Source organism: Streptomyces sp. XM4193 (genome assembly GCF_023072595.1).
In the GTDB taxonomy this organism is placed as follows: domain Bacteria; phylum Actinomycetota; class Actinomycetes; order Streptomycetales; family Streptomycetaceae; genus Streptomyces.
The window spans coordinates 227,377-284,469 of record NZ_JALLGK010000005.1; the positions used below are offsets into that span (position 1 = coordinate 227,377).

Below are 57,093 nucleotides of genomic sequence, written 5' to 3' on the forward strand. Positions count from 1 at the left end.
GGGTTGGTCGCGTTCAACCTGCCCTTGAGGGTGTGCAGTTCACCGGCGGTCGGGAACGAGCCGCCGGGCACCGCGACCACCGGTGTGCCCGGGGCGAGACGGGCCGCCAGCGCCATCGTCTCCTCGCCGGGCCGCTGGTCGAGGGTGAGCAGCACACCGGCGATCGGCGGCGCCCCGGCCGAGTGCGCGGCCAGCGCTCCGATCACCAGATCGGCGCGGTCCCCGGGCGTCAGCACGAGGCAGCCCTCGGTGAGCGCCGGGAGGAAGGTCGGCAGCATGGCGCCGCCGAAGACGAAGTTGCGGCAGTCGCGCGCCAGCCCGGCCGGGTCGCCGAGCAGCACCTCGGCGCCGAGCTCGTCCACGACCTGCTGCACGGTCGGGGCGGAGAGCGCCGACTCCTCCGGCAGCACGTACACCGGCTCCGGCAGATGACCGCCGAGCTCCTTGGCGGCCTGCGCGGCGTGTGCGTCGTCCACGCGGTTGGCGAGGGTGGCGATCACCTCGCAGCCCAGCGAGGTGAACGCGTGGCGTGCGTTGCGCACCTCGTGGACGACCGACTCGGCGCTCTGCCGCAGTCCGCCCACCACCGGCAGCACGGCCGCGCCCATCTCGTTGGCCAACCGCGCGTTGAGGGTCAGCTCGGCGGGGAGGTTGGTGCCGACGTAGTCGGTGCCCAGGACGAGTACGGCCTCGAAGTCCCGGGCGATCAGGTGGTAGCGGTCGACGAGCCGGGAGACCAGCTCGTCGGTGCCCTTCTGCGCCTGGAGGGCGGCGGCCTCGTCGTAGCCCAGACCGGTCATCGCCGCGGTGGACTGGCTGAGCCGGTAGCGGCTGCGCAGCAGGTCGAGCAGCGGGTCGGGGCCGTCGTGGGCCAGCGGACGGTACACCCCCACCCGGTCCACCTGCCGGGTGAGCAGCTCCATCACCCCGAGCTCGACGACCTGTCTGCCGTCGCCTCTACCGACGCTGGATATGTACACGCTGCGGGTCACGCGTGCTCGCTCCTTGGCTTGGGGACCACCGGGGCGGCCGGAGAACCACCCGGGGCCCGGCTGTGAGCGGGAGTTCGGCGGTGGCCGGTTCCCACGGGGTGCGCCCGTGGTCGGCAGCCGTCCGGAACCCTCCACTTCTCGTACCGAACCACCTCTCGACCGTACCTGCGCGCGGCTTCGCACCCGGTGCCGGGCCACAGCATATGGACAGGGTCACATCCTGCGTTCAACACATGAAACAATCCCTCCGCATCCGGACCGTCCCCCGATCAGGAGCAGGATCAGCATGCGCATCGGAGTCCTCACCGCCGGCGGCGACTGCCCCGGCCTGAACGCCGTGATCCGGTCGGTCGTGCACCGCGCCGTCGTGGACCGTGACGACGAGGTCATCGGATTCGAGGACGGCTTCAAGGGCCTCCTCGAGGGCCGTTATCGGCCACTCGACCTCAACTCCGTCAGCGGCATCCTCGCCCGCGGCGGCACGATCCTCGGCTCGGCCCGACTGGAACGGGACCGGCTGCGCGACGCCTGCGACAACAGCGAGGAGCTGATGGCGCGCCTGGGCATCGACGCGCTCATCCCGATCGGCGGCGAGGGCACGCTGACCGCAGCGACGATGCTCTCCGACGCGGGCCTGCCGGTGGTGGGCGTGCCGAAGACCATCGACAACGACATCTCGGCCACCGACCGCACCTTCGGCTTCGACACCGCGGTCGGTGTCGCCACCGAGGCCATGGACCGGCTCAAGACCACCGCGGAGTCCCACCAGCGGGTCATGGTCGTCGAGGTCATGGGCCGGCACGCGGGCTGGATCGCGCTGGAGGCCGGAATGGCCGGCGGCGCGCACGGCATCTGCCTGCCGGAGAGGCCGTTCGCGGTGGACGAGCTGTGCAAGATGATCGAGGAGCGCTTCAGCCGCGGCAAGAAGTTCGCCGTGGTCTGCGTCGCCGAGGGCGCCCGCCCGGCCGAGGGGTCGATGGACTACGGCAAGGGCACCATCGACCAGTACGGCCACGAGCGGTTCGTCGGCATCGGCAACCGGCTCGCCACCGAGCTGGAGCACCGCATCGGCACCGAGGCCAGGCCCGTCATCCTCGGCCATGTGCAGCGCGGCGGCACCCCGACCGCCTACGACCGGGTGCTCGCCACCCGCTTCGGCTGGCACGCGGTGGAGGCCGCCCACCGCGGCGACTTCGGCATGATGACAGCGCTGCGCGGCACCGACATCGTGATGACGCCGCTCGCCGACGCCACCCGCGAGCTGAAGACCGTTCCCCAGGACCGGATGGACGAGACCGAAGCGGTCTTCTGAGCAGCTTCCGACGGCCCGGCGGCGGTGCGCGCCTGCGCCCGCCGCCGGGGCCGCTCGGAGCCGGGTCGGCCACCGGTCGGATCAGAGCAGGTCAGGTCGGATCGGGTCCGGTCCGGTCCGGTCCGGTCAGGTCGGGTCCGGTCAGGTCCGGTCGATCAACTCCCAGAAGTGCGCCTCGATCCCGTCCAGATAGCGGTGTCCGGCGTCGGCGGGCCCGCGGGCGGTCTCGCTGTTGGTGTCGATCCAGCTGAGCGAGACGAAGCTGCGCCGGTGGTACTCGTCGTGCAGCCGCTCCAGCACCCGCTCCACGCGTCGTTTCGTCAGGCTCGGCAGCATCCGGTGGACGGGCCGCACGTACGCCTGCCAGCGCACGCTCGCGGCGCTCCGCAGCAGACCGGCGAGCTCCGCCTCCCGCCCGGTCAGCGCGATCCGCGCGCGCGGCGGCAGCCGCAGCAGCTCGGCGAGGACCGCCGCCTGCCGTTCGGTTCCGGTCCAGAGCCCGGTGCGTTCCACCCGCTCGTACTCGGTGAACGGCATGCCCAGCCGCATCGCCACGTCGGGCTGCGGCAGCCCGGTGGCGAGGCGGTGCTCGCGCAGGGTGCGCGGGGTGCCGATCAACTCCGAAGGGTCGCACCACAACGCCCCCGCGAGCGCGGTGAGTTCGGCGGAGCCCGGGGTGCCGTCGCGGTGCTCCCAGGCCCGTACGGTCTCCGGTCCGACGCGTACGCCGTAGGAGGCCGCCATGCCGTCGGCGACCTGGGCCTCGGTCATCCCGAGCGCCTGCCGCAGTCGGCGGGCGGCGTCGGCGTCGAAGGGCGGGGACTGGCGCATCCGTTCACGCTAGGCCGCTACCGGTCGGGAACGAGCCGGTGCGTTCCGCCGAAGCGCGGCCCCCGCGAACCGCCCGCGCTCGTAGGACCGCACAAGTGGCCGCCGCTCCGGGGAGGGTGCGCAGGGGGCGCACCGGCGGATGCGTCCACTCGCCCCTTCACCGCTCGCCCTTCGCCGCTCATCCCTTCACCGCGCCGCCCAGCGCGAAGCCCGAACCCAGGCGGCGTGCGATCAGCACGTAGAGCAGCACCGCGGGCGTCGAGTAGATCATCGAGAACGCGGCGAGCTGCCCGTACGCCACCTGTCCCGTGTTGCCGAAGAAGGTGAAGATGCTCACCGAGGCCGGCATCCGGTCCGGGCTGAGCAGCAGCATGAAGGGGACGAAGAAGTTCCCCCACATCGCCACGAATGAGAACACCGTCACCACCATCACCCCGGGCGCCATCAGGGGCAGCACGATCCGCCCGAGCGCCTGCATCGCCGACGCCCCGTCGGTCCATGCCGCCTCCTCCAGCGAACGCGGCACACCGTCCATGAAGTTCTTCATCAGCCAGATGGCGATGGGCAGTTGGGCCGTCGCGAGGAAGAGCGAGGTGCCCCACACGGTGTCGATCAGCTCGACCTGCACGAAGAGCCCGTAGACCGGCACCATGATCGCGGTGATCGGCAGGCTGGTGGCGAAGAGGATCGTCAGCAGGTACGGGCGGCTGAAACGGGCCCGGTGGCGGGAGAGCGGATACGCCGCGAGCGCCGCGCAGCACACCGTCACCGCGGTGGCGCTGCCGCACAGCAGCAGCGAGTTGAGCATCGGGGTGAAGGTGATCTCGTCGGTCAGCACGGCGCTGTAGTTGTCCAGCGTGGGGTCGGTGGGCGGACGCACCCGCAGGTCCGCGCCGCCGTCGACCGAGGAGAGCACCAGCCACACCAGGGGCAGCGCGAAGGCCGCCGCCACCGTCAGCAGTGCCAGGTTCGCCTGCCAACGGCCTTTGCGCGCACGGGTGTTGCGTTTCGGTGGACGGCCGGTGGTGCCGCGGTGCGGCTGCGGCCGGGCGCCCGTGCGGCCCCGCGGATCGGTCGTGGTCATGACGGGCTCCCCTCCTCGTCCTCGCGCAGCAGCCGCAGGTAGACGACGGCGAACAGACCGCCGACCACGAGCAGCAGCAGCGCCACCGCCGTGCCGTAGCCGATCAGGCTGTTCTTGAAGGCCTGTTCGTACATGTAGAGCGGGAGGGTCTGGCTCCGGTTGCCCGGCCCGCCGCGGGTCATCGCCCAGATCAGCCCGAACACCGAGAGCGTCTGGAGGGTGTTGAGCATCAGGTTGGTGCCGATCGCCCGGCGGATCATCGGCAGCGTGAGGTGCCACAGCCGCTGGAGCGCGCCGGCTCCGTCCAGCTGCGCGGACTCGGTCACCTCGTCGGGGATCTCCGAGAGCGCCGCCGAGTAGACGAGCATCGAGAACGCCGTGCCCCGCCAGACGTTGGCGAAGGCCACCGCGAGGATGGGCAGGGTGTAGAGCCAGTTCTGGCCCGGCAGTCCCAGGAAGGCGGTGACGGCGTTGAGCGTGCCGTCGTCCCGGAAGAAGGCGTAGAGCAGGAAGCCCGCCACCACCTCCGGCAGCACCCAGGCGGCGACCACGATGCCCCCGGTCAGTGACCGCACGGGCCGGGAGGCGCGCTGCATCAGTGCGGCGAGGGTCAGCCCGAGCACGTTCTGCCCGATGACCGAGGAGACGAGCGTGAAGACCAGGGTGAGCCAGACCGCGTTGCGGAAGCCGTCGTCGGCGAAGGCTTTGCGGAAGTTCTCCAGCCCGACGAAGGACGCCGACTCCTGTCCGGTCAGCTGCATGTCGGTGAAGGCGATGTAGGCGCAGTAGCCGATCGGGCCGGCCAGGAAGACCAGCAGCAGCGCCGTCGCCGGCCCGATCGGAAGCCAGCGCAGTCCGCCGCGCGGCGCGCGGGTACGGACCGGCCCGGGCCCGCCCGCGGCCTTCGGGAGCGCGTCGCGGGGCGGCGAACCGCCCTTGTGTGTCGGCGAGTCGGTGGTCACTTCCCGGTGACCGCCCCGTCGGTGATCGAACGCACCTGCTCGTCGTACGCCTTCGCCGCCTCCCGCGCCGTGGCGTCTCCGGTGGTCACCGACTCCATCGCCTCCTGCGCCGCCGTGGACACCTGCGGATAGGCCGGCAGCGCGGGCCGGTAGTGGGTGTGCTCGACCAGCTCGGTGAAGAAGTCGATCCCGGGCATCGACTTCAGGTACTCCGGGTCCTCGGCGACGTCCTCGCGGACGGCGATGCCGGCGTTGCTGACGTGCCAGTCCACGGAGTTCTGCCGCTTGCCCATCGTCTCGATGAACTCCCAGGCCAGATCCGGGTTTCCGGCCTTGTCCGGGATCGCCCAGGTCCAGCCGCCGGACATGCTCACCGCTCCCGGCTTCTGGCCGTCGCGGGTCGGCATCGGCGCCTGGCCGAGCACCTTCTCCCACTCGGGCCAGGGCGTACCGCCGTCCTCCACCCAGTTGTTGCCGAGCCAGGAGCCGTCCAGCGCGATGGCCATTTTGCCCTCGGGCAGCCATTCGCCCGGCACTCTGACCTGCACGTTGGCGTCGAGCGCCGCCGACGGCTCGGGGCCCAGCTTCTCCTTGAAGACGGTCTCGACGAACTCCAGCGCGTCCGTCATGCCCCGGCTCCCGGTCACCCACTTCTTGCTCCGGGGTTCGTAGACCGGATCGGCGCCGGTGCCGTAGAGCAGCATCTGCAGCCCCTGCATCGAGGCCGCCTCGCCCGCGCCCTTGCCGGTGAGCACGTTGAGCGGAATGACGCCGTCGACCTCCTTCCTGACGGTCCGTGCGGCGTCCAGCACCTCCTCCCAGTTCCGGGGCTTCCAGTCGGTCGGCAGTCCGGCCTTCTCGAAGATCTCCTTGTTGAACCAGAGCCCGCGGGTGTCCGTGCTGTCCGGAACGCCGTACGTCTTGCCGTCCTGGGCCTTCGCGGCCTGCTTGGCGCTGTCGATGTAGCGGTCCCAGGTCGGCCAGTCGTCCAGGTACTCGTCCAGCGGGCGCAGCAGTCCGGCGGTGATGTCCGCGTTGATCATGAAGGTGTCCTCGTAGACCAGGTCGGGCGCGGTCTTCGGGGAGCGCATCATCTGCTGGAGCTTGGTGTAGTAGTCCGAGTCCGGCGCCTTGATGGGCACGAGTTCGACCTTCTTGCCCGGGTTCTCCTTCTCGAACTGCTTCTTCATCCGGGCCAGATGGTTGTCCATGATGCGTACGTTGTTGTCCATCGACTGCTTGAAGGACACCCGCACGGTGTCCGGGTCGCTCCCCGAACCACCGCCGCACGCGGTGAGGGTGCCCGCCGCGAGAGTGGCGACGAGCGAGATGGTGGTCAGCCTGGCGTTGATGCGCACGGGACCTCCTGGAACTGCGTGAGCAGAGTTGGAGGGAAGGTACGAGCCGACCGAGGGCCGGTCAATGGCGCCTGTAGCAGCCGTTGTTGGCGTTCCCCGAGGTGCCGGCGGTGCGCACGTGGGTGGCTCTCCACGAGTACGTCACTGGACCAACGCACAGTGTTCACACCTCGGTGCCCCCTGGCGTGCGACGCTCCGATAGTCGAGTTCATGTCATCCGCGTAGCACAGTGCTCCCCACGCCCTGCGCTACGCGCGTCAACCCGGAGGACACCCCCACATGGTCATCTCCAAGCCCAGGCACTGGAAGGCGATAGCGCTCGTGTCGAGCGCCGTGCTGGTAGCCGGCATCGCCCCGCAGGCCCTCGCCGGTGAGAACGCCCCGAAGGGCGCCGACGCGTCGAACGTCGCACCGGCCGACGCACCCGCCGGCTACTACGACGCCGCCGAGGGCAAGACCGGCGACGAACTGAAGACCGCGCTCAACGGCATCATCAGCGAGCAGGAGGTCCTCTCCTACAGCGATGTCTGGGACGCCCTCAAGCAGACCGACGAGGACCCGGCCGACTCCAGCAGCGTCGTCCTCTTCTACAGCGGGGAGTCCTCCCCGAAGGACAACAACGGCGGCGACCAGGGCAACTGGAACCGTGAGCACGTCTGGGCCAAGTCCCACGGCGACTTCGGCACCTCGCCCGGCCCGGGCACCGACATCCACCACCTGCGTCCGACCGACGTCCAGGTCAACAGCATCCGCGGCAACAAGGACTTCGACAACGGCGGCGAGCCCGTCGAGGGCGCGCCGGGCAACAGCACCGACAACGACTCGTGGGAGGCCGACGACGAGGTCAAGGGCGACGTCGCCCGCATGATCTTCTACATGGCCACCCGCTACGAGGGCACTGACAGCTTCCCCGACCTGGAGGTCAACGACCAGGTGGAGAACGGTTCGGCGCCGCTGCACGGCAAGCTCTCGGTCCTCAAGGAGTGGCACGAGGCCGACCCGCCCAGCGACTTCGAGAAGAACCGCAACGACGTCATCTTCGACATCCAGAAGAACCGCAACCCCTTCATCGACAACCCAGAGTGGGTCGGCGAGATCTTCTGATCGCCCCTGCCCCACGGTGCACCGCCGCCCCGCCCGACTCCTCGGGCGGGGCGGCGGCGTCGTTGTGCGCGGACTCCGGGCCGTGGGCCGCCGCGGAGGGGGAGCGGGCGCCGCGGGGCGCGTGGAGAGGCGCCGCGGGCCGCTGGGGCGCCCGGCTCCGGGCGGGCCCGTCGGTGCGGTGCGAGGGGTGTCACGCGTACGGGTGGTGGTGCGTCGCGGCGCCCGGGCGCAGGGCGTGCGGTCGGGGGTGCGCGTCCCGCGCCCGGACGGGTTGGTTGCCCCGGGCTCCGGAGGCAACCGGACCCCGTTCGGACGCGTCTGCCCACACAGCGACGCACCCGGTCCCACTTGGTCACCGACGTGTCGCGGGCAGTCGCGAAAAGTGCGGGAAGTGGCTGCTTCTCGCAAGCTGAATTCCGCTTGTCGTACGTCACTTGTGGGCAGCTTGACTAGTGCGTAGGAAAGGCGGACAGTGATGCCGGTTCGTCACTCACTCAAGGAATCTGCGGAGCCATGAACAAGGGATATCGCATCTTCAAGGGCAGCCGGCGCGAAGCGGTGGCCGAGATGCCTCAGGCGCACGTGTGTCCCACCTCCTTCGGCCAGGCCGTTTACGATCGCCGTGCTCAACTGGGCTGGTCCCAGGGCGAGTTGGCGGAGCGTGCCGGGCTGACGGTGGCCGCGATCGACCGTATCGAGGAGGGTGGCGCGACTCCCAGCCTCCACCTCCTGTGCCTCCTCAACGAGGCCATGGGCGACCAGTTGACCCCCTCCTGACACACAGGTGCGGGCAGCCGCTCGGAGGGGCACGTTCCCTTTCGGGTGCAACTTCGGAATTTCTTCCAGGGTGAGGCGCTAAGAAAGCGTTAAAAATCTGTCGGGGTGTGCCGGTCACGGGCGCGGTATAAGTGACCTGAGCCACAGAAATACCCCCCACTTGCTTCAGAGGCAGGCCACGCCCACCTGCCTCTTTTTTGTGCCCGCGGCCCTCGGGCCCCGGTGCGCGGCCACGGCCCCCGCCGCCCGTCCCGCCCCGACCGCCTCCCGGCTGTCGTCGGTCCGCTGCCCTCGTACCTTGCCCGGACGCCCCTTGCCCGGACGCACCGCGGGGCGCCCCGGGCCTCGCGGTGCCCGGGGCGCCCCGACAGGGCCGGCGTGCCGGCTACGGCTGTCCGTCGTCCAGCCGGAAGCCGACCTTCAGCCCCACCTGGTAGTGGGCGACCGCGCCGTCCACGATGTGTCCGCGCACTTCGGTGACCTCGAACCAGTCCAGCCCCCGCAGCGTCTGCGAGGCCCGCGCGATGCCGTTGGAGATCGCGGCGTCCAGCCCCTCGGGGGAGGTGCCGACGATCTCGGTGATGCGGTAGGTGTGCTCACTCATCTGCTCTCTCCAGTGCTCGCGGTCCGACCCGATTCCGTGCGGCGCCGGTGCGCCGCGGCGCCGGCACTTGCGCGGGTGCTGCGGCGCGTACGCGTTCCACCCGCGCCCGGCCTCCCACGGTGCCTCAGCGGCTGCCGCCCCGCGAGGCGACGGCCCCGGCCGAGCCGCCGCTTCGGCCGGGGCCGGCACGGCCCGCCCCGCGCCGCCGGGTCAGGCCGGCTGGTACCAGGCCGTCGCCAGCGGGGGCAGGGTGAGCGAGAGGGACGCCCCCCGACCGTGCTGCCCGTGCTGCTCGGCCGGCACCGGGCCCACCTGTACGACGCCGCTGCCGCCGTACCTCTCGGCGTCGGTGTTGAGCACCTCGCGCCAGTGCGACGGCCCGTCCGGGACACCGATCCGGTAGCCGTGGCGCACCACCGGGGAGAAGTTGCAGACCGCCAGCAGTGGGCTGCCGTCGGCGGCGAAACGCAGGAAGGCCAGTACGTTGTCCTCGCCCGCGTCGGCCACCACCCAGCTGAAACCGGCCGGTTCGCAGTCCTGCTCCCACAGCGCGGGCGCGTCGGTGTAGCGGGCGTTGAGGTGCGCCACCAGGTCCCGTGTGCCGCGGTGGTCGTCCGCCGCGCCGTAGGCCGGGTCCAGCAGCCACCAGTCCGGCCCGTGGGACTCGGCCCACTCCGCTCCCTGCGCGAACTCCTGTCCCATGAACAGCAGTTGCTTGCCCGGGTGGGACCACATGAAGCCGAGGTACGCGCGGTGGTTGGCGCGCTGCTGCCACCAGTCGCCCGGCATCTTGGACACCAGCGAGCCCTTGCCGTGCACCACCTCGTCGTGGGAGATCGGCAGAACGTAGTTCTCCGAGTAGGCGTACACCATCGAGAAGGTCATCTCGTTGTGGTGGTACTTGCGGTGCACCGGCTCCTTGGACATGTAGACCAGCGAGTCGTGCATCCAGCCCATGTTCCACTTCAGGCTGAACCCCAGCCCGCCGTGGCCGAGTTCGCCGCCGGGCAGATGGGTGGGGCGGGTGACGCCGTCCCAGGCGGTGGACTCCTCGGCGACGGTGATCACGCCGGGGCAGCGGCGGTGGAGGACGGCGTTCATCTCCTGGAGGAAGGCGACCGCGTCGGGGTTGTCGCGCCCGCCGAACTCGTTGGGGCACCACTCGCCCTCCTCTCGCGAGTAGTCCAGGTAGAGCATCGAGGCGACGGCGTCGACCCGCAGCCCGTCGATGTGGAACTCCTCGCACCAGTACACCGCGTTGGCGACCAGGAAGTTGCGGACCTCCCGGCGGCCGTAGTCGAACTCCAGGGTGCCCCAGTCCGGGTGCTCGGCCCGGCGCGGATCGGCGTGCTCGTAGAGCGGTGTGCCGTCGAAGCGGGCCAGCGCCCACTCGTCCTTGGGGAAGTGCGCCGGCACCCAGTCCATCAGCACACCGATGCCGGCCCGGTGCAGCGCGTCCACCAGGTACCGGAAGTCGTCCGGGCCGCCGAGCCGCGCGGTCGGCGCGTAGTACCCGGTGACCTGGTAGCCCCAGGAGCCGCCGAAGGGGTGCTCGGCCGCCGGCATCAGTTCGACATGGGTGAAGCCCAACTGCTTCACGTACGCGGGCAGTTGTTCGGCCAGCTCGCGGTAGCCGAGCCCCGGACGCCAGGAGGCCAGGTGCACCTCGTAGACCGAGAAGGGCGAGCGGTGGACCGGCCGGGCGCCGCGCCCGCTCATCCATCGGGCGTCGTTCCACTCGTACGCCGACTCGGTCACCACCGAGGCGGTCGCCGGCGGGCACTCGGTGCGGCGCGCCATCGGGTCGGCGCGCAGGGTGCGGACACCGTCCGGTCCGCAGACCTCGAACTTGTAGAGCGCGCCGTCCCCGACACCGGGCAGGAACAGCTCCCACACCCCGCTGGAGCCCAGCGAGCGCATCGGGTGCGCCCGGCCGTCCCAGTACGTGAAGTCCCCGGTCACCCGCACGCCGCGGGCGTTCGGCGCCCACACGGTGAAGCGGGTGCCGGTCACGCCCAGGTGGACCATCGGGCGGGCGCCCAGCGCCTGCCACAGCTCCTCGTGCCGGCCCTCGCCGATCAGATGCAGATCGAACTCGCCGAGGCTGGGCGGCAACCGGTACGGATCGTCCACCAGAAGCGGTTCGTCGCCGTAGTCGACGAGCAGCCGGTGCGGGCCGGGCGCGGCGCCCGGCAGCACTCCGGCGAACAGCCCGTCGCCCAGCGGCAGCAGCTCAGCGTCCACTCCCTCGGCGACGATCCGCACCGACACGGCGTGCGGGCGCAGCGCGCGGAAGAGCGTGCCGTCCGGGGCGGGGTGTGCGCCGAGCAGCGCGTGCGGATCGTGGTGGGCACCGTCGAGCAGCCGGCGGCGCTCCTCCTCGGGGAGCGGCGGCGCGGGGCGCAGGGCTGCTTGCCCGGTGCTCCGTGTCCGGGAATGCGCCTCGGGGACGGCGGCGGGCGGGGCCGCCGGCCGGTCGGCCCGCGGTTCGCCGGCGAGGGCGGTGGAGTCCGCGAGCGTGGTGGCGTCGGCGAGGGCGGCGGGGTCGGCGCTTGCCGGGGCCGGAGCGCCGGTCGTCGGTGAACTCGCCCCGGCCGCCGGGGGGTTCGCGGTGCGCACGTTCTTCGTCGAGCGTTTGCGGTCCGTCGTGCGGGTGCTGCGTCCGGTGGTCGCGCGGGCAGCGGGGGGAGTCGATTCGGCGGTCTGCGGGGCCTTAGGGCGGGCGGTCACGGGGTACTCCCTGGGTTCGGCGTCGGCACGGCGTCGGTGGTCGCGGGCGCTGCGGCGACCGGTGGTGCGGGGATCGGGGAACGCCTCATCCGGGGCCGCCGGCCAGGCGGCGGATGGCGGCCATCGGGATCGGCAGCCAGCTGGGCCGGTGCCGGGCCTCGTACAGCACCTCGTACACGGCCTTGTCGGTCTCGAAGACCCGCAGGAGCGCGGCCTGTGCGCGCAGTTCGGTGCCGGCCGCCTCCTCGTACCCGGCCCGGTAGGCGCGGCGGTTGGCGCGCGCCCACGCGCGCGAGGCGGCGGTGGCGCCGCGGGAGTGGGCGGCGTAGTCGAACGAGCGGAGCATGCCCGCCACATCGCGCAGCACCGGTTGCGGGGTGCGCCGCTCGGCCAGGGACTTCGCCGGTTCGCCCTCGAAGTCGATGAGCGCCCAGCTGCCGCCGCCGGCCGAGTCACCGGTGCGCAGCACCTGTCCCAGGTGGAGGTCGCCGTGGATGCGCTGAACGGGCACCTGGTGTCCCGCGCGGGCGAGGTCGACCACGGCACGGAAGGCGTCCCGCAGGGCGGGCCGGTAGCGGTCGAGCTCCGGCACGGCCTCGGTGGCCCGGTCGAGCCGTTCGGTCATCTCCTCGGCCAGCGCGGCGAGTTCGCCGCCCGCCAGCACGTCGGTGGGCAGGGCCCGGGCGAGCGCGGTGTGCACGTACGCGGTGGCCCGGCCGAGCGCGTGGGCGGGGCCCTCGAAGCTCTCCCGGTCCGCCAGGGCGCGCAGCGCCAGCTGCCATCCGTCGCTGCTGCCGGTCAGATACGGCTGGAGGATGCCGAGCGTGAGCGGTCCGCCGCCGCCGGGCGGTTCGGCGGCCTCGAACCAGGCCGCGGGGGCCGGCACCTCCCGGCAGCCGGCTCTGGCCAGCGCGAGCGGCAGCTCCAGATCGGGGTTGGAGCCGGGCGCGACCCGTCGGAACAGCTTCAGGATGAAGGCGTCGCCGTAGACCACCGAGGAGTTGGACTGCTCGGCGTTGAGCGGACGCGGGCTCAGCCCGGAGCCGATCGCCGTCCCCGCCTCCCGCAGGAAGCGCAGCGCGCCCAGTCGGCCGGGTGCACGGAGTCGTTCGAGGAGCACGGCGGTCAGGCGCGGGTCGGGCACGGCGTCGTAGACCGCGCAGCCGCGCAGCGGTCCGGTCTCGGGACGGCCGATCAGTGCCGGGACGAGGGCGGGCGGCAGCACGGCCCGTACGCCGAGCAGCAGTTGGTAGCAGTCGGTGTCGCGGCCCTGGTGGGCGGTGACGAGCAGATGCAGCAGCCCGGGGGTGGCGCTGCCGGGACGGCAGGGGAGCAGTTCGGTGGCGGCGGCGAGGGTGAGCCCGTCGAGCGGGCGCCCCTTGCCGGCGAACCAGCGTTGGTTCGGCAGCCACCTGGTCAGCAGCGTGCTGAGCGAGCTGAGCAGCGTGGAATCGGCCGTCTCCGGCAGAGCGGCACCGAGCGGGACGCTGTCCGGGATTACGGTCATGGCACCTTTCACCGGGCTTCCTCCGGACACGACGGTGATACGCGGGACAGTCCCGTCGCCTCCGGCCCGGGGCCGGCCGCGACGGGACGCGCGTTGTGGGTTCGGACGTACGAGTGGTCACGCGGGGAGCGGGACGCGGCCGGCGGCCCGGCGGGTGGCCGGGCCGCCGGTGTGCTCACAGAGCGGACGTGGCGTCCGGGCACTCCTGCGGCTTGCGCAGCCGGAACCAGTAGAAGCCGTGCCCCGCCAGGGTGAGCAGGAACGGCAGTTCGCCGATCGCCGGGAAGGTCACCCCGCCGATCAGTTCGACCGGATGGCGCCCGACGAACTCGCGCAGATCGAGTTCGGTGGGCTGGGGGAAGCGCGAGAAGTTGTTGACGCAGAGCACCACGTCGTCCTCGCTCGCGCTTCCCTCCGGCAGTTTCATGTGCCGGATGTAGGCGAGCACCGCCGAATTGGAGGACGGCAGTTCGGTGTATTCGCCGAGCCCGAAAGCAGGATTCTGCTTGCGGATCTCGATCATTCGCCGGGTCCAGTGCAGCAGCGAGGAGGGAGAACTCTTCGACGCCTCCACGTTGGTGACCTGGTATCCGTAGACCGGGTCCATGATCGCGGGAAGAGTGAGCCGGCCGGGATCGCTGGAGGAGAAACCGGCGTTGCGGTCCGGCGTCCACTGCATCGGGGTGCGCACCGCGTCCCGGTCGCCCAGCCAGATGTTGTCGCCCATTCCGATCTCGTCACCGTAGTAGAGAATCGGCGAACCCGGCAGCGAGAGCAGCAGGGCGGTGAAGAGCTCGATCTGGTTGCGGTCGTTGTCCAGCAGCGGTGCGAGCCGTCGCCGGATACCGATGTTGGCCCGCATGCGCGGGTCCTTTGCGTACTCCGCGTACATGTAGTCGCGCTCTTCGTCGGAAACCATCTCCAGCGTCAACTCGTCGTGGTTGCGCAGGAAGATGCCCCACTGGCAGCCCGCCGGAATCGACGGTGTCTTGGCGAGGATCTCCGAGACCGGCAGGCGGGACTCCCGGCGCACCGCCATGAAGATGCGCGGCATGACAGGGAAATGGAATGCCATGTGGCATTCGTCGCCGCCCTTTTCGTAGTCGCCGAAGTAGTCGACGACGTCCTCGGGCCACTGGTTCGCCTCGGCGAGCAGCACGGTGTCCGGATAGTGCGTGTCGACCTCGGCGCGCACCCGCTTGAGGAAGTCGTGCGAGGCGGGGAGGTTCTCGCAGTTGGTGCCCTCCTGCGCGTACAGGTAGGGGACCGCGTCCAGCCGGAAGCCGTCGATGCCGAGGTCCAGCCAGAAGCGCAGGGCCGCGATCATCTCCTCCTGCACCTGCGGATTCTCGTAGTTGAGGTCCGGCTGGTGCGAGAAGAAGCGGTGGAAGTAGTACTGCTTGCGCACCGGGTCGAAAGTCCAGTTGGACTGCTCGGTGTCGACGAAGATGATGCGCGCGTCCGCGTACTGCGAATCGTCGTCGGCCCACATGTAGTAGTCGCCGTACGGCCCGTCCGGGTCGGTCCGGGACTGCTGGAACCACTCGTGCTGATCGCTGGTGTGGTTCATCACCATATCGATGATGACCCGGATTCCGCGGCGGTGCGCGGCGTCCACGAACTCCACGAAATCGGCGAGGTCGCCGAATTCCGGAAGCACCGAGGAGTAGTCCGCCACATCGTAACCGCCGTCTTTCAGCGGCGACTTGAAGAAGGGCGGCAGCCATACGCAGTCGATGCCGAGCCACTGGAGATAATCGAGTTTGGCGGTGAGGCCGCGCAGATCGCCCACGCCGTCGCCGTTGCTGTCCTGGAAGGAACGGACCAGGACCTCGTAGAACACGGCCCGCTTGAACCACTCGGGATCGCGGTCCTTCGCGGGAGTGTCCTCGAATGTGTCGGGGACAGGCTCATTGACGCTCATCAAAGGGTGACCCTCCGGTCGATGGGGACGGTCGCAGAGAGAGAATGTGCGCCGGGGCCGGAACATCGGCTCTGCCGGGCTCCAGGCGCACATAGTTGTCCCTGCCCCAGTGGTAGGTCTCGCCGGTGAGCTCGTCGCGCACCGGATACGGTTCGGCGCCACGTGCCTGAGCGGGGGTGAGGCCAAAACCTTCGAGTTCCTCGGTATCCAACGACACCGTTGCCTCGTGGGTGTGCTGCGGATCGAGGTTCACGACCATGAGTACCGAGTCGGCGTAGGGGACGTTGCTGCGCTTGGAGTAGGCGAGGACCTGGTCGTTGTCCGTGCGGTGGAAACGCACGTCGCGCAGCTGCTGGAGCGCGGGGTGCTCGCGGCGGATGCGGTTGAGCGCGGTGAGCAGCGGCGCCAGCGAACGTCCCTCCCGCTCGGCGGCGGCCCAGTCGCGCGGGCGCAGTTCGTACTTCTCGGAGTGCAGGTACTCCTCGCTGCCGGGCGCGGTGGGCTCGTTCTCGCAGAGTTCGAAGCCGGCGTAGACGCCCCAGGTGGGGGAGAGGGTGGCGGCGAGCACCGCGCGGACGCCGAAGGCGGCGCGTCCCCCGTGGCGCAGCGAGGCGGGCAGGATGTCGGGGGTGTTGACGAAGAAGTTCGGGCGCATGTACGCGGCGGCGGGTCCGCTCAGCTCGGTGACGTAGTCGGTGAGCTCCTGCTTGGTGTCGCGCCAGGTGAAGTAGGTGTACGACTGCTGGAAGCCGACCCGGGCCAGCGCGTGCATCATCGCGGGCCGGGTGAACGCCTCGGCGAGGAAGATCACGTCCGGATCGCTCTTGTTGATGTCCGCGATGACCTTCTCCCAGAAGGCGACCGGCTTGGTGTGCGGATTGTCGACCCGGAAGACGCGTACGCCCCGCTCCATCCAGAAGCGCAGCACCCGCAGCGTCTCCTGAACCAACTCCCGGTAGGACTCGCGGGAGTTGTCGAAGTCGATCGGGTAGATGTCCTGGTACTTCTTCGGCGGGTTCTCGGCGTGGGCGATCGAGCCGTCGGCCCGGGTGCGGAACCAGTCGGGGTGCTCCTTGACCCAGGGGTGGTCGGGGGAGCACTGGAGGGCGAAGTCGAGCGCGATCTCCATGCCGAGACCGCGTGCGGTGGCGATGAAGTGCGCGAAGTCCTCGAAGTCGCCGAGGTCGGGGTGGAGGGCGTCGTGGCCGCCGTCCAGCGAGCCGATCGCCCAGGGCGAGCCGACGTCCTCGGGGCCGGCGCTCAGCGAGTTGTCCGGGCCCTTGCGGTACGCCTCGCCGATGGGGTGGACCGGCGGCAGGTACACCACGTCGAAACCCATCGCGGCGACGGCCGGCAGCCGCTCGGCGGCGGTGCGGAAGGTGCCGGAGCGTGGCGGCCGGCCCTCCTCCAGCACCGCGCCCTCGGACCGGGGGAACAGCTCGTACCACGAGCCGTACAGCGCTCGGCGGCGCTCGACCTGGAGCGGCAGCGCCCGGGTGGCGGAGACCAGTTCGCGCAGCGGGTGGCGGTCCAGGAGCGCGAGGACCTCCGGGGTGAGCGCCGCGGCGAGGCGCGCCTCGGGCTCCAGGTGCTCCTCGCGCAGCGCGCGGGCCGCTGCGCGCACGGCGGCACGGCCCTCGTTCTTCGGGACCCGGCCGGCGGCCCGGTCCAGGAGCCGGGCGCCCTCGGTGAAGGTGAGGTCGACGTCGACCCCGGCGGGGATCTTCACCGCCGCGTGGTGGAGCCAGGTGGCCACCGGAGCGCTCCACGCCTCCACGGTGTACGTCCAGCGGCCCTCGCCGTCCGGGGTGACCAGTGCGCCGAACCGGTCGGTTCCGGGCGCCAGTTCGCGCATCGGCGTCCAGGGGGCGGTGCGGCCGTCGGGTCCGCGCAGCACCACGTTCGCGGCGACCGCGTCGTGCCCCTCCCGGAAGACGGTGGCCGAGACCTCGAACGTCTCGTCCGTCACCGCACGCGCCGGCCTTCGACCGCAATCGACGAGGGGCTGGACGTCCAGGATGGGAATACGGCCGATCATGGGCTCACCTGCGGTAGTTGGGGGAGTTTCGTCCCCCTTTGTAACCGCTGGAGGGGTGGGCCGTCCGGGTGCGTGCGGGGCGGGTGCCCCCACGTCACTCGTGTGGAGGTTCGAGCGCCGCCGACCCGCTCGGACGCGAAAGGCGAACGACCCCGGGGTGCGGGGTCGTTCGCCTCGGCCGCGGTGGGTCGGTCAGTCCTCGACCTTCCAGACCACCGGCTGCTCGCGGAAGTTGCTCTGGTACGCCACGTTGGCGGCCTTCTCGCTCTTGCCGACGAGGAAGACCCGGCAGCTGGTGAAGTCCTCGCCCTTGGCCAGTTGCTGCGGCCGGTTGTTGACGCACTGCGCGACATCGTCGTCGGTGGTGAAGATGCGGTCCGCCTCCTCGCCGCGGCCGTCCCGGAGCTTGGGAGTCACCCCCAGGGAGGGGACGCGCGGTGCGTCGCCGTCCACGTACCGGTAGTTGACGGTGACGTAGTACGGCACCATCTCGCGCTCCTTGCCGTCCAGGCGCACGTCCTCCAGATCGGCGACGTCGCCCTTGACGACCGTCCTGGTGGTCACCTCCATCGTGGTCTTGGAGGTGCCCGAGTCGTGGGTGACCAGCGTCGTCTCGCCGAGCTTCAGCGTCTTGCCGAGGTCGGCGTCGACCTCCTTCTCGGGGGTCTCGGAGGCTTCGGGCTGCTCCGGCTCCTCCGACTTCTCCGGCTGGTCGGGCTGCTCCGGCTGGTCGGAGGCGGGCGGCTTGGCCGGTGTGTCCGCCTCCGCCCCCGGGTCCTCGCAGGCGGTCGACAGGGCCGCCACTGCGGCGACGGATACGAGTGCGGCGATGGGCCGGATGCGCATGGTGTTCCCCCGTGAGATGTGGCATTGGTGCGACTCGTGCGCGGGAGTGCTCGCGGAGCGGTCCCGGCGCGCAGACATCATCATCCGACCTGTAGACCCCGATCCATGGCCCAAGGTTGTCTGGTACAGCTCTGAGACACCGCTGTTGCCGGGCAACGGGCCCGTTTCCAGGGCGAGATGAGCGGCCTGCGGCACCGATCCCGTACGGCGGAGCAGCGCTGTGCCTCCACCGAGTGAAGTAGTACGAAACGCACCAGACCCGCGTGAACCGGAAGAATGCGCCGTTACCTTCGAGGAGTGAAGGCCATTCGTCGTTTCTCCGTGCGTCCCGTACTTCCCGAACCGCTTCGACCGCTGGGCGAGCTGGCGCGCAACCTGCGCTGGTCCTGGCACAGCGGCAGCCGCGACCTCTTCCGTCACGCCGACCCCCAGGGGTGGCAGGCCGCCCAGGGCGACCCCCAGCGGCTGCTCGGCTCCCTTTCGGTGTCCCGCCTGACGGCCCTCGCCCACGACCGCGGCTTCCTGCGCCGACTGGAGGTGGCCTCCGGCGATCTGCGCGACTATCTGACCGAGCCCCGCTGGTACCAGCGCAGCGTCGCCGAAGGCGCCGAACTCCCCGCCGCCGTCGCCTACTTCTCGCCCGAGTTCGGCATCGCCGGCGCCCTGCCGCAGTACTCGGGGGGCCTGGGCATCCTCGCCGGCGACCACCTCAAGGCAGCCAGCGACCTCGGGCTGCCGCTGATCGGTGTCGGCCTGCTCTACCGGCACGGGTACTTCTGCCAGTCGCTCTCCCGCGACGGCTGGCAGCAGGAGCGCTACCCGGTCCTGGACCCCGACGAGCTGCCGCTGTCCCCGCTGCGGGAGGCCGACGGCACCGACGTCGAGGTGAGCCTCGCGCTCCCCGGCGGCCGTACGATGCGCGCCAGGATCTGGCAGGCCCAGGTCGGCCGGGTGCCGCTGCTGCTGCTGGACTCTGACGTCGTGCACAACGACGCCGCCGAGCGCGACGTCACCGACCGCCTCTACGGCGGCGGGCGCGAACAGCGGCTGCTCCAGGAGATGCTGCTCGGCATCGGCGGCGTGCGCGCGGTGCGCGCGTACTGCCGCATCACCGGGCACGCGGAGCCGGAGGTCTTCCACACCAACGAGGGCCACGCCGGCTTCCTCGGGCTGGAGCGCATCCAGGAACTGATCCGCCGGGGCAGCGACTTCGACGGGGCGCTGGAGGCCGTGCGGGGCGGCACCGTCTTCACCACCCACACCCCGGTGCCCGCCGGCATCGACCGCTTCGACCGGGAGCTGATCGACCGGCACTTCGGGGACGACGGCGAGCTGCCCGACATCACCGCCGAACAGGTGCTGAGCCTGGGCACCGAGGACGACCCGGAGACCGCCGGACTGTTCAACATGGCCGTCATGGGGCTGCGCCTGGCCCAGCGCGCCAACGGGGTCTCCACGCTGCACGGCGCCGTCAGCCGGCAGATGTTCGCCGGGCTGTGGCCGGGCTTCGACGCCGCCGAGGTGCCCATCACCTCGATCACCAACGGTGTGCACGCCCCCACCTGGGTCGCCCCCGAACTCGCGGCCCACACCGGCCCGTTGCCCGACAACAGGCTGTGGGAGCTGCGTCGCACGCTGCGCGAGCAGCTGGTCCAGGACGTGCGCGAGCGGCTGCACAGCTCCTGGCGCTCCCGCGGTGCGGCCGACGCCGAACTCGGCTGGATCGACAATGTGCTCGACCCCGACATCCTGACCGTCGGCTTCGCGCGCCGCGTCCCGTCCTACAAGCGGCTGACGCTGATGCTGCACGACCGCGAGCGGCTGATGGAGCTGCTGCTCCACCCCGAGCGCCCGGTGCAGCTGGTCGTCGCGGGCAAGGCGCATCCGGCCGACGACGGCGGCAAGAAGCTCATCCAGGAGCTGGTGCGCTTCACCGACGACCCGAGGGTGCGGCACCGCATCGTCTTCCTGCCGGACTACGGGATGCGGATGGCGCAGAAGCTCTACGCCGGCTGCGACGTGTGGCTGAACAACCCGCTCCGCCCGCTGGAGGCCTGCGGCACCAGCGGGATGAAGGCGGCGCTCAACGGCTGTCTCAACCTCTCCGTCCTCGACGGCTGGTGGGACGAGTGGTACGACCCGGACTTCGGCTGGGCGATCCCCAGCGCGGACGGTTCGGCCGCCGGTGACGACCGCCGGGACGCCATCGAGGCCGCCGCGCTCTACGACATGCTGGAGGCGCAGGTCGCGCCCTGCTTCTACGAACGCCCCCAGCGCTGGCTGGAGATGATCCGCCAGACCCGGGAGCGCCTCGGGCCCAAGGTGCTCGCCGACCGGATGGTGCGCGAGTACGCCGAGACGCTGTACGCCCCGGCCGCCCGCTCCCACCGCGAGCTCGACAGCACCGCCGCCCGTGAGCTGGCGCGGTGGAAGTCGGTCGTACGGGCGCAGTGGCCGAGCGTGCGGGTGGGCCACGTCGAGGCGCAGGGCCCGGGCGAGGACGGCATGGAGCCCGGTCCGGAGCTGGGCGCCTCGCTCTCGCTGCGGGTGCAGGTCTCCCTCGGCGAGCTCCAGCCCGCCGACGTGGAGGTGCAGGCGGTCGCCGGCCGGGTGGACGCCTCGGACGACATCGCCGACCCGGTGCGGGTGCCGCTGAAGCCGGTCGGCGGCGCGGACCTCGCGGGCAACTGGACGTACGAGGGGCCGTTGGCGCTGGACCGCACCGGCCCCTTCGGCTACACCGTCCGCGTTCTGCCCTCGCACCGACTCCTCGCCCACGGCGCCGAGTTGGGGCTCGCGGCGGGCCCGCAGGAGGTGTCGGCCCGGGACGAGGTCGCCGAGGTGGTGACGCCGTAGCGCCGGACGTCCCGCAGCCGAGCGGGGCCCGGCCACCGTGGTGTCGGTGGTCGGGCCCCGCTGCTGTGCTGCTGTGCTGCTCTGCCGAGCCGTGGTGCTGCTCAGCTGTGCTGCTGTGGTGCTCTGCCGAGCCGTGGTGCTGCTCAGCCGTGGTGCTGTGGTGCTGCCGAGCCGTGGTGCCGCTCAGGCGTGTTGCCGGATCAGCCGTTGACGTTGACTCCGGCCCAGGCGGCCTCCACGGCGGTGACCTCGGCGCTGTCCGCGCCGTAGAGGTCGGTGGCGGCGGCGACGGTGGCCCGGCGCGCGTCCGCGTAGTCCGTGGTGGAGGTCATCTGCTCGGTGAGGGCCTTGAACCAGATGTCCGCGGCCTTCTCGATGCCGATGCCCTCCAGCGTCGAGCCGTCGGAGGTCGGCGAGTTGTACTTGACGCCGTTGATCTCCTTCTCGCCGCTGCCCTCGGCCAGCAGGTAGAAGAAGTGGTTGCCGATGCCCGAGGAGTAGTGGACGTCGACGTCACCGGCGCCCTCCTCCCAGAAGTCCAGGGACTTTCCGTCCTTGGAGGGCTCGTCCATGTAGCGCAGCGGGGTGCCGTCGCCGTTGATGTCGATCATCTCGCCGACCATGTAGTCGGCCACGTCGGTCTCGCTGTTGACGTGGAACTCCACCGCGGCGGCGAAGATGTCCGAGGTGGCCTCGTTCAGACCGCCGGACTCGCCCTGGTAGACCAGGCCCGCGGTGGCGGAGGTGACGCCGTGGGTCATCTCGTGCGCCGCGACGTCCGTCGAGGTGAGCGGCTTCTCGTTGTTCTCGCCGTCGCCGTAGGTCATGCAGAAGCAGGCGTCGGACCAGAAGGCGTTGACGTAGTTGTCGCCGTAGTGGACGCGGGTCAGGGCGCCCTCGCCGTCACCGCGGATGCCGTCGCGGCCGTGGACGTCCTTGAAGTAGTCCCAGGTGGCGGCGGTGCCGAAGTGCGCGTCGACGGCGGCGGTCTCGCGGTTGGCGGGTGTGCCGTCGCCCCAGACGTCGGAGTCGTTGGTGAAGAGCTCGCCGTCACCGGACTGGCCGTTGTTGAGGTCGGTGGTACGGCCGCCGCCGCGCTCGCCGTCGGTCAGCGTGAACTTGCCGTCGGCCTCGGTGGTGCCGAGCTCCACCTCGCCGCTGTACTGGCCGGTCCCGGTGCCCTTGTGGATGCCCTGGTACTCGAAGAGCTTCTTGCCGGTCTTGGCGTCGGTGAAGACGTGCAGCTCGTTGGGGGTGCCGTCCTTCTGGACGCCGCCGTTGACGGTCTCCCAGGCGAGCACCGGCTTGCCCTTGACGGCCAGTACGACCTGGCGCGGCGCCTCGCTGCCCTTGGCGGCGGACTTCTTCGGCTTGTGCGCGGCGACGGCGGCGTCGGTGTCGACGGCTATCTTCGCGTCGTTGGCCTTGGTGACGCGCTCGGTGTCGCCGCCCTTGCTCTTCTGGACGACCAGGTCGCCGCCGATGACCGGCAGACCGTCGTAGGTGCGCTCGTAACGGGTGTGGGTGTCCCCGTTGTTGTTCTTGATGACGCTGCGGACCTCCAGCGCCTCCTTGGAGCCGAGCTTGAGCTCCTTGGCGACGGCCTTCTTCGCCGCGGGGGCGTCGGCGGCCTTCACCAGGCTGAGGTAGTCGCCGGCCGAAAGGCTGGCGGGCAGCGCGCCCTTGGCGTCGGACGGTGCCGCGCCGGCGGTGCCGGTGCTGATGCCGGCGGCCAGCAGAGCGGCCGAACCGGCAAGCGCCGCGCCGATCGTGACGGCGCGGCGGGAGGTGCGGTGTGCGCGGTGGGGTCTCACATGGGCTCCTTGAATGGGAGTGGGGGGTTTCCCAGTGCTTGGCGGCAGCCTGCCATGTGGGCCGCGTACATGTCAGGGGGGTAGCGGGCAGGGGAAAGGAATTCGTCCGTTCGCACAACTGCGCCGTATGCAGGGAGAATTGACCAAACCTTGACCGGGTGCGGGGCGTTCGCGGAGCGTTCCGAGACCGGTCCGAGCCCTGCCCGTGGCCCCCGTGGCGGCGGTTGCGCAGCGGCTCCGAAGGACGGCCCGGTCGCTCCGGGACGGACCGCGTTCAGGGTTGCTCGGTCACCCCGGGCGGACCGCGTTCAGTGCCGTTCGGTCACTCCGGGCGGACCGCGTCGAGGAGTTCGCGCACGAAGCGGTCGAGGTCGTCGAGACCCGCCGCGGCGATGGTCGCGGGGCCGCCCGCCAGCAGATGCGTGATCGCTCCGTGCAGAGCGAGGGTGACGGTGCGGGAGGCGGCCGGGGTGAGAGGGAGGCCCGCGGCTCGCTGGGCGGCCTCCATGCCGGGGAAGTCCGAGGCGGCGATCGGGTCGAGGATGTCGGAGAGCGCCGGCCTGCGTGCTGCCTCGGCCTGGAGCTCCAGGCAGGCCAGCAGTCGCGTCCGGCCCGGCCCCGCGACGTCGGCGAGCAGCCCGGTGAGCTGGGCGACCAGCGCCCGGCGGCTGTCCGGGGAGGGGCCGCGGGCGGCCAACTCCTCGGTGATCGCACGGTACTGCCGTACGCACTGCTCGGCCGCCGCGCGCAGCAGGGCGTCCCTGGTGGGGAAGTAGTTCTTCGCGGTGCCGGCCGGCACGTCCGCGACCGCGTCGACCGCGCGGTGGGTCAGCCCGCGCCCGCCGTGCTCCGCCAGCACCTCCATCGCCGCGTCGCCGAGTCGGGTCCTGCGGTCGGTGTTCACCACGTCGTCGCTCTCCTTCTCTGTCGTGCGGACATCATCCCCGTTGACCGTACTACCTCAGCTGTGGTACCACGTATGTGGTGGTTACTCGGCCGGGCACAGCCCCGTCGGGCGAAACGCGAAGTTCGGAGGAGTCATGGCACGACCGACCGACGGTACGGGCGAGCCCGGAAGCGCCGTCATCGTCGGCGCCGGTGTCGCAGGACTGGCCTGCGCGCTCGGCCTGCGCCGCGCCGGCTGGCAGGTGACGGTCCTCGAACGGCGCCCCGAACCGGCCCGCTACGGCACGGCGTTCGGCATCCACCCGACCGCCCAGAGCGCACTGGAACGGCTGGGCGTCGGAGCCGCACTGCACGCCCGTTCCCTCCCGTACCGCGAGGCGTACATCCGCGCGCCGCAGGGGCGGCCACTCGCCCGACTCCCGCTGGAACGCATCGAACGCCGCGAGGGCCGCCCGGAACTCCTCCTCTCCCGCCCCCACCTGCTGGACGCGATGCTCGGGGCGCTCGACGCCTTCGGCGACGTCCGGATCAGGCACGGCGAGCCGGTCACCGACGCCGTGGACCTCGCCGACCGGTACGACGTGCTCATCGGCGCCGACGGCATCGGCAGCACCGTGCGCACCGCCCACTTCGGGGACCGGAGCGCACCGCGGACGGCGGGGAACACGGCCTGGATCGGCATCGCCGACTTCGAGTCCCCGATCCACGGCGAAACCTGGGGCGCCGGCAGCTTCCTCGGCATGACCCCGATCGTGCCGGGCCGCACCAACTGGTACGCCGTGGTCCCCCGCGGCACCACGATCGACGAACTGCCGGGCCGGTTCGGAGACTGGCACGACCCCGTGCCCCGCCTGTTCGCGGAGACGGACCCGAGCACCTGGATCCGCTACGAGATGCGCCATCTCGCCCCGGCGCTGCGCTCGTTCGTCAGTACGCGCGGTCCCTGCGTCGCGCTCCTCGGGGACGCCGCGCACGCCATGACGCCCAACCTCGGCCAGGGCGCCTGCACCGCGGTGCTCGACGCCGAGGCGCTGGCGCGCGCCCTGGCCGCCCACGGCCGCGGCGCCCGCGTCGCCGCACTGCACGCCTACGACCGCGAACGTCGGCGCAGCGCCCAGCGGGTCGCTCTCGGCTCCCGCACCCTGCACCGCGTGATGTCCACCCGACATGTGCGACTGCGCGACCGGGCACTGCGCCTGCTGCCCTGAACCGGCGCTCCACGACCGGCCGTTGTGGGTGTGTGGCGATGGTGGGTGCGACGACAGGTGCGGTCCGGAGTGAAGTGCGGTCCGCCGGTGTGGGCTTGACCGCGGGGCCCGGGCCCCCTAGCGGAAGGAGCGGCGGTAGGCGTGCGGGCTGACGCCAGTGGTGCGCTTGAAGCGGTCCCGGAAGGCGGTCGGGGAACCGAACCCGACCTGAGCGCCCACACGTTCCACCGCGTGGTCGGTGGTCTCCAGCAGATGCTGCGCCCGGCGGATCCGTGCGCGGTGCAGCCACCGCAGTGGGGTCGTGCCGGTCTGCTCGCGGAAGTGCCGGATCAGCGTACGAGTGCTGGTGCCGGCGCGGTCCGCGATGTCGGGCAGGGCCAGTTCACGGCCGAGGTTGTCCTGAAGCCACTCCAGCAGCGGCTCCAGCCCCCGCCCGCGCGGGGTGGGCGGCAGGTCGTGGACGATGAACTGCGCCTGCCCGCCCTCCCGTTCGAGCGGCATCACCGAGAGCCGGGCCGCGTCCGCGGCGACCGCCGAACCGTAGTCGCGCCGGATCATGTGCAGGCACAGGTCGAGTCCGGCGGCGGCGCCGGCCGAGGTGAGGACGTGCCCGTTGTCGACGTAGAGGACGTCGGGGTCCACGTCGATCTCCGGATGGAGGTCGGTGAGGGTCTGCGCGGCGGCCCAGTGCGTGGTGGCCCGCAGCCCGTCCAGCAGACCGGTCGCGGCCAACGGGAAGGCGCCGGCGCAGATCGAGGCGATACGGGTGCCGCTCGCCGCCGCGTCGATCAGCGCCGCTCGGACGGCGGGCGACGGCGCGGCGAGCACGGCCGTACCCGGTACCACGACGGTGTCCGCGCCCTTGAGCCCGTCCAGTCCGTGGGGCGCGCGCAGGGTGAAGGCGCCGGCGTCGATCTCCGGCTGCTCCGCGCAGACGCGGACCTGGTAACCGGGGCGGCCGTCCGGCAGCCGGGTGCGGCCGAAGATCTCGATAGGGGTGGACAGGTCGAAGGGTATGACCTGCTCCAGGGCGAGGACGGCGACCGTGTGCATGCGTCGTAATCTACGCGGCCGGTCAAGAGCGGAATCCGGCGTCGGACGTTCTGCTGTGACAGATCAGTGCAGCTCGGAGTGGGTGCATGGGGTTTCCGCGAGGTTTGGCGGAAACCCGTTGAAGGGTGTCACTCCTGCCACTGGGGAGGGCGGAGGTGCGCGGCTACGTTCGAGAGCCGCAGCCGCTTGTGCGGTCGCCCGCCGTACCGTCGAACCACCGGAAGGCCCTTCCATGCATGCGCAGATCGTTCTCCTGGACGGCTTCGAGCCACTCGACGGCATCGGCCCCTGCCGGGTGCTCCCGAGCGGTGCGACCGGCTCCGCGAGCGGGTGCCTGTCGTGACCAAGCTGCTGCTGACCCTGCACGTGATCGCGGCCGTCGTCGCCGTCGGGCCGGTGACCGTCGCCGCCAGCATGTTCCCGCCCGCGCTGCGCCGTGCCGCCGCGGCCGGGAACCGGACGACGGGGGACGAGGGCTCACCGCGCGGAAGCGCACCGGATCGCGCCGCGGGTCGGGACGGGCTCGTCGTACTGCGGCTGCTGCACCGGATCTGCCGTGTGTACGCGGTGTTCGGCGTCTGCGTGCCGGTCTTCGGACTCGCCACCGCCAACAGCCTCGGGGTGCTCGGCAGCGCCTGGCTGATCGTCTCGATGGTGCTCACCGCAGCCGCCGCCGCGGTGCTGGGCCTGTTGATCCTGCCCGCACAGGAACGCGAACTCGACGCCCTCCAGGGGGAGTCCGCCGACGTGCGGGGCGCCGGCGCCGACGTGCCGACCCGTACGGAGGCACCTGCGCAGGCACGCCCGCAGGCGGGTGCGGAGATCCGTACCGCGGCCGTTCCGGAGGCGCGTTCGGTGCGGCGAGCGGCGGCCCGGTTGGGCATGGTCACCGGGATCTTCAACCTGCTGTGGGTCACCGTGACGATCCTCATGATCGTGCGACCCGGGTCCACGACGAGCGTCTGACGGGTCGCCGGCCGTCGCTCCGGACGCGTGCCGGGCGGCCCCGCCGTCGTGGGGGTTCGGCCCGTCGGCCGGGCCCGCCCCACGACGGCGGGGGTGCTCAACTCCCGGTGCGCACCGGGTCGTTGTCCGCCCCGGCCGAGGCGTCGCCCGGGCCGACGTCCGCGCCCCGGAGCGGCCCGGCGCCCGGACCCGAGCCCCGCCCGTTGCCCGTCCCCGCGCCCGGCCCCGTGTCCGCTTCTGCGTCCGCTTCTGTGTCCGCTTCTGCGTCCGGTCGGCCGGCCGGGGGCGCCTGCTGCGGGGCGGGGTCGGGGGCGGCGGTGTGGGTGTGCGGGATGAGGGTGGCGATGGCGGCCGAGGCGAGCGCCAGTACGCAGCCGATGATCAGAGCCGTGCGGAACCCGCTCTCCGAGGTGAAGGTGTACCCGCCGGCGGTCGTGGTCATCTGGGCGAGCACGACGCCGACCACGGCAGCACCCACCGAGGTGCCCAGCGAACGCATCAGGGCATTGAAGCCGTTCGCCGCTGCGGTCTCGCCGACCGGCACCGCGCTCATGATCAGCGCGGGCATCGCGCCGTAGGCGAGCGCGACACCACTGTTCATGATCATCAGAGCGGTCATCAGTCCCACCGCCGTACCGGTGAGCACAAGCGAGGCGAGATAGCCGGTCGCCAGGACGAGCGCGCCACTGATCAGCGTGGTCTTCGGGCCGCGGGCGTTGGTCAGCATCCCGCCGAGCGGCGAGACGACCATCATCATCAGTCCGCCCGGCAGCATCCACAGCCCGGCGGCGAGCATGGACTGGCCCAAGCCGAATCCGGTGGCCTCCGGATACTGCAACAGCTGCGGAACGACGAGCATGCTCGCGTACATGCCGAAGCCGATGAGTATCGAGGCGAGGTTGGTGAGCAGCACGCGGGGACGGGCGGTGGTGCGCAGGTCCACCAGCGGATCCCGGGTGCGCCATTCGAAACAGCCCCAGGCGACCAGAGTCACCGCGGCGAGAGCGAAGAGCGTCAGGGTGGTGGTCGAACCCCAGCCCCAGTCGGCGCCCTTGGAGACCGCCAGCAGCAGGGAGACCAGGCCGACCGCGAGCCCGACCGCACCCACGAAGTCGAAGCGCTGCCCCTTGGCCGCGGGCGGCGCCTGGGGCACCAGCAGATAGATCATCACCGCCACCAGCGCGGCGAGCACGGCCGAACCCCAGAACAGCGCGCGCCAGCTGGAGTACTGGGCGACCGCCGCGGCGACCGGCAGCCCGATACCGCCGCCGATGCCCATCGAGGCGCTGACCAGCGCGATCGACGAGCTGAGTCGTTCGGTCGGCACGACGTCCCTGAGCAGGGCGATCCCCAACGGGATCATGCCCATCCCGACGCCCTGGAGGCCGCGGCCGACGATCATCGGCACGACACTGTCGGACAGTGCGCACACCACGGAACCCACCATCAGCGGCACCGAGCAGGCCAGCAGCATGCGCCGCTTGCCGAGCATGTCGCCGAGCCGGCCGATGATCGGCACGCAGCAACCCGCGACCAGCAGCGTCGCGGTGATGACCCAGGCGGCGTTGGAGGGCGAGGTGTCGAGTATCCGGGGCAGTTCCGGGAGCAGCGGGGTGACCAGCGTCTGCATCACCGCGGCCGTGACACCGGCCAGGGCGAGCGTCGCGACCACTCCGCCGGTCCGCGGGCTCGTGGACGGTTGGGACATGGAGGTTTCCTCGGGTGTGTGACGGGCGGCGCTTCGGTCGAGGCGCCGGGGTTCGGACACCGCGGTGGCCGCTCCGCGCGGCTGCCGCCCGGCGGGACAGCGCGGGCCGTGCTCGTACGGGTCGTGCCGGTGCGGGATGTACTCGTTCGGGCCGTGCGGCGTGCGGGACGTGCGGTCGCAGGGGACCTGCGGGTGGTGCGGAACGCGGCGGGTCGGGTCGGGTCGGACGGTGTGCGGTGGTGGCTGGACGGGTTGGACGGCCTGAGCGGGCGGAACGGCGCCTCGGTGGCCCCGCTTGCACGGGTCCGGCCGCAGGTCGACGACCTGCGACCGACGGCTGTGGATCGCGGGGCCGTCCTGCGAGGCGTCGGAGGACGGCCCCAATCAGTAGCCAACTCTCACTTCGAGCGGGCCGACGAGTCAACTCGAAAAGATGGTGAACTATCACTTGTTAGGGTGGCCGTATGCCCACAAGCACCCCCAGACCGTTGCGTGCCGACGCCGCCCGCAACTCGGAGAAGATCCTCCGGGCCGCCCGCGAGGTCTACGCCGAGGTCGGGCCGGACGCCTCGCTGGACGCCGTCGCCCGCCGTGCCGGAGTGGGCATCGCCACTCTGTTCCGCCGCTTCCCCGACAAGAGCGCGCTGCTGCGCGCCGTACTGGACCGGCAGTTCGCCGAGCAGGTCAACCCCGCGCTCGACCGCGCCCGCCAGGACCCCGACCCGCTGCGCGGCGTCGCCCTCATGCTGGAGACGGCGCTCGCCTCCGCCATCGCCCACCACCACGTGCTCGTCGCCGCCCGGAACACCGGTGTGCTGACCAGCGGCGCGGGCGACCGGTTCTTCGATGCGCTCGACCCGGTGGTGCGACGCGGCCAGCAGGCCGGAGCGATCCGGCAGGACCTCGTGCCGGAGGACCTGCGCCGGATCATGACCATGCTGATCAGCGTCGCCTGGACGATGGAGCCCGGCGAGACCGGATGGCGTCGGTACGTGGCCCTGATCCTCGACAGCCTCTCGCCGGCCAACGCCGGCACCCTGCCCGAACCCGCGCCACCGATCCGGCGCCCCGACCTCTGAACGCCGCCTCGTGTACGCCGCCTCCTGAACTCCTGAACTCCTGAACGCCGCCTCCCGAGCGTCGCCCCCTGTACGCCGCCTCCCGGTTGCCGTTCCGGGAGGCGGCGCCTGCGGCTCGACGCCTGCGGCTCAGCTCAGGCTGTCGCGCCAGGCGCGGTGGAGATCGGCGAACCTGCCGCTGCCCGCGATGAGTTCGGCGGGCGGGCCGTCCTCGACGATCCTGCCGTCCGACATCACCAGCACCCGGTCCGCGATCTCGACCGTCGACAGCCGGTGTGCGATCACCATCGCCGTACGCCCGTGCAGCACCGTGTCCATCGCCTGCTGAACCGCCCGCTCGCCGGGCACGTCCAGCGAGGACGTCGCCTCGTCCAGGATGAGCACCGACGGGTCTGCCAGCAGCGCACGGGCGAAGGAGACCAACTGCCGCTGGCCCGCGGAGATACGGCCGCCGCGCTTGCGCACATCGGTGTCGTACCCGTCCGGCAGCGCACTGATGAAGTCGTGCGCGCCGATCGCCCGGGCCGCGTCCTCGATCTGCTCGCGGGTGGCGTCCGGACGGCCGATGGCGATGTTCTCGGCGACCGTGCCGCTGAAGAGGAACGCCTCCTGCGTCACCATCACCACACCGCGTCTGAGCTCGGGCACCGCCAACTCCCGCAGATCCACGCCGTCCAGCAGCACCCGGCCGTGGCTCGGATCGTAGAAACGGGCGAGCAGCCTGGCGAGCGTCGACTTGCCGGCTCCCGTGGAGCCCACCACGGCGACCGTCTGGCCGGCCGGGATGCTCAGATCGAACCTCGGCAGCACCTCGCCGCCGGTGCGGTAGCCGAAGCTCACGCCCTCGAACTCCACCGATCTGCCCGGCTTCCCGGCCTTCCGCTCCGGCAGCTCGCGCGGCTGGACCGGGTCGGGCACCGAGGGCTTCTGCGCCAGCAGGCCCGCGATCTTCTCCAGCGAAGCCGCCGCCGACTGGTAGGAGTTGAGGAACATGCCCATACGGTCGATCGGGTCGTAGAGCCGCCGGATGTAGAGCGCGGACGCCGCGAGAACGCCGAGCGCCAGCGTGCCGTCCGCCACCCGGTACGCGCCCCACACCACGATCGCGGCGACCGCGACGTTGGCGGTGAGCCGGGAGAGCACCACGTAGCGGGCCATCTCCAGGATCGAGTCGCCGTTCACCTGCCGGTGGCGGGAGTTGAGCTCGGCGAAAGCCGCGTCGTTCGCCCGCTCGCGCCGGAAGGACTTCACCGGGCGGATGCCGTTCATGGTCTCGGCGAACTTCACGATCACCGCCGCGATCGCCGTCGAACGCTTCCGGTAGACCCGCATCGAACGCTTCTGGAAGTTGCGCACCAGCATCAGCAGCGGCACGAACGACAGCACGGCGGCCCCGCCCAGCCCCACGTCCAGCACCAGCAGCATCGCCGTGATGTAGACGATCGACAGGACGACCTGGATCAGCTCCTGGAGGCCCTCGTCCAGCAGCTCCCGCAGCGCCTCCACGTCCGTGGTGGACCGCGAGATCAACCGGCCGGAGGTGTAGCGGTCGTGGAAGTCCACGCTCAACGCCTGGGCGTGGCGGTAGATGCGGCCGCGCAGGTCCAGCAGCACCCGCTGGTTGATGCGGGCCGCGACTCTGATGAAGACGTACTGCAGACCGCCGGAGGCGACCGCCGCCACCAGATAGAGCGAGCCCAGCAGCACCAGCGGTCCGTAGTCGTCGCCGCGCAGCGCGGGCACCGCCCGGTCGATGGCGAACGCCACCAGCAGCGGGCCGGCCTGCATCGCCGCCTGCTGGAACACCAGCAGCACCGCGGCCAGCGCCACCCACGGCTTGTGGTGCCGCAGCAGTGAAGCGAGCAGCCGCCGCGGCGCGTCCTTCGGCGCGGGCAGCACGTCCCGGTCGAACGGGTCGGCGGCGGTCTCCTCGCCGTCCGCCGGAGCACCGGCGTCGCCGTCCGCCGGAGTGCCGGTACGGGCGTCGGAGTCCGGATGTGTCCCGGTGTCGGGGCCGACCTCCGTGCCCGGGCGGGCCCGGGCGTCGACGTGCGCCGGGTCCTGCGCCGGGTCCTGCGCACGCTTCTGCGCGTCCGTGCGCGCTTCGGCGTCCGAGGACGAAGTGGTGTTGCTCGTCCGAGAGTTGGCGGTCGAGGGTGAGGTGGTCACCGTGCTCCCCACAGTTCTGGTTCACTCGGCGCCTGCTCGGGCGCGCCTGACATCAGATGGCGGTACTCCGCGTTGTCCCGCAGCAGCTCGTGGTGGGTGCCGACGGCCGTCAACCGCCCGCCGGACAGCAGCGCCACCCGGTCGGCGAGCAGCACGGTGGAGGGGCGGTGCGCCACCACCAGCGCGGTCGTGGTCGCCAGCACCTCGCGCAGCGCCGCCTCCACCAGTGCCTCGGTGTGCACGTCCAGCGCGGACAGCGGGTCGTCCAGCACCAGGAACTGCGGTCTGCCGACCACCGCCCGCGCCAGCGCGAGCCGCTGACGCTGCCCGCCCGACAGGCTCTGGCCCTGCTCGCCGACCTGCGTCTCGATGCCCTGCGGGAGTGCCGAGACGAAACCGTCCGCCTGGGCCACCCGCAGTGCGCGCCAGACGTCCTCGTCGCCGACCAGCTCGTCGGCCTCCGCGCCCGCGCCCATCGCGACGTTCTCCCGCACGCTCGCGGAGAAGAGCGTCGGCTCCTCGAAGGCCACCGCGACCCTGCGCCGCAACTCCGCGCCGGGCAGCGTCGCGACGTCCGTGCCGTCCAGCAGAATGCGACCGCCGGACAACTCGTGCAGCCGCGGGATGAGCGCCGTCAGCGTCGTCTTGCCGCTGCCGGTCGCCCCGACCAGGGCCATCGTCTCGCCCGGACGTATCCGCAGGTCGACGCCGTCCAGCACCGGCGGCGCCGACTCGGGCGCATCCGCGAACCGGAAGACGACCCCCTCCAGCCGCAGACCGTCCCCGCCCTCCGGCTCCAACTCCCGCTCGGACGGCTTCTGCTCCGCCTGCTCCGGCTCGGATCGCTGCTGCCCGGACGGCTTCTGCGCGGTGCGCTCAGGCCCGGGCTGCTTCTCCCCGGCGGGCCGCTGTGTCGCGGTCCGACCGGACGGGCCGTCCGCGCGCCCGGCAGCACCGGGCTTCGCGGGCAGGGTGTCCGGCGGCACGGGGGCGTCCAGCACCTCGTAGAAACGATCCGTCGCCGTCGCCGCCTCGTTGCTCATCGCCAGCAGGAAACCGATGGAGTCGATCGGCCAGCGCAGCGCGAGCGCCGTCGACAGGAAGGCCACGAGCGTCCCCGCGGACAACTCGCCGTCCGCCACCTGCACGGTGCCGAGCAGCAGCGCCGCGCCGAGTGCCAGCTCCGGCAGCGTCATGATCAACGCCCAGATGCCGGCGAGCAGCCGGGCCTTGCGCAGCTCGGTGCCGCGCAAACGGTTCGCCAGGTCGCGGAAGGCTCTCGCCTGGCTGCGGTGCCGCCCGAAGCCCTTGATGATCCGCACGCCGAGCACCGACTCCTCGACGACCGTCGTCAGATCGCCGACCTGGTCCTGCGCCAGCCGGGCCTGCACCGCGTACTTCCCCTCGAAGAGGGAGCAGAGCACGATCAGCGGCACCACCGGCAGAAGCAGCAGCAGCCCCAGGCCCCAGTCCAGCGCGAGCAGAATGCCGCAACCGACCAGGATGGTCACGCCGTTGACCAGGAGGAAGGTCATCGGAAAGGCCAGGAACAGCCGGAGCAGCTGGAGGTCGGTCGTGCCGCGGGAGAGCAACTGCCCGCTCGCCCAACGGTCGTGGAAACTCACCGGCAGCCGCTGAAGACGCTCGTACAACCGCGCCCGCATCGACGCCTCGACCCCGGCCAGGGGCCGTGCCACCAGCCACCGCCGCAGACCGAAGAGCAACGCCTCCGCCACACCGACCGCCAACAGCAAGCCGCCGCCGAGCCACACCCCCGCGGTGTCCCGATCGGCCACCGGGCCGTCCACGATCCACTTCAGCACCACCGGCACCAGCAGACCCGTGCACGACGCGATGATCGCGATGAACGCAGCCGTGAAGAGCCGCGCCCGCACCGGTTTCACAAAGGGCCACAATCGCAGCAACGATCGCACGGCCGACCGCGACGGGTCGGATTCCCGCTGGTCGGCAGGTTGGTCGGCTGCTCGGTCGACGGCCGCCTCGGTGACCTCGTCCGCCTCCACGGCGGCCGTCACGGCTGGGGGTTCGGTAGGCGCGTTCATCGGCACCGAGCCTACGGTTCACCACTGACAACTCTCACTCGGTTTTTCGGCCTAAGACCTCAGTCCGATTCCGCGTCCCGCGTGAGCCCCGCGTCCCGGCGCGACCCGGCGCGACCCGGCGCCGCACCGCGGTGTCCGCGGCCCGGCGTACGGGCGTGGGTAGGCGTACGGCGCGGCCCCGGCGTACGGCGCGGCCCGGAGTACGGGTGCGGGCTGTGTCCGTACGAACCGCAGCGCAGTCACGCATCGTGGCGTTCACGCGGGCTGCGGCGGCCGGGCGCCGTCGGCGTCCACCGGCGGGTGGTGCCGACGGGGGAGGGGCGTACGTCCCTGTTCCCCCTGCCCCCGCCGACAGCTCACTGACAGCGCACCGACACTGTCCCCGCCGACACTTCACCGAGCGGCCGAGAGTGTGGGTGCCGGGAGAGCGCGGGCGGTGAGGGTGTAGAGCACGCCGGTGTCCGCCGCGGTGACCGACACCAACTCCCGTGTACGCAGCCCGCGCAGCAGCTCCTCGTGCGCCGACCGGTCCTGCGCCCAGAGGCGGAGTCGGACCCCCGGCGACGGAGCGTCGTCCGGTGCCGGGCGGAGTGCGGCGGTCGGCCACGGACCCGCTCCGGGCTCCGGGTCGAGCGCACGGGAGAGCCGTACCGCCCGACCCGTCAGCCAACGCAGCACCAACCGGGGCGAGTTGAGACGGGCCGACGCCAGCAGCAACAGCGGCGAGGCGTCGAGGGGCTGCGCGTACACCTCGCACAGATAGCCCTCTCCGCACGGCTGCCGGGGCCACCGCGTCACCGCTTCCTCGCCGTACGGGTGCGAGGTGGGGTTCACCGGCGCAGCCGCGCCAGGTGCAGCCGAACCCGGGCTCGGAGCGCTGCCACCTCGACGGCCAACTCGTCCGCGCTGAACACCCGTTGACCGGTGGATGCCGCGATGTCCCCGGCGTCTTCGGCACTCGTGGTGGCAGTGCCGTGTGCGAGTTCCGTGGTGGTTGTTCTTGCGGGTGATGGCGGTGGCGGCGCGGGAGGTGTCGGCGGCGCGGGTACGGCCCCGTCGGCGTCGAAACCGTCGTCGGAATTCTTGTGCGGACTGCTCACGTGCGTCGCACCGCCGGGTGTTCCGAAACCATGTGCCGTTGCAACAGAATCGCGCAATCGACCTCGTGCGACAGCTCGCCCGCCAGGCTCGCGGCCTCCCGCTCGCGCCGCAGTCGCACGCACTCCGCGCACCCGTCGAACCCCGACTCGTCGGAACTGTTCACGCCTCCCACCCCCTGCGCGCCGCGCCGGTCAACTCCCGTGCGGAGAAGGGGTGTACGTCACCGAATCCGACCAGCCTCACCGCCTCATGAGCAGGGCACTCCCGGGCATCCGGCTCCTCATGCGCCCCGGACATGCCTACCCGGCTGCGGGCCGGTTCGGCCCCCAACTGCCTTATTCCGTCCGCTGTTCCACTCATGCGCCCCTCCACGATCACGTGCGCCTGCCTTAGCTCCCCGTTCCGGTCGCCAGAACCGGTCCGTCGAGGGGGTTCGTGGCGCTACGTTTACGAGAGTGCGCGTCGAGTGACCGTTCGCACCAGCGCATGAAGGGCTGTGCCGACGTCCTCCGCGACACGTTCCACAAAACCAACAACACGGCGTAGAAAAGGGAGAACCCGATGCCGATCAGAAGGGCCGTCACCGGCCGCTCGCAGGAACCCCGCGCCCGATTCGCCGAGGAACTGCGGTCCTGTCGCAGGCGACACGGAAAGACGCTGCGCGAAGTCGGGGCGGCGATCACCTGGGACCACTCGCACCTCGGCCGGATGGAACTGGGCGAGACCCTCGGCGGCCCGGAGATGGTCCAGGACCTCGACCGTCTCTACGGCACCGACTACCTCCTCATTCTCTGGGAGATCGCGCAGAAGGACCCCAGCCAGTTCCGCGCGCGATACCGCCGCTACATGGCGATGGAGGCCGAGGCCACCAGCATCCAGATCTACTCGCCCGCCGTCGTGCCCGGCCTGCTCCAGGTCGAGCCGTACGCACGTGCTCTGCTGTCCGCCGGCGGCCTCACCGGCAACTCGCTGGAAACACAGGTCAAGGCGCGCTGCGAACGCAGGCACCTGCTGCACGCCCCGAACGCACCGTTCCTGCGCGTCATCCTCTCCGAGGCCGTACTCCGCACCCCGACGAAGGATCCGGCGCACTGGGCACAACAACTGCACCACCTGCTGCGCACCACGGAGCTGCCCAACGTCTCCGTCCAAGTCCTGCCGCTGGCAACGGGTTTCCACGCCCTGACCAACATGTACGTCAATCTGCTGCGGACGCCCGACGCCAGAACAGTCGCCTGGATCGAGTCCGGCTACTCCGGTGAACTGGTCGAGGAAACCAGCCCGGTTGAGCGCCTCGTCCTCAGCTACGATCGACTCCGCGACGAGGCACTGCCGGTCGCCGAGTCGCTGAAGCTCATCGCCGATCTCATCAAGGAGCCGCCGTGCGACCCGACTTCAACCTGATGTCCGTTTCGTGGCGCAAGTCCAGCTACAGCAACCAGGACGGCGGCGACTGCCTCGAAGTTGCCGACGGTTTCGCCGGCGTCGTACCCGTCCGCGACAGCAAGGTGCCCTCGGGCCCCGCGCTCGTACTCGCACACGACGACTGGACGACGTTCCTCACCGCCCTCAAGTCGGGGTCACTGAACGGATAGGCGGCCTCGCCGTCCCGGACGCCGTGCGACCGCTTCCATCACGCCTGTCACCAGCGGATTTGCCCTACGGGGCGCGGACGGCTGGGATTGAGCCGAGTACGGGGCGTCACCTGCCGGGCTGTGCCCTGGTCGGAACGACGTCCGAGATCGACCACGACCGGAGGTAGCCATGTCGTCCAAGCGTCGCCGTAAGAAGAAGGCTCGTCGCAAGAACAGCGCGAACCACGGCCGTCGCCCCCAGTCCTGAGGGTAGCGACGCGCGACGGGCAGTAGCCCGCCCGGAGGGGGTTGGAGCCGCACCCGCGACCCCAACCCCCTCCGCGCACCTTGCCCCGGACTTCCTTAATGTCGAGATTATCAACTATGTCGCAATCCCCAATAGTTGCACCAAAGCCCCCTCCGCCGCCATAACACCCCAGGTCAACAAGACTGCTCCCCGCGCACGCGGGGATGGACCCGCGCTGCGCGCGGGCGGATACGGCAACGAGGCCTGCTCCCCGCGCACGCGGGGATGGACCCGAGACCGGGCCGCACTCGCGGCCCGGTTGGAGCTGCTCCCCGCGCACGCGGGGATGGACCCGTGCACAAAGTGCGGCGAGAACAAGCCGCTGGCTGCTCCCCGCGCACGCGGGGATGGACCCCACGGCATTGACTTCGCTGGTGCTGCCGGCGACTGCTCCCCGCGCACGCGGGGATGGACCCGGCCGACCCAAGCCGATTCCCATCCGCGCCGACTGCTCCCCGCGCACGCGGGGATGGACCCGACGTAGTCGAGGGGGGGTGCACCCGCGCCGACTGCTCCCCGCGCACGCGGGGATGGACCCAAGGACCGCCGCTACCCCACGGCCCCCGGCAGCTGCTCCCCGCGCACGCGGGGATGGACCCGCCATCGTCGGCCGGTGGTCCACCACGGACCAGCTGCTCCCCGCGCACGCGGGGATGGACCCGGTACAGCGCAAACTTTCTGCGCTTCGTGAGCCTGCTCTCCGCGCACGCGGGGATGGGCTCGCGAGGGCGAACTGCGTGTTTCAGCGGTTGAGCTGCTTTCCGTGTACGCGAATGCCCGGTGGAACTCGGGGTGTAGGGGTGGGTTGTGGGTGGGGGTGGTTGGGGTGAGGGTTGGGGTATGACGAGGGCGGATGTGCGGCAGGTGGTGGACGGCCGGTTCCGGCTCACCGTTCGGCGGGAGGGTCGGGAGGGTGAGGCGGCCGGGGAGTCGGCGGGGGACGGTGGCGAGCTCGGCAGGTGGGACGCGTACGACGTGCGGCGGAAGCGGCCGGTGGTCGTGGAGTTGGCGGAGCACACGCAGGAACGGGCGGAACGCGCGGCGACGATCGTTGCCGCGTACGCCACCGTGCAGCCGCCGCAGTCGGTGGTGGTGAGCGACCACGGTGAGTGGGAGGTCGGGGAGCGGCGGCTGTGTTATCTCGTCGAGGCGCCGACGTCGTACGGGACGTTGGCTGCGCGGCTGGCTGCGGAGGGCCCGGTGCTGCCGGAGGTGGTGGGCTGGGGGCTCGACCTCGTTCGCGGGCTTGCGGCGCTGCACCGTGCGGGTGTGGTCCACGGTTCGGTGCACCTGGACGGGGTGCTGCTCGACGGTGAGGGCGCGGCCGTACTGTCCGCACCGGGTCTGACGGTTGCTGCCGACGCGACGCCGGATTCCGATCTGTACGCATTCGGGCAGCTGCTCTACGCGCTGACCACCGGCCGCCCGCCGGATGAGGTGAGCCCCGAGCCGGCGTGGCGCCACGCGTCCCGGGTGCCGCAGCGGCTGGACCATCTGCTGCGGGAGCTGCTGGACCCGGTGCCCGGTCAACGACTGCGCAGCGCACAGGAGTTGGAGCTTCGTCTGCGGGAGATCGCGGAGGGCCCGCTGCCGGTGTCGGCGTTCGCGTCGGCCGCGCAGAACACGCAGAACACGCGGAACACGCAGAACGCACAGAACGCGCGGCAGAGCGCATCGGGCGCGACGGGAGGCGACGGGGTACGGGCTTCGAGAGCGGCGCGGAACGAGGACGCCGTACGGGCGGGTGTGCGGCGTGCGCGGCTGCGCGAGCCGGGGGAGCGGCCGGTCGTGGTTCAGGCCGGTGCGGTCGCGCTGGTGACGGCGGTTGCGGCGGGGTTGCTCCTGTCGCTGGCCACCGGGTTGTCGGCGCTGCTCGTGGCAGGCGGTACGGCGTTGGTGGTGGCCGTGGCAGCGCTGGTGTCGTTGGTCGTGGTGGAGGGCCAACGGGGCGCCCAGAGCAAGGAGTTGTACGGCGCGCTCACGCTCGGCGGTGTGCTGGCCTGGGCGGTGGCCGCCGGTGTGGCGCTTCCGGTGCCGTGGTGGGCGGCGATCGTACTGGTTCCGTTGGCCGGGATGGCGGGAGCGGTGGCGTCGGTGGTCGCGCTCTCGTTCATGGGCGCCGTTCCTCTGCGGATGGCGGCGTCCTGGCGCTATCCGCTGGTCTCGCGGTCGTGGATGACGGCGTCCGGTGTGGTCATGGGAGTGGCGTCCGGTGTCGTACTCGGCGCGGGCGGGCAACTGTCGTGGCCGTTGGCGGTGGTTGTGGCGCTGGTGGTGCCGTGGGTGTACACACTGGTGCTGCTGCCCTGCCTGCTGCCGCTGCGAGCGCAGCGGAGCTGAGGGGACGGGCCGGACCGTGAGGGCGCGCCCCTAAGCCGGGTTCGGGCGCCCGGCCGGAGGGGATGCTGCCGCCAACGTCCGTGCTGCGGTGCGCAGTTGGGAGGACGTTTCGGCGTTCGGGCCGTGGTGGAGTTCGGCGTCGGCGAGCGCGTGGCGAAGCATGGCCTCGCCGCGCTCGGTGTCGCCGGTCGTCGCGTAGGCGCGGGCCAGAACGCTGCGGGCGTACAGGCTGTCCGTGCGCAGGCGTCCGCCGTCGCGCTCCAGCAGGCTCAGGGTGTGCTCCATGAGGACGACGGCGCGTTCCGCGTCGCCGGACTCCAGGTAGGCGAGGGCGAGTTGGTGGCGTACGGCGACGAGCAGCGGGCCGACGTCCTCGGAGCCGGGTGCGTGCTCCAGGTCCGAGGCCAACTCCTCGTTGGCGGCGGCAGCGCGTGACCAGTCGCCGGTCCGCCCGTACAGCTGGTTGCGCAGGGCCTGCTGTTCGCGGGTGGCGGGGTGGTCGCGGCCGAGGTGTTCGCACGCGAGACGGACGTTCTCCTCCTGGAGGCTGAGCGCCCGTGCCGCTTCGCCGGCGGCGAGGTGCGCCCGTACGAGGTCGGCCCGTGCCCACAGGGTCGCCGGCTCGCCGGTGCCGACGGTCTCCTCCCGGCTCCGCAGGATCTCGGCCAACAGCGCGCACGCTTCCGCGTGTTGGCCGAGGCCGGACAGCGCCTCGGCCAACTGGGCGCGTGCGGCGCGCACTTCGGGGTGGTCGGCGGCGAAGACGGCGTCCATCTCCGCGAGGTCGCGCGCCAACTGCTCGCGTGCGGCCGTGAGTTCACCGCGCAGCCGGCGGTTGTCGACGAGTGCGGCGCCGATGTCCCTGGTGACCGGGTGGAGCGGCCCGAGCAGCCGTTCCGCCTCGGCGAGGGACGTGGTCAGCAGGGATTCGGCGCGCAGTACGTCGCCGGTCTCGTGCAGGGCACGGGCGAGATTGGTGCGGGAGACGAGAGCGTCCCGGCCCGAGTTCACGTCCTCGTGTGCGGCGCGGGCAGTGCGTGCGGCACGGGCCGTGCGGACAGTACGGCTCGTACGGGCGTCGGGGCCTGTGCCGCCTGTGCCGTCCGCGCCCGTGCTGCCCGCGTCCGCGCCCGTACCGCCGCTTTCGTCTGCCGCCGAATCTGCCTCCGCCTCCGAATCCGCCCCCGCTTCCGGTGGGTGGGTCGGCTGCGGCAGGTGGGCCGGGGCTGCGGTGTGCGCGGCAACCAACTCGTGTTCGGCGACGGCGAGTTGATGGCGCCCGACGAGGCGGTACGCGAGCGCCCGGTCGTTGCGGGCGGCGAGTGTGCGGTCGTGCAGTGGGCCGTGTCGCGCGGTGTGGCCTGCCACGGCGCGTTCCGCCCACCGCACCGCCTCCGCGCCCTGTCCGGCGTGGACGTGGGCGAGTGCGAGTGCGCCGGTTTCGGCCAGATCGGGCTGTCGTGCGTAAGGGGTACGGCCGTCGGCCGGCCCGTTGAAGACGTTCTCCTCGTGGAGCGCGATCGCCTCGCGCAGCCGGCCGGACTGCATCAGCGCGTCGGCGAGCAGCGTACGGGCGGCTCGCGTCGCCTCGCGTCGCATCCCCGGCAGCACCACCTGCCGCCGGAGCGCGGCGACGGCCCGTTCCAGCAGTGCCGCGGCCTCCTGGGCGCGCAGCTGCTCGGTGAGCAGGTAGCGCGCCGCGTGCCGCAGCACGACGGCGGTGTCGACGCGGTCCCGGGCCGGATCGGTGTGCCTGGCGTACGCCTCGATCTGCGGCAACAGGCCCTGCCAGTAAGGCTGTTGGGCCGCGTCGTCGTGGCGGTGCGTGCTGACCGCGGTGAGCAGCAGGTCGACGGCCTCCTGCCGTGCCGCCTCGACGGCCGAGGGGTCGCGGTGGGGATCGCCGGGTTGCGGTGTGCGCATCACGGTGGCCACGAGCGGATGGACCGCGATGCGGTCGCCGTCGACGCGTACGAGCCCGTAGGCGCGCAGCCGGCCCACCGCCCGTTCCCAGCCGGGGAGTGCGGTGTGCGCCGCGGACCAGGTTCCGGCGCCGCGCGGACGCTGCCAACCGGCGCGTTGCGCGAGGCGCCGCCGACCGTACGGGAGCGTCCAGCGCACCACCGTACGGGCGAGGAGGCGGCGCGAGGGGCGGGAGCGGTCCTCGCGCAGCGGACGCAGCAACCGCCGCGGAATCCGTTCCGCCGAGAACCAGCTCAGCACCCTCAGCACGTGCGCGCCGCGGGGGTCCTGCTCCTGGACCGCGGCCAGGGACTGCCGCAGCACCTGGGCGAGGGTGGCAGCGTGCGGGTCCTGCGGGTCCTGCGGGTCTTGCGGTGGGTGTGGGCGTTGCGGGTTCTGCGGGTCGAGGGCCTGTGCGGGGTGCTCGTGCAACAGGCGCAGATAGTCCGCGGGTTGGAGCTGTTCCTGCTCCAGGTACGCGGCGGCCTGCTCCAGCGCGAGCGGCAAGTGGCCCAACGCGTCGGCCAGTTGGACGAGTCCGGCGGTCTCGTGGTCCAGGCCGGAGAGGGCGGAGAGCATCGAGACGGCCGCGTCCGGCGGGAGCACGTCCAGGGCGAGCGTACGTGGCAGATGGCTCCAGCCGGTGCCGAGGCGGCTGGTGATCAGATGGTGCCCGCCGGTCAACCGGCCGAGTACCGGGTCGAGTTCGGCTGGTTGCTCGACGTTGTCGAAGACCAGCAGCCAGTCCGGGAAGCTCTGGAGCCAGCCGATCGCCCACGCCGCACGCTGCTGCTCGTCCAGCCCGCTCAGTCTGAGGTGGCCCTGGGTGCGGTCGGCGAGAGCCGCCAGACCGGAGGTGATCTGCCGCGGGCTGTCGGCGCGCATCCAGTGGATGAGCCGGTAGCGACCGGCCGGGCCGCGCCGGCGGCGTGCGTACTCCAGCGCGAGTGCGCTCTTGCCCACGCCGCCCAGACCGTGCACCACCTGGATGCTGCGGCCCGCCTCGAACGCGGCCTCGATGCCCGCCAACTCCTCCTCGCGCCCGGCGAATCGGGCGTTGCCGGGAAGCGGCAGATCGACGCGGTCGACCGGCGGCGGCACCTCGGCCGGCGGTCGCACGACGTCCGCGGGCAGCAGGTAGGTGTCGCCGGTGCTGATCCGCCCGTGGTTGTCACCGCCGACGAACACCGAACGCGAGCCGAATGCGCCCACCGGCCCCGGCGGCGTACGGTCGGCGTCCCCACGGCGGCCCGGCTGCGCTGCCCGGGCCCTGGCACTGCCGCGGTCCGTCGGCGTTCCGCGGTCGCGTCGTCGGGCCATCAGCCGCGCGGGTCCCGCTCGATCCTGGTGTTGTCGCCGGTGGCGATGACGCCGTTGTTGGTGGCCACGGCCACCGAGCGCTCGCCGGTGGCGTGGAAGCTGTTCGCGGGGGCCGCGGGGGCGTCGCCGAGCAGCTCGGCCAGGTCCCGCCGCAGCTCCTCGTCGTCCACCAGCATCCGGCGCAGCTCTTCCAACAGAGCGGTGCGCGCAGCCTCGTTGGCGGGATCGTCCGCCACCCCGCCGAGCTGGCGCAGCAGGAACGGACGGGTCTCTTCGCGCCGCCACAGCCTGTTCAGCAGACGGCGGCCGAAGGTGACGGTGGCGTCCGCGCTGTCGTCGCCGACACGGGTCACCACCGCGGTGCCGTACGCGCCGACCGCCGCGCCGATGTAGGGCCAGCTCTGCTGCACGATCCCCGCGACGTCCAGCTCCACGCGACCCTCCCCGGCCCCATCTCGCCCCAGAACGCGGCGAGTCGACCTCCCATCATGCCAGGGGCCGACTTGCCGCGTTCTTGCCACGTCAGGCGAGGCACGGCTGCTGAACGGTCAGACGGAGGCGGTCGTGGGAGCGGTTGCTCCCTGGGCGGGCGCGGCTCCCTGGGCGGGTGCGGGGGTGGGGTCGGGCGCTGTGGTGGGGCGGTCGAAGGCGTCGAGGGTGCGGGCGAAGTCGCGGGTGGAGAGCAGCAGTTTGTAGATGATCGCGAGTTCGAAGGCGAGCAGCAGCCCGCCGGCGACGAGAGCGACCGGGAGTACGGCGTCCACCAGCGGGCCGACGATGAAGACGGCCATCTGGAACTCGATCCCGCTGACCAGGTGCGGCCGTATCCGGTGCCGCAGCAGCGCCGAGCGGAACCGCAGGTAGAGCGGGAAGCGGCGGCGGAACTCCTGTTGCAGGTCGACCACTTGGGTCTTCTTCGCGGGTGCGGCGGTCGCCTCGTCGCTCTCGGGCGCGGTCGGCTGCTGCTCCGGGGTGCGGGCCTTGTCGAGGTCCTGCTCGATGTCGGCGGAGGGGTTCTCGCGGAGCAGGTCCTCCATGAAGGCCAGGGAGGCGGTGTCCTCGGCCTGCCGGGCGGCCCTGATGCGCGATTTGATCTGCTTGCGCATCGTGTGGCGGGTCTTGAAGATCTCCAGCGAGTTGATGTAGCGCAGCCCGTCGAGGAAGACGACGACTCCGGCGAGCCAGATGAAGTGGGTTTCGCCGGTGCGGCTGTACTGGCCCGCGCCGAGCGCGAAGGCGCAGGCCATGACCCGTATCCGGTCGAAGACGAAGTCCAGCCAGGCGCCGAAGACGGAGCCCTGGCCGGTGAGCCGGGCCAACTTCCCGTCCATGCAGTCCAGGACGAAGCTCAGGTGGTAGACGAAGGCACCGGCCACCAGCCAGCGCCAGTCGCCGAGCAGGAAGAAGCCGGCGGAGACGAGCCCCAGGAGGAACGCTCCCCAGGTGATCTGGTTCGGCGTGATCGACGTCCGTCTCGCCAGCAGTCGTACGAGCGGGGTGGCGACCGGATCGACCAGTATCACCGTCCACCAGGCGTCGCGCTTCTTCTCCGTGATCCGACGCACCTCGGCGAGCGGCAGGCTCTCAGTGGGCATTGTCAACTTCCCAGACGTTTTCAGTGATTTCACTGAAACTCTGTGAGTTGTTCATTCAAGAAACAAGACGACCCTCGTACAACCTTTCGTCTTCTGTGGGTGCTTCGCCCGTTCTGCTTGTCGCTCCTCTCGCTCCCGTGGCTCCCGTCACTCCCGTCGCTTCTGTGGCCGTGTCGGCCCGCCGGACGGGTCGCGTTCAGCGGGGCAGGGGGCTGAGGGTCATCAGCCCGCATCCGTACGCCTTGGCCTTGCCGAGGCCGCAGGTGAGGGTGCGGCGCAGCGCCTCGGGGTCGGTGACCTCCAACCGTCCGTCGAAGGTCGTGGTGACGAGGGTGGCCTTGGGTTGGGAGCGTGCCGGGCGGGCGGGAGCCGGTGAGGGGTGGGCGAAGGAGAGTTGGCGGCGGCTGTGCACGGTGACGGCGTACCTCTCCTCCAGGTGCAGGGCCTGGGCGTCGGCGCTGTGCAGCAAGCGGAAACCGCAGTGCTCCTGGCGTTGGAGCAGCCAGCGGAGCTGGTGGCGGGGGGTGAGGTGCGCGGTCCGTTTGGCGCGTTCGCCGGGGTGGCGCCGGACGCCGTGCACCGGGTTCGCGGTGAGCCGGAAGATCCAGCTCTCGCCCTTGGTCAGGCGGGAGAGGAACGGTGCGTACGGGCAGGTCTGCCAGCCGGGGGTGTGCCGCCCGGTCCCCTGCGGCCAGCCGGCCTGCTGTACGAGGTGGTCGAGGTCCGGTTCGGTGGGGCTGACGATGTGGAGGTGGGTCTCCGCGCGTGCGTTGCGGTCGGTCCGCCACAGAACTCGGGGCGCGCCGGTGCCTTCGTCCGGCAGTGTCCCGGAGGTGGGCGTCGCTTCCCGGGAGCCCGTCGTCTCCGGTGAGGGGAGAGACGCCTCGCCGGCGGGGAAGGACGTCATCACTGCCGCGTGCAGCGCCCGGGGTGAGGAGAGGAGCCGCTTGGCTCCGCCGCGGGTGGTGTTCACACGGAACCGGGTGAGATACATCGTTCGCCCTCCAGCGCCTCGCGCGCGTTGTGTCCGGCCGGTGGGCTGCGCGGTCGGCGGCTCTCAACCGCCGCCGGGCGTCGGCCTGTTCGTGTCCCGGGCACAGTTCAGCGCAGTGTCGGGGCAGTTGCCGCGTTTTTGCTGAAAACGGGCGGTGAGCCGCAGTTGATCACTAAGATTGACTTTGCGGCGATGTAAAGACGAAACGATTCTGGGGAGGTCGCCGCGGCGCCGGCGGGCACTCGCCGCACACGGAGACCTGGAACGGCGGCCGGGAACGGCGGCACACGCGCGGGGCGCCGGTGGCGCACGGGAGCGGAGTTGCCGGGGTGGGCGGGTGGCGCGGGCGGGGCGCGTGTCACCCGTACCCCGGCGCCGGCCGTACGCCCGCGCCGGCCGTACGCCCGCGCCGCCCGTACGCCCGCGCCGCCCGTACGCCCGCGCCGCCCGTACGCCCGTGCCGCCCGTACGCCCGCGCCCGCCGTGCGCCCGTACGCCCGTGCCACACGCCGGGACAGGCCCGCCCGGCCACCGGACCCGCCCGGCCACCGGACCCGCCCGGCCGCGCCACCCGCCCGCGCCGCTGCCGCGTCCGCTAGCGGGCCACGCGCCAGAGGTGCACGGTGCGGGGCGGCACCGTCACCTCCGTGCCGGCCGTCACCGCTCGTTCGGGCGCCGGGCCGGGCGACTCCGGATCGGTGTCGACCAGCAGCTCGTACGCCTCGGCCCAAGGGGCGCCGGGCAGTGGGAAGTCCAGCGGTTCGTGGCCGGCGTGGAGCAGCAGCAGGAAGCTGTCGTCGGTGATCTCCTCGCCGCGCGCATCGCGGCCGACGATGTCGTTGCCGGAGAGGAACATCGCGACGGTGGTGCCGGGCGTGTACCAGTCGTCCTCGGTCATCTCCGCCCCCTCGGCGGTGAACCAGGCGAGGTCGCGCAGTCCGTCCGGGCCCTGCGGGCGGCCGGAGAAGAACGCCTTGCGGCGCAGTACGGGGTGGGCGCGGCGCAGTGCGATCAGCCGCGCGGTGAGGTCGAACAGCTCGCGCCAACCGGGTTGGCGCAGCAACGACCAGTCGACCCAGCCCAGTTCGTTGTCCTGGCAGTAGCCGTTGTTGTTGCCGTGCTGGGTGCGGCCGAACTCGTCGCCGGCGACGAGCATCGGCACGCCGGTGGAGAGGAGCAGGGTGGTGAGCATGTTGCGCAGCTGGCGGCGGCGGAGCGCGTTGATCCGCTCGTCCTCGCTCTCGCCCTCCGCTCCGCAGTTCCAGGAGCGGTTGTCGTCGGTGCCGTCTCGGTTGTCCTCGCCGTTGTCCTCGTTGTGCTTCCCGTTGTAGGTGACGAGGTCGCGGAGGGTGAAGCCGTCGTGTGCGGTGATGAAGTTGACCGAGGCGTACGGGCGTCGGCCGCCCCAGGCGTAGAGGTCGCTGGAGCCGGAGAGGCGGTAGCCGAGGTCGCGCACGTCGGGCAGGGCGCCGCGCCAGAAGTCGCGGACGGCGTCGCGGTAGCGGTCGTTCCACTCGGTCCACAGCGGGGGGAAGGCGCCGACCTGGTAGCCGCCGTCGCCGACGTCCCAGGGTTCGGCGATGAGTTTGACGCGGCGCAGCACCGGGTCCTGGGCGATGACGGCGAGGAAGGGGGAGAGCATGTCCACGTCGTGCATCGAGCGGGCGAGTGCGGCGGCGAGGTCGAAGCGGAATCCGTCGACGCCCATCTCCTGGACCCAGTAGCGCAGCGAGTCGGTGATCAGGCGCAGGACCTGCGGCTGTACGACGTGCAGGGTGTTGCCGCAGCCGGTGTAGTCGGCGTAGCGGCGCGGATCGTCGCCGAGGCGGTAGTAGCCGCGGTTGTCGATGCCGCGCAGGGACAGGGTGGGGCCGAGCTCGCCGGCTTCCGCGGTGTGGTTGTAGACGACGTCGAGGATCACCTCGATTCCGGCGCGGTGCAGTGCGCGCACCATGTCGCGGAACTCGCCGACCTGGCTGCCGCGGCTGCCGTGCGCGGCGTAGCCGGCGTGCGGGGCGAAGTACCCGATCGAGTTGTATCCCCAGTAGTTGCGCAGGCCGCGGCGGAGCAGGTGGTCCTCGTGTGCGAACTGGTGGACCGGCAGCAGCTCCACGGCGGTCACGCCGAGCCGGGTCAGGTGTTCCAGCGCGGCCGGGTGGGCGAGCCCGGCGTAGGTGCCGCGAAGCTCTTCGGGGACGCCGGGGTGGCGTTTGGTGAAGCCGCGCACGTGCAGTTCGTAGAGGACGGTGTCGGCCCACGGGGTCTTCGGGCGGCGGTCGTCGAGCCACTCGTCGCCGGGGCCGCTGGTGTCGCCGCTGTGCACGACGACGCCCTTGGGCACGTGCCGCGCGGAGTCCCGGTCGTCTCGGACGGTGTCGGCGAGGTGCTGTTCGGGCCAGTCGCGCACATGGCCGTAGACCTCGGGCGGGAGCGTGAAGTCGCCGTCCACGGCCCGGGCGTAGGGGTCGAGGAGGACTTTGGCCGGATTCCACCGTGCGCCGGACCAGGGGTCCCAGCGGCCGTGCACCCGGTAGCCGTACCGCTGGCCGGGGCGTACGCCGGGCAGGAAGCCGTGCCAGATCTCGTGGGTGAGCTCGGTCAGCGGATGCCTGGTCTCGTGGCCGTCGTCGTCGAAGAGGCAGATCTCGACGCCCTCCGCGCCGCCCGCCCAGAGGGCGAAGTTGGTGCCGTGCACGCCGTCGGGGCCGGAGTGGTAGCGGGCGCCGAGCGGCTGCGGGCTGCCGGGCCACACGGACCGGGACCGCGGGGACGCATGCTCGGCGGGGGCGGTGGGACGCGTGCCGGGGGTCGTGGCGGGAGGCTCGGGGACCGGGCCGGGGGCCGGGCGCGAGGGGCGAGCGGGGTCCGCGGGGTGGCCGGTGGCCTGCGTCATGTGCGTCCTTGCCGGTGAGGTGCTCTGTGGTGCTTTCCTGGCGATTGTCCCCATACGCGACGTCTCACCCGCACGTACGAGCCGTACGTTTCTCGCCACCGGTGTGGTCGTTGGTGCGGATGTGATGGAACGAAGGCTGCGCGGTTCGATGCTGGTGGTGGTGCTGTGGGCGCTTGTCGGAAGCGGCCTGTCCGGCTGCGGTGCGGCCCCGGAACGCAGGGCGCCCGCGGACGCCGTTCGGGTGAGCCCGGCCGACGGCGCCCGGGGCGTGGCGGCGGGCGAGTCGCTGGCGGTGACGGTGCCGGACGGGCGCCTGGAGCGGGTGGTGGTGCGGCGGGAGGACGCGGAGTCGCTGGGCGTGCAGCGCGGCCCCGCCGAACGCGTCGCGGGCCGGCTGTCCTCCGACGGCCGTACCTGGCAGCCGACCTCCGGACAGCTGCTCCTCTCCAGCCGCTACGAGATCCGCGCCGAGGCGGTGGACGGCCACGGGCGGCGTACGGTCCGGCGCACGACCTTCGCCACCCGCGAGCCCGGCCCGCGACTGATCGGCCGCTTCACTCCGGAGGACGGCCAGACCGTCGGCACCGGCATGATCGTCTCGCTGAACTTCAACCATCCGGTGGTCGACCGGGCCGCCGTCGAGCGCGCGGTGACGGTGAGCGCCGAGCCCCGGGTGCCGGTGGTGGGCCACTGGTTCGGCAACCGGCGGCTGGACTTCCGGCCGCGGGAGTACTGGCGCCCCGGTACCGAGGTCACCCTCGACCTGCGGCTGCGCGATGTGCGCGGTGCCAAGGGCTCCTACGGGGCGCAGGACAAGAAGGTGCGGTTCACCATCGGCCGGGACCAGCGCAGTCATGTCGACGCCGATGCGGGCACGCTGACCGTACGGCGCGGCGGCGCGCATGTCCGTACGGTGCCGATCACCGCGGGGCCGCCCGAGTTCGCCACCTACAACGGGGCGATGGTGATCAGCGAGAAGCACACCGAGACGCGGATGAACGGCGCGACGGTGGGCCTGGCGGGGGAGTACGACTATCCGGACGTCCCGCACGCGATGCGCCTGACCAGCAGCGGGACCTTTCTGCACGGCAACTACTGGGCGGACGCGGGGGTGTTCGGCACGCAGAACACCAGCCACGGCTGCGTGGGGCTGGAGGACGTGCAGGGCGGCAGCGAGGAACTGCCCGCCGGCTGGCTCTTCCGCAGCTCGCTGATCGGCGATGTGGTGGAGGTGCGCGGCGGCGGTGGCGAACTCGTCTCCCCGGACAACGGATTGAGCGGCTGGAACCTCGACTGGCCGTCGTGGCGGGCCGGTTCGGCGCTGGGTCCGGAAGGCCGGAAGAAGTCCGCCTGGCAGCAGTGAACGACCGTTACCCTGCCGCCATGACAGCTGCCACCGTGAGTCTCACCGTCGCCGACCGGGTCGCGACCGTCCGTCTCGACCGCCCTCCGATGAACGCGCTGGACACCGCAGTCCAGGACCGTCTGGGCGAGCTCGCCGCCGAGGTGGGCGCGCGCGAGGACGTCCGCGCGGTGGTGATCACCGGAGGCGAGAAGGTGTTCGCGGCGGGCGCGGACATCAAGGAGATGCGGGGCATGGACATGGCGGCGATGGTCGCCCGGGGCCGTGACCTCCAGGCCTCCTTCACCGCCCTGGCGCGCATCCCCAAGCCGGTGGTCGCCGCGGTCAACGGCTATGCGCTGGGCGGTGGTTGCGAGCTGGCGCTCTGTGCGGACTTCCGGATCGCCGCCGAGGACGCCAGGCTCGGTCAGCCGGAGATCCTGCTCGGGCTCATCCCCGGCGCGGGCGGCACCCAGCGGCTCGCACGGCTCGTCGGGCCCTCGAAGGCCAAGGACCTGATCTTCACCGGCAGGCAGGTCCGCGCCGAGGAGGCGCTCGCGATGGGCCTGGTGGACCGGGTGGTGCCGGCCGCCGAGGTGTACGAGCAGGCGCACGCCTGGGCGGCGCGGCTGGCGGCGGGGCCGGCGATCGCGCTGCGCGCGGCCAAGGAGTCGATCGACGCGGGGCTGGAGGTCGACATCGACTCCGGACTCGCGATCGAACGCACCTGGTTCGCCGCCCTGTTCGGCACCGAGGACCGCGCGATCGGGATGCGCAGCTTCGTGGAGGACGGCCCCGGGAAGGCCAACTTCCGCTGAGTGTCGGTGAGTTGATGTCGTTCGGCTGCCGAGGCCCGCGGCGCGCGGACTCGGTGGCGCGCTGAGCTGGGACGAAGTCGAGGCGGACGAGGGAGGGGCGGGCACGGTCCGCAGCCGGGTTGCCGCAGAGGCAGCATTTCCTTGTGTCACGGTTCTGTCACACGGATGTTCGGGAGGTGAACCCCGGCTGACCGCCTCCCCTCTAGTCCCGCGCAACATCCGAACAGACGACACAAGGAGTTCGTACATGCCTCGAAAGCGCTCACGTCTGATCGCCGTGGCCGTGGCCGCCGCTGCCGTGCCCCTGGCGTTCGCCGGCTACCAGGCCGGTGCCGCCGGGACGAGCGACGCGAAGGGCGACAACTCGCAGCACTCCGCCGCCTCGACCGCGCCGTGCCTGGCCGACGCCACCACGCTGCTCGGCGACCTCGACGGCGACGGCCACGCGGACAAGATCGTCAACCCGGGTCACTCCGGCACCGCGATGACCGTCCAGTGGGGCAGCGCGGACGGCTCGTTCAGCGAGAAGCACAGCGTCAACGAGCTCGTGGGGGCCAAGGAGGCCGAGATCGCCACCGCGGCGGTCGCCGACTTCCAGAACGACGGCACCCTGGACCTGGTGGTCAACCTCGTGGAGCCGTCCCCCGGTGACGACCCCGAGACCGCCCGCCTCTCCGAGTACCGCCCGGGTCCGCTGAACCGCGCGGACCTGAGCTCCGACAACTCCCGCCACCTGGACATCGGTGACCGCGGCGAGGCGGAGGAGCTGCGCATCGCCAACTACGGCGACGACGAGTACCCGGACCTCGCGATCCTCAACGCCGCGGGCGACGGCCAGCTCGACCGGAGCGTCCGGCTGACCGAACCGGGCACCGGCCCCGGCGAGTTCGACCGCGAGGCGATGGAGGAGTACGGCGAGTGGGGCGCCAGGCCGCAGCCGCCGGCCATGCCCACCGACGGCTGGAAGCACTTCTACAAGCCCTGCTCCTGATCCGCGGCGGGTGCCGCCGACTTCCCCGCTCGGCGGCACCCGCTCCCGGCCGTGTCCGGCCGACACGCTTCGTGCGGTCGACACGTGTTTCCGGCCGACGCCGGCGTCCTCTGGGCGCCGGCGTTCGGCGTGTCGGCGGTGCCCGGTCCCGTCGGAGGCGTCCGGTGCGTCGGCGACTCCGGCTCCATCGGCGGCGTCCGCGCGATACGTGCTCGCTGTGGGGCGACGCGGGGGCGGGCCGGGGACGGTGGGGCCCGCGGACGGCTGCTGCGACGAGCGGGCCGGCGCCGGTGCGGCTGCGCGCGCGGGTCCTCGGGGTGGGTGCCGGCGGCGGGTCGCGCGCGGGTTCTCGGGCGATCAGTCGTTACCGCGGGTAAAAAATTTTCGAACCGCGATCGACCGCTGGTGATCGTGTGTGCGCGGAGCGTTCGCGGCGTCGTCGCAGGTCGTACGCAGTGTGCGGGGCAACCGCCCGGCGCGCGGGGCCGGTTGGCGCGCCGGGGCGCACTGCGGGACCGGCGGGCCAATACATCCGTCCGGCCGCGAGGAGTGTCCGGAACGGTCATCATGGTGGTCGTCGCAGGACGTGGGGCCGAGCCGGAAAGTGGGGCGGAACGGGTGTCAATCCTCGATCGAGAGGCGGGAATCCGCCTGCCGGCTCTGCTGGCGTCGCCCGACAGCGACCCCAGCGTGGACGAGGTACGACTGCCCAACCGTCCGGAGTCCGCCAAGACGGCCCGAATGCTCGCCGAGGCCGTACTGCGCGGCAAGTGGAACCTCCCCGCCGGGCTGACGGACCACGGCGTGCTGCTGGTCTCGGAGTTGGTCGGCAACGCCGTGTGCCACACCGGCGCGGTCCGCTTCGGACTGCGGATGTATCGGGGGCGTGGACGCGTACGGGTGGAGGTGCGCGACCCCTCGCGCGGACTGCCCTGCCTCCTGCCGGTGCAGGATCTGGACACCAGCGGACGAGGACTGTGGCTGGTGGAGCGGCTCTCCGACCGCTGGGGTGTGGACCTCCAACCGCACGGCAAGACCACCTGGTTCGAGATGCGGGTCGTCGAGCCGTCCTGAGAGCGAGCCCGAGACCGAGCCCGCGGCGGCCGACGTCGCGGCGGCCGTACCCGCGGCGCACGAATCCGCGGCGCTGAACCGTCCCGCACCGTGGGACACGTGCCGGCTGCCGGTACCCGTGGGAACGGTCTCGGGAGGGTCGGTCACAATGGCCCGGTGGACTACGCAGCTCTGTTGACCCGCGCACGGGAAGCCGCCCTGCCCGTACTGGAGCGGGGCCGGCCTGCTGGGTACATCCCCGCGCTGGCCTGCGCGGATCCCCACAGCTTCGGGATGGCGCTGGCAACCGTCGACGGCGAGGTGCACGGGGTCGGCGACTGGCGCAAGCCGTTCTCGATACAGAGCATCTCCAAGCTGTTCGCGCTGGCGCTCGCGCTCCACCACGGCGGCCCGTCGCTGTGGCGCAGGGTCAACCGGGAGCCCTCCGGGAACCCGTTCAACTCGCTGATCCAGCTGGAGGCCGAACAGGGCGTCCCCGCAACCCGTTCATCAACGCCGGCGCCCTCGTCGTCACCGACGCGCTGCTCAGCCTCACCGGCGATGCCGGCGGCTCGGTGCTGGACTTCCTGCGCGCGGAGTCGGGCAGCCCGGGCATCGCCATCGACAAGGACGTCGCCGCCTCCGAGGCCGAGCACGGACACCGCAACGCGGCTCTCGCCCACTTCATGGCCTCCTTCGGGAACCTCGAGAACCCCGTCGAGGAGGTGCTGGCCCACTACTTCGCGCACTGCTCCGTGAGCATCGACTGCCACGACCTGGCGCTCGCCGGTACGTTCCTCGCGCGGCACGGCATACGGGCCGACGGCAGCCGGCTGCTCGGCCGCAGCGACGCCAAGCGCGTCAACGCCGTGCTGCTGACCTGCGGCACCTACGACGCGGCGGGCGATTTCGCCTACCGCGTGGGGCTGCCCGGCAAGAGCGGAGTGGGCGGCGGCATTCTGGCGATCGTGCCGGGCCGCGGCGCGGTGTGTGCCTGGAGCCCGGGGCTCGACGCCATCGGCAACTCAGTGGGGGCGCTCGCCGCGCTGGAGGACTTCACCGAACGCTCCGACTGGTCGGTCTTCTGAGGCTCCCCACCAGCCCAGCCCAGCTCAGCCCAGCCCAGCCCAGTGCCAGGGGACGGCCGCGGTCCGGCCCGCGGAACCGCGCCTTCTTCGAACGCCCCGAACGCCCCGAACGCCCCGGGCGCCCGGGCGCTCCCCGCTCTCAGCGGTAGCGTCTGCCGCGGGCCGAACCGGCCTTGCGGCGGCGGTCGTTGCACAGCAGGCACTTGCCCCAGCCGGGCGGCAGCGGGTCGTCCTTGTCGCCGTACAGCGGATCGACCGCACCGCGCGGGTGCTCCCGGCAGCCGGTCGTCCCGCCGAGCTCGGACTCCATGGCGCGCACCGAGGTCAGGGCGCGCTGGAGCGCGTCGGAGAGGGCGTCCAGCTGGTCCATGGGCGGGGTGCCCTCCCAGCTGTGCGACGCGATGTCGGTGGCCGTGCGCAGCGCGTTGTTCAGCTCGCGGAGATCGGCGTAACTCATGCCTGCGAGCCTAGACCGTGGCACCGACAACGCCGTTCGCCCGGTACGGAGCCGGGCGAACGGCGTTCTCCTCGATCAGCGGACGGAGCGCTGGTCCGCCGGTGTCAGCGGTGGCGGAACTCCGGGTCGCGCTTCTCGACGAAGGCGGCCATGCCCTCCTTCTGGTCCTCGGTGGCGAACGTCGCGTGGAAGAGCCGGCGTTCGAACCGGACGCCCTCGGTGAGGGTCGTCTCGAAGGAGCGGGCCACGCTCTCCTTGGCCATCATGGCCACCGGCGCCGACATCCCGGCGACGGTCCCGGCCACCTCCATCGCGGTGTCGAGCAGCTCGTCGGCCGGTACGACCCGCGAGACCAGGCCCGCGCGCTCGGCCTCCTGCGCGTCCATCATCCGACCGGTCAGGCACAGGTCCATCGCCTTGGCCTTGCCGACCGCCCGGGTCAGCCGCTGCGAGCCGCCGATGCCGGGGATGACGCCGAGCTTGATCTCCGGCTGGCCGAACCTCGCGGTGTCGGCGGCGAGCAGGATGTCGCACATCATCGCCAACTCGCAGCCGCCGCCGAGCGCGTACCCGGAGACCGCGGCGACGGTCGGCTTGCGCACCGCGGCGAACTGGTCCCAGGCGGTGAACCAGTCGCTGACGTACATGTCCATGTAGTCGCGCGGCTGCATCTCCTTGATGTCCGCGCCCGCGGCGAACGCCTTGGCCGAACCGGTGAGCACCAGGCAGCCGATGTCCGGGTCGCGGTCCAGCTGCCGGGCGGCGTCGACGACGTCGTTCATCACCTGGAGGTTGAGCGCGTTGAGCGCCTTGGGGCGGTTGAGGGTGATCAGCCCCGTACGGCCCCTGCGCTCGACCAGGATCGTCTCGTACTCGTGCGTCATGGCTTGCTCTGGTCCTTTTCCTCGCCTGTGCGGTCGGCCGATCCGGCCCGTACCTCGTGGATGATCGCGGAGAAGTCCTTGCCCGCGCCGGCACCCTCGGCGAAGGCGGCGTACACCTCCGCGGCGCGCCTGCCCAGATCGGCGGCGACTCCGCCGGCCTGCGCCGCGCTCGCGGCCAGGCCCAGGTCCTTGGCCATCAGCGCGGCGGCGAAGCCCGGCTGGTAGTCGCGGTTGGCGGGGCTGGCGGGGACCAGCTCGGGCACCGGGCAGTAGGAGGTCAGCGACCAGCACTGGCCCGAGGCGGTGGAGGCGACGTCGAAGAGAGCCTGGTGGGAGAGGCCCAACTCCTCGCCGAGCACGAAGGCTTCACTGACCGCGATCATGGAGATGCCGAGGATCATGTTGTTGCAGATCTTCGCGGCCTGGCCGGAGCCGGCGTCCCCGCAGTGGACGACCTTGCCGCCCATCACGTCGAGCACCGCCCGTGCGTCGGCGAACGCGGCCTCCGAGCCGCCGACCATGAAGGTCAGGGTCCCGCCGGCCGCGCCCGCCACACCGCCGGAGACCGGTGCGTCCAGCGAGCGGTGGCCGGCCGCCGCCGCGGCCTCGTGGGCGGCGCGTGCGTCGGCGACGTCCACGGTGGAGCTGTCGATGAAGAGCGTGCCGGGCTTGGCGGCGGCCAGCAGACCGCCCTCGCCGGTGTAGCACTCCAGCACCTGCCGCCCGCTGGGCAGCATGGTGACGACGACGTCCACGTCGGTCGCCGACTCGGCCGCGGAGGCGACCACGGTGACGCCGTCCGCCTTCGCCTGCTCCAGAGCGGCCGGCACCAGGTCGAAGCCGAGGACGGTGTGGCCGGCCTTGACGAGGTTCGCCGCCATGGGGCCGCCCATGTGCCCGAGACCCGTGAAACCAATCCTGAGGGGGGAGTTGTCGCTCATCGGCTCTCCTTCGGTTCTGTCGCCGGGACGAGCCCGAGCTCGCGGCCCTCGCCCAGCGGGGCGAAGTACTCCTGGACATGCGCCTCGGTCACGTCCTCCAAGGAGGGCGGCGACCAGCTCGGCGAACGGTCCTTGTCGATGACCTGTGCGCGCACTCCCTCGATCAGGTCGTGGGAGCGCAGCGCCGCGCAGGAGGTGCGGTACTCCACCTCCAGCACCTGCTCCAGGGTCTGGAGCCGTGCTGCGCCGCGCAGTGCGCGCAGCGTCGCCTTCAGCGCGGACGGGGACTTGCCGAGGACGCGCTCCGCGGTCGCCTTCGCCGCGGTCGACCCGAGGTCGCGCAGTGCCGCGACGATGTCCTCGACCCGGTCGTGGGCGTAGGCGGCGTCGATCCACTCGCGCTGCGCGGCGAGCCGGCCCTCGGCCGGTTCGGTCGCGAACTGTGCGATCACCTCGTCCACTTCGCGCTCCCCGAACGCGGCGAGCAGCTCCTCGATGCGCTCCGATCGGACGTGGTGGTCGGCGAGCCCGCACAGCAGCGCGTCCGCCGCGCCGATCTGGTCGGAGGTGAGCGCGAGGTGGGTGCCCAGCTCGCCCGGCGCGCGGGCCAGCAGACGGGTGCCGCCCACATCGGGCACGAAGCCGATGCCCGTCTCCGGCATGGCGATCCGGGACCGCTCGGTGACGATCCGCACGCTGCCGTGCGCGGAGACACCGACACCGCCGCCCATCACGATGCCGTCCATCAGCGCCACGTAGGGCTTGGAGTAGCGGGCGATGAGCGCGTTGAGCCGGTACTCGTCGCGCCAGAAGTCGGCGCTGGCGGTGCCGCCCTCGACGGCGTCCTGGTAGATGGCGCGGATGTCGCCGCCCGCGCACAGCCCGCGCTCGCCGGCACCGGAGAGGACGACGACCTTCACGGTGTCGTCCTGCTCCCACTGCAGGAGCACCTCCTCCAGGCGGCGGACCATGGAGCGGTTCAGCGAGTTGAGCGCCTTGGGGCGGTTGAGCACGAGGTGGCCGGCGTGCCCCTCGCGGCGTACCAGCACCTCTGCCTCGGGGCCCTCGGACTCCTCGGCGGGGGGACGCGGGGTCTGGGAAGCCATCAGGCGGCCCCCACGAGCCCGCGGGCGACGATGACGCGCATGATCTCGTTGGTCCCTTCAAGAATCTGGTGCACGCGGAGATCCCGGACGATCTTCTCCACGCCGTACTCGCTGAGATAGCCATAGCCGCCGTGGAGTTGCAAGGCCCGGTTGGCGACCGAGAAGCCCGCGTCGGTGGCGTACCGCTTGGCCATCGCGCACTGCTCGGCGGCCTCGGGGGCGCCCGCGTCCAGGGCTGCCGCGGCACGCCACAGCAGCGCCCGGGCGGCCTCCAACTCGGTGGCCATGTCGGCGAGTTCGAACTGGAGCGAATCACGGCGGATCAGCGGGCCGCCGAAGGCGTGCCGGTCCCGGAGGTAGCCGAGGGCGCCGTCCAGCGCCGCCTTCGCACCGCCGACCGAGCAGGCCGCTATGCCCAGTCGGCCGCCGTTGAGGC

General features: G+C 71.8%; 44 protein-coding genes, 1 pseudogene and 1 CRISPR repeat array (2 of these 46 cut by a window edge). Of the genes and pseudogenes, 15 read left to right on the forward strand and 30 right to left on the reverse strand.

The window, feature by feature from the left end; genetic code table 11:
• Positions 1-992: the 5' end (the start) of a phosphate acetyltransferase gene (gene pta / locus MTQ01_RS16245; RefSeq protein ID WP_247491057.1), read on the reverse strand. It extends 1,180 nt beyond the left edge of the window; only the first 992 of its 2,172 coding nucleotides appear in the window; it begins with the start codon at positions 990-992; its stop codon lies beyond the left edge, outside the window.
• 286 nt (positions 993-1,278) lie between these two features.
• On the opposite strand from pta, the gene MTQ01_RS16250 reads away from it, so the two are divergent.
• Positions 1,279-2,304, forward strand: coding sequence for an ATP-dependent 6-phosphofructokinase (locus MTQ01_RS16250; protein WP_247491060.1), 1,026 nt, complete (start codon positions 1,279-1,281; stop codon positions 2,302-2,304).
• Positions 2,305-2,445: 141 nt separating this feature from the next.
• Here MTQ01_RS16250 and MTQ01_RS16255 read toward each other — a convergent pair whose 3' ends face one another.
• The 4 genes from MTQ01_RS16255 to MTQ01_RS16270 form a co-directional block, all read right to left on the reverse strand.
• On the reverse strand, positions 2,446-3,135 hold the full coding sequence (locus tag MTQ01_RS16255) for a helix-turn-helix transcriptional regulator (protein ID WP_247491062.1): 690 nt from the start codon (positions 3,133-3,135) through the stop codon (positions 2,446-2,448).
• Between the two features lie 178 nt (positions 3,136-3,313).
• Positions 3,314-4,219 carry a carbohydrate ABC transporter permease gene (locus MTQ01_RS16260; RefSeq protein WP_247491064.1) on the reverse strand — a complete coding sequence of 302 codons (906 nt, stop codon included), beginning with the start codon at positions 4,217-4,219 and terminating at the stop codon, positions 3,314-3,316.
• Positions 4,216-5,181, reverse strand: coding sequence for a carbohydrate ABC transporter permease (locus tag MTQ01_RS16265; protein ID WP_374207766.1), 966 nt, complete (start codon positions 5,179-5,181; stop codon positions 4,216-4,218). The genes MTQ01_RS16260 and MTQ01_RS16265 overlap by 4 nt, the downstream gene beginning before the upstream one ends.
• The gene (locus MTQ01_RS16270; RefSeq protein WP_247491066.1) at positions 5,178-6,539 is read right to left on the reverse strand and encodes an extracellular solute-binding protein; all 1,362 of its coding nucleotides are present in this window, start codon (positions 6,537-6,539) and stop codon (positions 5,178-5,180) included. The genes MTQ01_RS16265 and MTQ01_RS16270 overlap by 4 nt, the downstream gene beginning before the upstream one ends.
• Positions 6,540-6,818: 279 nt before the next feature.
• On the opposite strand from MTQ01_RS16270, the gene MTQ01_RS16275 reads away from it, so the two are divergent.
• Complete coding sequence (locus tag MTQ01_RS16275; RefSeq protein WP_247491068.1) at positions 6,819-7,643, forward strand: endonuclease I family protein; 825 nt, start codon at positions 6,819-6,821, stop codon at positions 7,641-7,643.
• 513 nt (positions 7,644-8,156) lie between these two features.
• Positions 8,157-8,420: a helix-turn-helix domain-containing protein gene (locus tag MTQ01_RS16280; protein WP_247491070.1), complete on the forward strand. Its 264-nt coding sequence runs from the start codon at positions 8,157-8,159 to the stop codon at positions 8,418-8,420.
• A 385-nt stretch (positions 8,421-8,805) separates the two neighbouring features.
• Here MTQ01_RS16280 and MTQ01_RS16285 read toward each other — a convergent pair whose 3' ends face one another.
• The 6 genes from MTQ01_RS16285 to MTQ01_RS16310 form a co-directional block, all read right to left on the reverse strand.
• On the reverse strand, positions 8,806-9,024 hold the full coding sequence (locus tag MTQ01_RS16285; RefSeq protein WP_247491072.1) for a dodecin: 219 nt from the start codon (positions 9,022-9,024) through the stop codon (positions 8,806-8,808).
• A 210-nt stretch (positions 9,025-9,234) separates the two neighbouring features.
• Positions 9,235-11,754, reverse strand: a complete 2,520-nt coding sequence (glgB, locus tag MTQ01_RS16290) for a 1,4-alpha-glucan branching enzyme (protein WP_247491074.1) — start codon at positions 11,752-11,754, stop codon at positions 9,235-9,237.
• An 85-nt stretch (positions 11,755-11,839) separates the two neighbouring features.
• Positions 11,840-13,261: a phosphotransferase gene (locus tag MTQ01_RS16295; RefSeq protein ID WP_247491076.1), complete on the reverse strand. Its 1,422-nt coding sequence runs from the start codon at positions 13,259-13,261 to the stop codon at positions 11,840-11,842.
• Positions 13,262-13,436: 175 nt separating this feature from the next.
• Positions 13,437-15,185 (reverse strand): maltose alpha-D-glucosyltransferase, encoded by a 1,749-nt coding sequence (gene treS / locus MTQ01_RS16300; protein ID WP_247491079.1) that lies wholly within the window; start codon positions 15,183-15,185, stop codon positions 13,437-13,439.
• Positions 15,172-17,223, reverse strand: a complete 2,052-nt coding sequence (locus tag MTQ01_RS16305; protein ID WP_247491080.1) for an alpha-1,4-glucan--maltose-1-phosphate maltosyltransferase — start codon at positions 17,221-17,223, stop codon at positions 15,172-15,174. Before MTQ01_RS16305 ends, treS begins: the two co-directional genes overlap by 14 nt.
• A gap of 192 nt (positions 17,224-17,415) precedes the next feature.
• Complete coding sequence (locus MTQ01_RS16310; RefSeq protein ID WP_247491082.1) at positions 17,416-18,069, reverse strand: hypothetical protein; 654 nt, start codon at positions 18,067-18,069, stop codon at positions 17,416-17,418.
• 297 nt (positions 18,070-18,366) lie between these two features.
• On the opposite strand from MTQ01_RS16310, the gene glgP reads away from it, so the two are divergent.
• A complete protein-coding gene (gene glgP / locus MTQ01_RS16315) occupies positions 18,367-20,925 on the forward strand; it encodes an alpha-glucan family phosphorylase (protein WP_247491084.1) in 2,559 nt (852 codons plus the stop codon).
• Between the two features lie 200 nt (positions 20,926-21,125).
• Here glgP and MTQ01_RS16320 read toward each other — a convergent pair whose 3' ends face one another.
• Both MTQ01_RS16320 and MTQ01_RS16325 read right to left on the reverse strand, forming a co-directional pair.
• The gene (locus tag MTQ01_RS16320) at positions 21,126-22,739 is read right to left on the reverse strand and encodes a M4 family metallopeptidase (protein ID WP_308294406.1); all 1,614 of its coding nucleotides are present in this window, start codon (positions 22,737-22,739) and stop codon (positions 21,126-21,128) included.
• Between the two features lie 322 nt (positions 22,740-23,061).
• On the reverse strand, positions 23,062-23,643 hold the full coding sequence (locus MTQ01_RS16325; RefSeq protein ID WP_247491302.1) for a TetR family transcriptional regulator: 582 nt from the start codon (positions 23,641-23,643) through the stop codon (positions 23,062-23,064).
• Positions 23,644-23,779: 136 nt separating this feature from the next.
• Here MTQ01_RS16325 and MTQ01_RS16330 point away from each other — a divergent pair, with 136 nt between their 5' ends.
• Complete coding sequence (locus MTQ01_RS16330; RefSeq protein ID WP_247491086.1) at positions 23,780-24,853, forward strand: NAD(P)/FAD-dependent oxidoreductase; 1,074 nt, start codon at positions 23,780-23,782, stop codon at positions 24,851-24,853.
• Positions 24,854-24,970: 117 nt separating this feature from the next.
• On the opposite strand, the gene MTQ01_RS16335 is transcribed toward MTQ01_RS16330, so the two are convergent.
• Positions 24,971-25,906: a GlxA family transcriptional regulator gene (locus tag MTQ01_RS16335; RefSeq protein ID WP_247491088.1), complete on the reverse strand. Its 936-nt coding sequence runs from the start codon at positions 25,904-25,906 to the stop codon at positions 24,971-24,973.
• Positions 25,907-26,245: 339 nt separating this feature from the next.
• Here MTQ01_RS16335 and MTQ01_RS16340 point away from each other — a divergent pair, with 339 nt between their 5' ends.
• The gene (locus MTQ01_RS16340) at positions 26,246-26,872 is read left to right on the forward strand and encodes a protease (protein WP_247491089.1); all 627 of its coding nucleotides are present in this window, start codon (positions 26,246-26,248) and stop codon (positions 26,870-26,872) included.
• Positions 26,873-26,969: 97 nt separating this feature from the next.
• Here the strand turns inward: MTQ01_RS16340 and MTQ01_RS16345 are convergent, their stop codons facing one another.
• On the reverse strand, positions 26,970-28,580 hold the full coding sequence (locus MTQ01_RS16345) for an MFS transporter (RefSeq protein ID WP_247491092.1): 1,611 nt from the start codon (positions 28,578-28,580) through the stop codon (positions 26,970-26,972).
• 464 nt (positions 28,581-29,044) lie between these two features.
• Here MTQ01_RS16345 and MTQ01_RS16350 point away from each other — a divergent pair, with 464 nt between their 5' ends.
• Positions 29,045-29,659: a TetR/AcrR family transcriptional regulator gene (locus MTQ01_RS16350; protein WP_247491093.1), complete on the forward strand. Its 615-nt coding sequence runs from the start codon at positions 29,045-29,047 to the stop codon at positions 29,657-29,659.
• Between the two features lie 129 nt (positions 29,660-29,788).
• On the opposite strand, the gene MTQ01_RS16355 is transcribed toward MTQ01_RS16350, so the two are convergent.
• The 5 genes from MTQ01_RS16355 to MTQ01_RS16375 all read right to left on the reverse strand — a co-directional run bounded on the left by MTQ01_RS16355 (position 29,789) and on the right by MTQ01_RS16375 (position 35,352).
• Positions 29,789-31,828 carry an ABC transporter ATP-binding protein gene (locus MTQ01_RS16355; protein WP_247491095.1) on the reverse strand — a complete coding sequence of 680 codons (2,040 nt, stop codon included), beginning with the start codon at positions 31,826-31,828 and terminating at the stop codon, positions 29,789-29,791.
• Positions 31,825-33,891, reverse strand: coding sequence for an ABC transporter ATP-binding protein (locus MTQ01_RS16360; protein WP_247491096.1), 2,067 nt, complete (start codon positions 33,889-33,891; stop codon positions 31,825-31,827). The genes MTQ01_RS16355 and MTQ01_RS16360 overlap by 4 nt, the downstream gene beginning before the upstream one ends.
• A gap of 393 nt (positions 33,892-34,284) precedes the next feature.
• Positions 34,285-34,725, reverse strand: a complete 441-nt coding sequence (locus tag MTQ01_RS16365) for a hypothetical protein (protein WP_247491098.1) — start codon at positions 34,723-34,725, stop codon at positions 34,285-34,287.
• Positions 34,726-34,987: 262 nt separating this feature from the next.
• Positions 34,988-35,155 (reverse strand): hypothetical protein, encoded by a 168-nt coding sequence (locus MTQ01_RS16370; RefSeq protein ID WP_247491100.1) that lies wholly within the window; start codon positions 35,153-35,155, stop codon positions 34,988-34,990.
• Positions 35,152-35,352 carry a hypothetical protein gene (locus tag MTQ01_RS16375; RefSeq protein ID WP_247491102.1) on the reverse strand — a complete coding sequence of 67 codons (201 nt, stop codon included), beginning with the start codon at positions 35,350-35,352 and terminating at the stop codon, positions 35,152-35,154. The genes MTQ01_RS16370 and MTQ01_RS16375 overlap by 4 nt, the downstream gene beginning before the upstream one ends.
• Positions 35,353-35,553: 201 nt before the next feature.
• Here MTQ01_RS16375 and MTQ01_RS16380 point away from each other — a divergent pair, with 201 nt between their 5' ends.
• From MTQ01_RS16380 to MTQ01_RS16390, 3 genes are all read left to right on the forward strand, one after another.
• Positions 35,554-36,396 (forward strand): helix-turn-helix transcriptional regulator, encoded by an 843-nt coding sequence (locus MTQ01_RS16380; protein ID WP_247491103.1) that lies wholly within the window; start codon positions 35,554-35,556, stop codon positions 36,394-36,396.
• On the forward strand, positions 36,396-36,587 hold the full coding sequence (locus tag MTQ01_RS16385) for a DUF397 domain-containing protein (RefSeq protein ID WP_247491304.1): 192 nt from the start codon (positions 36,396-36,398) through the stop codon (positions 36,585-36,587). The genes MTQ01_RS16380 and MTQ01_RS16385 overlap by 1 nt, the downstream gene beginning before the upstream one ends.
• Positions 36,588-37,016: 429 nt before the next feature.
• A CRISPR array of direct repeats spans positions 37,017-37,596; the repeat unit is 29 nt; unit sequence CTGCTCCCCGCGCACGCGGGGATGGACCC.
• Positions 37,597-37,713: 117 nt separating this feature from the next.
• Positions 37,714-39,213 (forward strand): hypothetical protein, encoded by a 1,500-nt coding sequence (locus MTQ01_RS16390; protein ID WP_247491105.1) that lies wholly within the window; start codon positions 37,714-37,716, stop codon positions 39,211-39,213.
• A 30-nt stretch (positions 39,214-39,243) separates the two neighbouring features.
• Here MTQ01_RS16390 and MTQ01_RS16395 read toward each other — a convergent pair whose 3' ends face one another.
• The 5 genes from MTQ01_RS16395 to glgX all read right to left on the reverse strand — a co-directional run bounded on the left by MTQ01_RS16395 (position 39,244) and on the right by glgX (position 47,977).
• Positions 39,244-42,495, reverse strand: a complete 3,252-nt coding sequence (locus tag MTQ01_RS16395; RefSeq protein WP_247491107.1) for a tetratricopeptide repeat protein — start codon at positions 42,493-42,495, stop codon at positions 39,244-39,246.
• Positions 42,495-42,929, reverse strand: coding sequence for a hypothetical protein (locus tag MTQ01_RS16400; RefSeq protein ID WP_247491109.1), 435 nt, complete (start codon positions 42,927-42,929; stop codon positions 42,495-42,497). Before MTQ01_RS16400 ends, MTQ01_RS16395 begins: the two co-directional genes overlap by 1 nt.
• Positions 42,930-43,043: 114 nt before the next feature.
• Positions 43,044-44,090 (reverse strand): CDP-alcohol phosphatidyltransferase family protein, encoded by a 1,047-nt coding sequence (locus MTQ01_RS16405; protein WP_247491111.1) that lies wholly within the window; start codon positions 44,088-44,090, stop codon positions 43,044-43,046.
• A 196-nt stretch (positions 44,091-44,286) separates the two neighbouring features.
• Positions 44,287-45,084: a type I-E CRISPR-associated protein Cas6/Cse3/CasE gene (cas6e, locus tag MTQ01_RS16410; RefSeq protein ID WP_247491113.1), complete on the reverse strand. Its 798-nt coding sequence runs from the start codon at positions 45,082-45,084 to the stop codon at positions 44,287-44,289.
• A 595-nt stretch (positions 45,085-45,679) separates the two neighbouring features.
• Positions 45,680-47,977 carry a glycogen debranching protein GlgX gene (gene glgX, locus MTQ01_RS16415; RefSeq protein ID WP_247491115.1) on the reverse strand — a complete coding sequence of 766 codons (2,298 nt, stop codon included), beginning with the start codon at positions 47,975-47,977 and terminating at the stop codon, positions 45,680-45,682.
• A gap of 124 nt (positions 47,978-48,101) precedes the next feature.
• Between glgX and MTQ01_RS16420 the strand changes: the two genes are divergently transcribed.
• The 5 genes and pseudogenes from MTQ01_RS16420 (at position 48,102) to MTQ01_RS16440 (ending at position 53,269) form a co-directional block, all read left to right on the forward strand.
• Positions 48,102-49,340: an Ig-like domain-containing protein gene (locus MTQ01_RS16420; RefSeq protein WP_247491116.1), complete on the forward strand. Its 1,239-nt coding sequence runs from the start codon at positions 48,102-48,104 to the stop codon at positions 49,338-49,340.
• Between the two features lie 20 nt (positions 49,341-49,360).
• Complete coding sequence (locus MTQ01_RS16425; RefSeq protein WP_247491118.1) at positions 49,361-50,137, forward strand: enoyl-CoA hydratase/isomerase family protein; 777 nt, start codon at positions 49,361-49,363, stop codon at positions 50,135-50,137.
• Positions 50,138-50,384: 247 nt separating this feature from the next.
• Entirely contained in the window at positions 50,385-51,128 is a 744-nt protein-coding gene (locus tag MTQ01_RS16430) for a VCBS repeat-containing protein (RefSeq protein WP_247491121.1), read from the forward strand.
• A gap of 618 nt (positions 51,129-51,746) precedes the next feature.
• Positions 51,747-52,202: an ATP-binding protein gene (locus MTQ01_RS16435; RefSeq protein WP_372454170.1), complete on the forward strand. Its 456-nt coding sequence runs from the start codon at positions 51,747-51,749 to the stop codon at positions 52,200-52,202.
• Positions 52,203-52,358: 156 nt separating this feature from the next.
• Positions 52,359-53,269: pseudogene (locus MTQ01_RS16440) on the forward strand (glutaminase).
• A gap of 139 nt (positions 53,270-53,408) precedes the next feature.
• Here the strand turns inward: MTQ01_RS16440 and MTQ01_RS16445 are convergent.
• From MTQ01_RS16445 to MTQ01_RS16465, 5 genes are all read right to left on the reverse strand, one after another.
• Positions 53,409-53,726, reverse strand: coding sequence for a hypothetical protein (locus MTQ01_RS16445; protein ID WP_247491123.1), 318 nt, complete (start codon positions 53,724-53,726; stop codon positions 53,409-53,411).
• 104 nt (positions 53,727-53,830) lie between these two features.
• A complete protein-coding gene (locus MTQ01_RS16450) occupies positions 53,831-54,610 on the reverse strand; it encodes an enoyl-CoA hydratase (protein WP_247491125.1) in 780 nt (259 codons plus the stop codon).
• Positions 54,607-55,551 carry a 3-hydroxyisobutyrate dehydrogenase gene (mmsB, locus tag MTQ01_RS16455; protein ID WP_247491128.1) on the reverse strand — a complete coding sequence of 315 codons (945 nt, stop codon included), beginning with the start codon at positions 55,549-55,551 and terminating at the stop codon, positions 54,607-54,609. Before mmsB ends, MTQ01_RS16450 begins: the two co-directional genes overlap by 4 nt.
• Complete coding sequence (locus MTQ01_RS16460; protein WP_247491129.1) at positions 55,548-56,657, reverse strand: enoyl-CoA hydratase/isomerase family protein; 1,110 nt, start codon at positions 56,655-56,657, stop codon at positions 55,548-55,550. Before MTQ01_RS16460 ends, mmsB begins: the two co-directional genes overlap by 4 nt.
• Positions 56,657-57,093, reverse strand: the 3' end of a protein-coding gene (locus MTQ01_RS16465; protein ID WP_247491131.1) for an acyl-CoA dehydrogenase family protein. The gene runs 703 nt beyond the window's last position; only the last 437 of its 1,140 coding nucleotides appear in the window; its start codon lies off the right edge, out of view; it ends in the stop codon at positions 56,657-56,659. The genes MTQ01_RS16460 and MTQ01_RS16465 overlap by 1 nt, the downstream gene beginning before the upstream one ends.

What these genes read in the sequence shown, in the direction of transcription:
- MTQ01_RS16250 (WP_247491060.1), top strand. Translation starts at nt 1,279, where the DNA reads ATGCGCATCGGAGTCCTCACCGCCGGCGGCGACTGCCCCGGCCTGAAC.
- MTQ01_RS16255 (WP_247491062.1), bottom strand. Translation starts at nt 3,135, where the DNA reads ATGCGCCAGTCCCCGCCCTTCGACGCCGACGCCGCCCGCCGACTGCGG.
- MTQ01_RS16260 (WP_247491064.1), bottom strand. Translation starts at nt 4,219, where the DNA reads ATGACCACGACCGATCCGCGGGGCCGCACGGGCGCCCGGCCGCAGCCG.
- MTQ01_RS16275 (WP_247491068.1), top strand. Translation starts at nt 6,819, where the DNA reads ATGGTCATCTCCAAGCCCAGGCACTGGAAGGCGATAGCGCTCGTGTCG.
- MTQ01_RS16280 (WP_247491070.1), top strand. Translation starts at nt 8,157, where the DNA reads ATGAACAAGGGATATCGCATCTTCAAGGGCAGCCGGCGCGAAGCGGTG.
- MTQ01_RS16285 (WP_247491072.1), bottom strand. Translation starts at nt 9,024, where the DNA reads ATGAGTGAGCACACCTACCGCATCACCGAGATCGTCGGCACCTCCCCC.
- MTQ01_RS16295 (WP_247491076.1), bottom strand. Translation starts at nt 13,261, where the DNA reads ATGACCGTAATCCCGGACAGCGTCCCGCTCGGTGCCGCTCTGCCGGAG.
- treS (WP_247491079.1), bottom strand. Translation starts at nt 15,185, where the DNA reads ATGAGCGTCAATGAGCCTGTCCCCGACACATTCGAGGACACTCCCGCG.
- MTQ01_RS16305 (WP_247491080.1), bottom strand. Translation starts at nt 17,223, where the DNA reads ATGATCGGCCGTATTCCCATCCTGGACGTCCAGCCCCTCGTCGATTGC.
- MTQ01_RS16310 (WP_247491082.1), bottom strand. Translation starts at nt 18,069, where the DNA reads ATGCGCATCCGGCCCATCGCCGCACTCGTATCCGTCGCCGCAGTGGCG.
- MTQ01_RS16330 (WP_247491086.1), top strand. Translation starts at nt 23,780, where the DNA reads ATGGCACGACCGACCGACGGTACGGGCGAGCCCGGAAGCGCCGTCATC.
- MTQ01_RS16335 (WP_247491088.1), bottom strand. Translation starts at nt 25,906, where the DNA reads ATGCACACGGTCGCCGTCCTCGCCCTGGAGCAGGTCATACCCTTCGAC.
- MTQ01_RS16345 (WP_247491092.1), bottom strand. Translation starts at nt 28,580, where the DNA reads ATGTCCCAACCGTCCACGAGCCCGCGGACCGGCGGAGTGGTCGCGACG.
- MTQ01_RS16350 (WP_247491093.1), top strand. Translation starts at nt 29,045, where the DNA reads ATGCCCACAAGCACCCCCAGACCGTTGCGTGCCGACGCCGCCCGCAAC.
- MTQ01_RS16360 (WP_247491096.1), bottom strand. Translation starts at nt 33,891, where the DNA reads ATGAACGCGCCTACCGAACCCCCAGCCGTGACGGCCGCCGTGGAGGCG.
- MTQ01_RS16375 (WP_247491102.1), bottom strand. Translation starts at nt 35,352, where the DNA reads ATGAGTGGAACAGCGGACGGAATAAGGCAGTTGGGGGCCGAACCGGCC.
- MTQ01_RS16380 (WP_247491103.1), top strand. Translation starts at nt 35,554, where the DNA reads ATGCCGATCAGAAGGGCCGTCACCGGCCGCTCGCAGGAACCCCGCGCC.
- MTQ01_RS16385 (WP_247491304.1), top strand. Translation starts at nt 36,396, where the DNA reads ATGTCCGTTTCGTGGCGCAAGTCCAGCTACAGCAACCAGGACGGCGGC.
- MTQ01_RS16390 (WP_247491105.1), top strand. Translation starts at nt 37,714, where the DNA reads ATGACGAGGGCGGATGTGCGGCAGGTGGTGGACGGCCGGTTCCGGCTC.
- MTQ01_RS16395 (WP_247491107.1), bottom strand. Translation starts at nt 42,495, where the DNA reads ATGGCCCGACGACGCGACCGCGGAACGCCGACGGACCGCGGCAGTGCC.
- MTQ01_RS16405 (WP_247491111.1), bottom strand. Translation starts at nt 44,090, where the DNA reads ATGCCCACTGAGAGCCTGCCGCTCGCCGAGGTGCGTCGGATCACGGAG.
- cas6e (WP_247491113.1), bottom strand. Translation starts at nt 45,084, where the DNA reads ATGTATCTCACCCGGTTCCGTGTGAACACCACCCGCGGCGGAGCCAAG.
- glgX (WP_247491115.1), bottom strand. Translation starts at nt 47,977, where the DNA reads ATGACGCAGGCCACCGGCCACCCCGCGGACCCCGCTCGCCCCTCGCGC.
- MTQ01_RS16420 (WP_247491116.1), top strand. Translation starts at nt 48,102, where the DNA reads ATGGAACGAAGGCTGCGCGGTTCGATGCTGGTGGTGGTGCTGTGGGCG.
- MTQ01_RS16425 (WP_247491118.1), top strand. Translation starts at nt 49,361, where the DNA reads ATGACAGCTGCCACCGTGAGTCTCACCGTCGCCGACCGGGTCGCGACC.
- MTQ01_RS16430 (WP_247491121.1), top strand. Translation starts at nt 50,385, where the DNA reads ATGCCTCGAAAGCGCTCACGTCTGATCGCCGTGGCCGTGGCCGCCGCT.
- MTQ01_RS16445 (WP_247491123.1), bottom strand. Translation starts at nt 53,726, where the DNA reads ATGAGTTACGCCGATCTCCGCGAGCTGAACAACGCGCTGCGCACGGCC.
- MTQ01_RS16450 (WP_247491125.1), bottom strand. Translation starts at nt 54,610, where the DNA reads ATGACGCACGAGTACGAGACGATCCTGGTCGAGCGCAGGGGCCGTACG.
- mmsB (WP_247491128.1), bottom strand. Translation starts at nt 55,551, where the DNA reads ATGAGCGACAACTCCCCCCTCAGGATTGGTTTCACGGGTCTCGGGCAC.
- MTQ01_RS16460 (WP_247491129.1), bottom strand. Translation starts at nt 56,657, where the DNA reads ATGGCTTCCCAGACCCCGCGTCCCCCCGCCGAGGAGTCCGAGGGCCCC.